Annotated in this window: 50 protein-coding genes, 1 tRNA gene and 3 pseudogenes (2 of these 54 cut by a window edge); 38 read left to right on the top strand and 16 right to left on the bottom strand. The window is 42.7% G+C overall.

Annotation, left to right across the window (positions count from 1 at the left end; genetic code table 11):
- The 26 genes and pseudogenes from DXC10_RS09555 to DXC10_RS09420 all read left to right on the top strand — a co-directional run.
- Positions 1-72, top strand: the final stretch of a protein-coding gene (locus tag DXC10_RS09555) for an N-acetylmuramoyl-L-alanine amidase (protein ID WP_117737756.1). It extends 393 nt beyond the left edge of the window; only the last 72 of its 465 coding nucleotides appear in the window; the start codon falls outside the window, past its left edge; it ends in the stop codon at positions 70-72.
- Positions 73-86: 14 nt separating this feature from the next.
- The gene (locus DXC10_RS09550) at positions 87-662 is read left to right on the top strand and encodes a hypothetical protein (RefSeq protein WP_117737755.1); all 576 of its coding nucleotides are present in this window, start codon (positions 87-89) and stop codon (positions 660-662) included.
- Positions 634-1,023: a hypothetical protein gene (locus DXC10_RS09545; protein WP_233519903.1), complete on the top strand. Its 390-nt coding sequence runs from the start codon at positions 634-636 to the stop codon at positions 1,021-1,023. The genes DXC10_RS09550 and DXC10_RS09545 overlap by 29 nt, the downstream gene beginning before the upstream one ends.
- Positions 1,013-1,510 (top strand): hypothetical protein, encoded by a 498-nt coding sequence (locus tag DXC10_RS09540; RefSeq protein ID WP_117737753.1) that lies wholly within the window; start codon positions 1,013-1,015, stop codon positions 1,508-1,510. The genes DXC10_RS09545 and DXC10_RS09540 overlap by 11 nt, the downstream gene beginning before the upstream one ends.
- Before the next feature lie 3 nt (positions 1,511-1,513).
- Positions 1,514-2,005 (top strand): hypothetical protein, encoded by a 492-nt coding sequence (locus tag DXC10_RS09535; RefSeq protein ID WP_117737752.1) that lies wholly within the window; start codon positions 1,514-1,516, stop codon positions 2,003-2,005.
- A gap of 38 nt (positions 2,006-2,043) precedes the next feature.
- Positions 2,044-2,268, top strand: coding sequence for a hypothetical protein (locus DXC10_RS09530; protein ID WP_117737751.1), 225 nt, complete (start codon positions 2,044-2,046; stop codon positions 2,266-2,268).
- Positions 2,269-2,298: 30 nt separating this feature from the next.
- Entirely contained in the window at positions 2,299-6,399 is a 4,101-nt protein-coding gene (locus DXC10_RS09525; RefSeq protein WP_147331301.1) for a hypothetical protein, read from the top strand.
- 2 nt (positions 6,400-6,401) lie between these two features.
- Positions 6,402-6,866 carry a hypothetical protein gene (locus tag DXC10_RS09520; RefSeq protein WP_117737809.1) on the top strand — a complete coding sequence of 155 codons (465 nt, stop codon included), beginning with the start codon at positions 6,402-6,404 and terminating at the stop codon, positions 6,864-6,866.
- A 57-nt stretch (positions 6,867-6,923) separates the two neighbouring features.
- Positions 6,924-11,975 (top strand): hypothetical protein, encoded by a 5,052-nt coding sequence (locus DXC10_RS09515; RefSeq protein WP_147331300.1) that lies wholly within the window; start codon positions 6,924-6,926, stop codon positions 11,973-11,975.
- Positions 11,976-11,995: 20 nt separating this feature from the next.
- Positions 11,996-12,331: a hypothetical protein gene (locus tag DXC10_RS09510; protein WP_117737748.1), complete on the top strand. Its 336-nt coding sequence runs from the start codon at positions 11,996-11,998 to the stop codon at positions 12,329-12,331.
- On the top strand, positions 12,328-12,621 hold the full coding sequence (locus DXC10_RS09505; RefSeq protein ID WP_117737747.1) for a hypothetical protein: 294 nt from the start codon (positions 12,328-12,330) through the stop codon (positions 12,619-12,621). The genes DXC10_RS09510 and DXC10_RS09505 overlap by 4 nt, the downstream gene beginning before the upstream one ends.
- A 10-nt stretch (positions 12,622-12,631) precedes the next feature.
- Positions 12,632-13,462 carry a hypothetical protein gene (locus tag DXC10_RS09500; protein WP_117737746.1) on the top strand — a complete coding sequence of 277 codons (831 nt, stop codon included), beginning with the start codon at positions 12,632-12,634 and terminating at the stop codon, positions 13,460-13,462.
- 2 nt (positions 13,463-13,464) lie between these two features.
- Positions 13,465-14,223: a hypothetical protein gene (locus DXC10_RS09495; RefSeq protein ID WP_117737745.1), complete on the top strand. Its 759-nt coding sequence runs from the start codon at positions 13,465-13,467 to the stop codon at positions 14,221-14,223.
- Positions 14,224-14,242: 19 nt separating this feature from the next.
- Positions 14,243-15,712 (top strand): hypothetical protein, encoded by a 1,470-nt coding sequence (locus tag DXC10_RS09490; protein WP_117737744.1) that lies wholly within the window; start codon positions 14,243-14,245, stop codon positions 15,710-15,712.
- 118 nt (positions 15,713-15,830) lie between these two features.
- Positions 15,831-16,052 (top strand): hypothetical protein, encoded by a 222-nt coding sequence (locus DXC10_RS09485; protein WP_117737743.1) that lies wholly within the window; start codon positions 15,831-15,833, stop codon positions 16,050-16,052.
- Positions 16,053-16,216: 164 nt separating this feature from the next.
- Entirely contained in the window at positions 16,217-17,857 is a 1,641-nt protein-coding gene (locus DXC10_RS09480) for a reverse transcriptase domain-containing protein (protein ID WP_117737742.1), read from the top strand.
- Between the two features lie 2 nt (positions 17,858-17,859).
- A complete protein-coding gene (locus DXC10_RS09475; protein ID WP_117737808.1) occupies positions 17,860-18,234 on the top strand; it encodes a hypothetical protein in 375 nt (124 codons plus the stop codon).
- 176 nt (positions 18,235-18,410) lie between these two features.
- Positions 18,411-18,653: a hypothetical protein gene (locus tag DXC10_RS09470; RefSeq protein ID WP_117737741.1), complete on the top strand. Its 243-nt coding sequence runs from the start codon at positions 18,411-18,413 to the stop codon at positions 18,651-18,653.
- Positions 18,654-18,725: 72 nt separating this feature from the next.
- Positions 18,726-19,370, top strand: a complete 645-nt coding sequence (locus DXC10_RS09465; protein ID WP_117737740.1) for a thymidylate synthase — start codon at positions 18,726-18,728, stop codon at positions 19,368-19,370.
- Positions 19,371-19,465: 95 nt separating this feature from the next.
- Positions 19,466-20,320: a DNA adenine methylase gene (locus tag DXC10_RS09460; protein ID WP_117737739.1), complete on the top strand. Its 855-nt coding sequence runs from the start codon at positions 19,466-19,468 to the stop codon at positions 20,318-20,320.
- A gap of 207 nt (positions 20,321-20,527) precedes the next feature.
- Positions 20,528-21,370, top strand: a pseudogene (locus DXC10_RS09450) (SusC/RagA family TonB-linked outer membrane protein); the annotation flags it as partial.
- A gap of 18 nt (positions 21,371-21,388) precedes the next feature.
- Complete coding sequence (locus tag DXC10_RS09445) at positions 21,389-22,726, top strand: RagB/SusD family nutrient uptake outer membrane protein (RefSeq protein WP_101545022.1); 1,338 nt, start codon at positions 21,389-21,391, stop codon at positions 22,724-22,726.
- Between the two features lie 757 nt (positions 22,727-23,483).
- A pseudogene (locus DXC10_RS09435) lies at positions 23,484-24,118 on the top strand (mechanosensitive ion channel family protein).
- A 370-nt stretch (positions 24,119-24,488) separates the two neighbouring features.
- Positions 24,489-27,446, top strand: a complete 2,958-nt coding sequence (locus DXC10_RS09430) for an AsmA-like C-terminal region-containing protein (RefSeq protein WP_117737737.1) — start codon at positions 24,489-24,491, stop codon at positions 27,444-27,446.
- A gap of 98 nt (positions 27,447-27,544) precedes the next feature.
- Positions 27,545-28,183, top strand: a complete 639-nt coding sequence (locus DXC10_RS09425; RefSeq protein WP_101545028.1) for a porin family protein — start codon at positions 27,545-27,547, stop codon at positions 28,181-28,183.
- Between the two features lie 141 nt (positions 28,184-28,324).
- Positions 28,325-28,840 (top strand): outer membrane protein, encoded by a 516-nt coding sequence (locus DXC10_RS09420; protein ID WP_101545030.1) that lies wholly within the window; start codon positions 28,325-28,327, stop codon positions 28,838-28,840.
- 96 nt (positions 28,841-28,936) lie between these two features.
- On the opposite strand, the pseudogene DXC10_RS16530 reads toward DXC10_RS09420, so the two are convergent.
- The 14 genes and pseudogenes from DXC10_RS16530 to DXC10_RS09345 form a co-directional block, all read right to left on the bottom strand.
- Positions 28,937-29,155: pseudogene (locus DXC10_RS16530) on the bottom strand (hypothetical protein); the annotation flags it as partial.
- Between the two features lie 561 nt (positions 29,156-29,716).
- A complete protein-coding gene (locus DXC10_RS09410) occupies positions 29,717-30,010 on the bottom strand; it encodes a hypothetical protein (RefSeq protein ID WP_117866629.1) in 294 nt (97 codons plus the stop codon).
- Positions 30,011-30,889: 879 nt separating this feature from the next.
- A complete protein-coding gene (locus DXC10_RS09405; RefSeq protein ID WP_117737735.1) occupies positions 30,890-32,581 on the bottom strand; it encodes a hypothetical protein in 1,692 nt (563 codons plus the stop codon).
- Positions 32,578-32,778: a hypothetical protein gene (locus DXC10_RS09400; RefSeq protein ID WP_117737734.1), complete on the bottom strand. Its 201-nt coding sequence runs from the start codon at positions 32,776-32,778 to the stop codon at positions 32,578-32,580. The genes DXC10_RS09405 and DXC10_RS09400 overlap by 4 nt, the downstream gene beginning before the upstream one ends.
- 210 nt (positions 32,779-32,988) lie before the next feature.
- Complete coding sequence (locus tag DXC10_RS09395; RefSeq protein ID WP_117737733.1) at positions 32,989-33,447, bottom strand: hypothetical protein; 459 nt, start codon at positions 33,445-33,447, stop codon at positions 32,989-32,991.
- A gap of 4 nt (positions 33,448-33,451) precedes the next feature.
- On the bottom strand, positions 33,452-33,886 hold the full coding sequence (locus DXC10_RS09390) for a hypothetical protein (protein ID WP_117737732.1): 435 nt from the start codon (positions 33,884-33,886) through the stop codon (positions 33,452-33,454).
- Positions 33,876-34,238, bottom strand: a complete 363-nt coding sequence (locus DXC10_RS09385) for a hypothetical protein (protein ID WP_117737731.1) — start codon at positions 34,236-34,238, stop codon at positions 33,876-33,878. The genes DXC10_RS09390 and DXC10_RS09385 overlap by 11 nt, the downstream gene beginning before the upstream one ends.
- Positions 34,239-34,348: 110 nt before the next feature.
- Entirely contained in the window at positions 34,349-36,451 is a 2,103-nt protein-coding gene (locus DXC10_RS09380) for a hypothetical protein (RefSeq protein ID WP_117737730.1), read from the bottom strand.
- Between the two features lie 12 nt (positions 36,452-36,463).
- On the bottom strand, positions 36,464-37,573 hold the full coding sequence (locus DXC10_RS09375; RefSeq protein WP_117737729.1) for a WG repeat-containing protein: 1,110 nt from the start codon (positions 37,571-37,573) through the stop codon (positions 36,464-36,466).
- Positions 37,574-37,604: 31 nt separating this feature from the next.
- A complete protein-coding gene (locus DXC10_RS09370) occupies positions 37,605-37,988 on the bottom strand; it encodes a hypothetical protein (protein ID WP_117737728.1) in 384 nt (127 codons plus the stop codon).
- Between the two features lie 690 nt (positions 37,989-38,678).
- Complete coding sequence (locus DXC10_RS09360; protein ID WP_117737726.1) at positions 38,679-39,323, bottom strand: recombinase family protein; 645 nt, start codon at positions 39,321-39,323, stop codon at positions 38,679-38,681.
- 153 nt (positions 39,324-39,476) lie between these two features.
- Positions 39,477-40,511: a DUF3871 family protein gene (locus DXC10_RS09355; RefSeq protein ID WP_117737725.1), complete on the bottom strand. Its 1,035-nt coding sequence runs from the start codon at positions 40,509-40,511 to the stop codon at positions 39,477-39,479.
- A gap of 593 nt (positions 40,512-41,104) precedes the next feature.
- On the bottom strand, positions 41,105-42,592 hold the full coding sequence (locus DXC10_RS09350) for a hypothetical protein (RefSeq protein ID WP_233519902.1): 1,488 nt from the start codon (positions 42,590-42,592) through the stop codon (positions 41,105-41,107).
- 514 nt (positions 42,593-43,106) lie between these two features.
- Positions 43,107-43,180, bottom strand: a tRNA-Ala gene (locus DXC10_RS09345).
- A 103-nt stretch (positions 43,181-43,283) separates the two neighbouring features.
- On the opposite strand from DXC10_RS09345, the gene DXC10_RS09340 reads away from it, so the two are divergent.
- From DXC10_RS09340 to DXC10_RS09305, 8 genes are all read left to right on the top strand, one after another.
- A complete protein-coding gene (locus DXC10_RS09340) occupies positions 43,284-43,586 on the top strand; it encodes a DUF4286 family protein (RefSeq protein WP_101545035.1) in 303 nt (100 codons plus the stop codon).
- Positions 43,583-44,152, top strand: a complete 570-nt coding sequence (gene ruvC, locus DXC10_RS09335; RefSeq protein ID WP_117737723.1) for a crossover junction endodeoxyribonuclease RuvC — start codon at positions 43,583-43,585, stop codon at positions 44,150-44,152. The genes DXC10_RS09340 and ruvC overlap by 4 nt, the downstream gene beginning before the upstream one ends.
- Before the next feature lie 42 nt (positions 44,153-44,194).
- Positions 44,195-46,192 (top strand): type I pullulanase, encoded by a 1,998-nt coding sequence (gene pulA / locus DXC10_RS09330; protein ID WP_117737722.1) that lies wholly within the window; start codon positions 44,195-44,197, stop codon positions 46,190-46,192.
- Positions 46,192-47,646, top strand: coding sequence for an ATP-binding cassette domain-containing protein (locus DXC10_RS09325; protein ID WP_117737807.1), 1,455 nt, complete (start codon positions 46,192-46,194; stop codon positions 47,644-47,646). Before pulA ends, DXC10_RS09325 begins: the two co-directional genes overlap by 1 nt.
- Before the next feature lie 78 nt (positions 47,647-47,724).
- A complete protein-coding gene (fsa, locus tag DXC10_RS09320) occupies positions 47,725-48,381 on the top strand; it encodes a fructose-6-phosphate aldolase (RefSeq protein ID WP_101545041.1) in 657 nt (218 codons plus the stop codon).
- Positions 48,382-48,496: 115 nt separating this feature from the next.
- The gene (locus tag DXC10_RS09315; RefSeq protein ID WP_101545043.1) at positions 48,497-50,398 is read left to right on the top strand and encodes an LTA synthase family protein; all 1,902 of its coding nucleotides are present in this window, start codon (positions 48,497-48,499) and stop codon (positions 50,396-50,398) included.
- Between the two features lie 43 nt (positions 50,399-50,441).
- A complete protein-coding gene (locus DXC10_RS09310) occupies positions 50,442-51,116 on the top strand; it encodes a phosphatase PAP2 family protein (RefSeq protein ID WP_101545046.1) in 675 nt (224 codons plus the stop codon).
- Between the two features lie 57 nt (positions 51,117-51,173).
- Complete coding sequence (locus DXC10_RS09305; protein WP_101545049.1) at positions 51,174-52,343, top strand: mechanosensitive ion channel family protein; 1,170 nt, start codon at positions 51,174-51,176, stop codon at positions 52,341-52,343.
- Here DXC10_RS09305 and DXC10_RS09300 read toward each other — a convergent pair.
- Positions 52,340-53,344, bottom strand: a complete 1,005-nt coding sequence (locus DXC10_RS09300) for an endonuclease/exonuclease/phosphatase family protein (RefSeq protein WP_117737721.1) — start codon at positions 53,342-53,344, stop codon at positions 52,340-52,342. The genes DXC10_RS09305 and DXC10_RS09300 overlap by 4 nt on opposite strands.
- Positions 53,345-53,409: 65 nt before the next feature.
- Positions 53,410-54,870, bottom strand: coding sequence for an aminoacyl-histidine dipeptidase (locus DXC10_RS09295; protein ID WP_101545142.1), 1,461 nt, complete (start codon positions 54,868-54,870; stop codon positions 53,410-53,412).
- 277 nt (positions 54,871-55,147) lie between these two features.
- On the opposite strand from DXC10_RS09295, the gene DXC10_RS09290 reads away from it, so the two are divergent.
- The 4 genes from DXC10_RS09290 to DXC10_RS09275 form a co-directional block, all read left to right on the top strand.
- Entirely contained in the window at positions 55,148-55,381 is a 234-nt protein-coding gene (locus DXC10_RS09290; protein ID WP_101545144.1) for a hypothetical protein, read from the top strand.
- 30 nt (positions 55,382-55,411) lie between these two features.
- The gene (locus DXC10_RS09285) at positions 55,412-56,014 is read left to right on the top strand and encodes an OmpH family outer membrane protein (protein WP_101545053.1); all 603 of its coding nucleotides are present in this window, start codon (positions 55,412-55,414) and stop codon (positions 56,012-56,014) included.
- A 204-nt stretch (positions 56,015-56,218) separates the two neighbouring features.
- Positions 56,219-57,616 (top strand): polysaccharide lyase 6 family protein, encoded by a 1,398-nt coding sequence (locus DXC10_RS09280; protein WP_101545055.1) that lies wholly within the window; start codon positions 56,219-56,221, stop codon positions 57,614-57,616.
- A gap of 23 nt (positions 57,617-57,639) precedes the next feature.
- On the top strand, positions 57,640-57,671 hold the 5' end (the start) of the coding sequence (locus DXC10_RS09275; protein WP_117737720.1) for a glycosyl hydrolase family 28-related protein. Its footprint extends 2,788 nt past the window's final position; only the first 32 of its 2,820 coding nucleotides appear in the window; it begins with the start codon at positions 57,640-57,642; its stop codon lies beyond the right edge, outside the window.

The following is a 57,671-nucleotide window of genomic DNA, read 5'->3' as shown; positions in this document are numbered from 1 at the left end:
GAACTGGCGGCCAAAGCCTGCCCCAGTTTTGACGTGCGTAAGTGGCTTGTTTCAATAGGTATCAGACAATAATAAACGGCAAGAAGATGGACACCCTGATAAATTTTTTAATGTTCGCCCTCCCCGGCGGTTTTGTCGGAAGCATCTTCACCTGGCTGTTCGGCCGGCGCAAGCGTGACAACGACATGCTGTCCCAGCTTCAGGCGTCCATCAACCTGCTGAGTGAGGAGAACCGCAAGATTCTGGAGGAGAACGTGCAGCTCCGGCGTGAGAATGCCGACCTGAAGGCGAACCAGGAGGAGATGATCCTGAAGCTGTCATGCCTGACGAAAGAGGTCGAGCGGTTAAGAAAAGTAATAAGTAAACAATCGGTAAATGATGAAAGACAGAATCCGGGGGTGGACCCCCGTAATCCTATTATTGCTCACCGTGTTCCTGCTGGCAGGATGCGGCACGTCCAAAGAGAGCCGGGTCCTTCAGAGACAGGGCACGGTGCGGACGGAGAGAATGACAGACAGCGCCGCCGTGTCCGCGGACGTGGCAGTAACAGCGGCGCGCAAAATGCAGGAACTTTTGGCGGACCGCCGGAGTTCGACCCTGATGCAGGAATCGGTTCCGGCACAGGAGGCGGCTTTGAAGATTCCCTTCCAGAACCTCCTTGACCTTCCCGAGGGTGCCGGTTACCGGCACCGGGACGGGCGTGCCTCGGTCGATATCCGCAGGCAGGGGGATTCCCTGACGGTCACCGGGCATTGCGACTCACTCATGCGTCGCTGCCTGTTCTATGAGGAAGAGGTTTTCCGAAGGCAGGTCCGGGAAGACAGCCTGCTGCAAACAGTTGAATTCTATAAGCAGGAACTGGTGCGTATCCGTAACGAAACCGAGCAGGACATAACAGAGGTCAAAACGGAGTTCAAACAGCGTTTTTCCCCCGTTAAAATCGCCTTCATTGCCTTTATCGCCGGTGTGGTTTCCGGCATAGTATTAACCTTTTTAAAAAAGAGACGACTGTATGAAAAATAATAAGAATTTCATTTATGGCATCGCCGTTGTTACGTTCGGTGCCATGACTATCGGCTGGATCGAGAAGGGCAGCTGGGACTGGGGCGGCACGAAGCCCGAGAGTGTCGATATTGAAGCCGAGCAGGTTCCCGACGCTCCCGTGTTGACGCTCTTGCAGAAGAACGGGCAGGTATCGCCTACGTTCAACCTTATCCAGTTGGACTATAAGAACATCAAGGCCGTGCTTGGCGGCACGCTTGTAGGGCCGGAAGATGCTCCGACCGGGTGGAAGGCCCCGACCGAACTGGTGCAGCTTTCCGGTCCCTGGACCATCAAGTTCGTATCCGGTCAGACGATGTCCATCCCGAACGGCACGATTCTGGCGAACCTTGGGGGCAAGCTGACGCTTACGGAGGTTTCCAAGCTGGAATGCCAGTTGAAGGTGAACAAGCCGGAGGACGGCTCTTCCCCTTACGAAATCAATGACACCGCGGCAGTGGAGGGCTAACGCATGGACGAGCGTGACGCGAGAAAGGTGCAGAGGGAGGCGTCCGAGGCATTGCTTGACCTGGGTGTCTCCCTTCCCCTGAAGGAGTGGCGCCTGCCTTTCATGAAACGCCCCGTCCGATGGAGGGTGACCATGCGGCGCCCGCGTCTTGCCGGCCAGATATGCATCGTGAGGCTCTACCTCTCGATGGGCGTTTCCCCTGAGGAGGTTTCCGCCTTTTCCGGGCGTGAGCGGCTGGAGTTTCTGGCACGGAACGGAGGCAAGGTTTCCCGCATGGTGGCCCATACCCTTTGCCGCGGCCCGGTGAGCCGGCGTCTTCTTGTCCGGCCCGTGGCATGGTTCCTGCGTGAGGCTGTGGAGCACCGTTTCCTGATGGGCGCCCTGGAGAAGTTCATCAGCCTGATGGGCAGCGAGTCTTTTACGAGTATTATCAGCTCGATCGATCGGGCGAACCCGATGAAGTTGAGAATGAGCCAAAGAAGGAAGGGGAGTTAAGGACCGAGTTTGAAGGTTCCCATAGCCCCTTCGGTTTTATCTGGAACATCGCGAGCGCCACGGGCTGGACGGTGGAGTACATCCTGGAGAAGGTGAACTACCAGACGCTCATCCTGATGCTGTCTGACGCCCCGCGTTATGTCCGCCGCCGGGTGAAATCCGGTGATCCCGAAAATACCTCCCGGGGTGAGGTCGATCCGGAAGCCGCCGCCCGTGAAGCCGGTGACATAGTGAATTTTTTTCAAAGCAATTTAGAACTGTAAACGATGAAGCCCGTAGAAATCGAATTCTTGATGAAGGACAACCTGACGAGGGGCCTTGACAAGGCCGGCCTGGCCGTCGATATCCTTGCCGAGAAGGCCGGGAAGGCCGCCGCTGGCATCAACGCGCGGATTGAGGAGCAGAGGAAGGTCATCGACCGGGTGAATTCCGACCTGCACCGGATGGAAACGCAGCTCCAGAACATGAAGCCGGGGCCGGCACAGGCGGAACTTGCCGCCGACGTGACAGCCTGCCGCAAGGTCCTGGAAGAAGAGCGTGCGGCCCTTGAAGGGCTCGAGAAGGAACACCGCGAGGCGGAGAAAAGCGTCCGGAACCTCCGTAAGGAATACGAACGTATCTCCCTGGAGGAAGAACGCGCCGCGGCCGGTAGCAAGAGCCTGACCGACAAGATCCGGGAACAGAAGGAAGTCATCGGGCAGATTGAAAGCGACATCAAGTCGCTGGAAAAGGCTTATCAGGGAGCTGCTCCCGGCAAGGCGAAGGTGACCGCCCTGGATGAACTGAACGCCGCGAAGAAGGCGCTTGAGGAGGAAAAAGGCGCCCTTGCCGGGCTCCAGGCTGAACAGGAGAAGACGCGGGCGAGTAGCAAGCGTCTTTCCATGCAGCTGCGTGAGCTCCAGGACAGCATGGCCCGCATGCGCTTGGAAGGGAAGCAGAACACAGAGGAGTACCGGAAGATGGCGCAGCAGGCCGCGCTCCTTTCCGACACGCTCGCCGACCTGAACACCCAGACGAAAATCCTCTCGAATGATGACGCGAACCTCCAGGGCTTCATGTCCGGCGTGAGCGGCCTTGCCGGGCTGTTCACCACCGCTACCGGCGCGCTGTCGCTTTTCGCCTCGGAGAACGAGAACCTGGCAAGGATACAAACCCGCGTCCAGAGCGTGATGGCCATCACGATGGGGCTCCAGCAGGTGTTCAACACCCTGAACAAGGATTCCGCCTTCCGCCTGGTGACGGTCGTGAAGATGAAGAACCTGCTGACGGCCGCCAATACCCGGCTGGCTGTCGCCCTGGGTATTTCCACCGGTGCCGCGCAGGCCCTGATGGCCACGCTTACGCTGGGGCTTTCGGCCGTTATCACGGGACTTGTCGTCGCCTGGGACCGATATTCCACCGCGCAGGAGAAAGCGGCGGAGAAAGCCCGGGAAATGGTAAAAATCGAGTCCGACGGCCGTGCACAGATGATCAAGACCCGTTTCGAGATTGAAAGCACGCTGAGGGGCCTGAAAAAGTTCACCGGCACGAAGGACGAGGAAAAGGCCAAGGTGGAGGAACTGAACCGCAAGTACGGCGAGAGTTTCGGGTATTACGATACGGTCGCCCAGTGGTATGACATCCTCCAGCAGAAAGGTGAGAAATATATCCAGATGCTTTTCCTCCAGGCCAAGGTGCAGAGCCTGGTGAACAAGGCCACTGAGGCGGACGAGAAGGTGAACGAGATCAAGGCAAGCAAGCCGGAAGACGTGGACGGCTCTATGGGCTGGTTCGCGCGCATGGGGCTTTACATGGCCCAAAGCGAGTCGTACGGGCAGGTGGACGCGCAGTCCATGATATCGGAGTATAACGAGAAGGCGAAGGAAAAGGCGGTACGTGAGGCCGAGGAAATCCGCGACGGCTACCTGGCTGAAGCCCGGAAGCTCCAGGAGGAATATCTGGATATCGGCAAGGAGTTCGACCTGGGTGACCATGCAAAACCCGACCCGAATGCCGCCAAAAAGGAGCAACAGTCGGAAGAGCAGCGTGCCTCGGAACTTCTGAAGCTCCAGATGAAGAACCGCCAGGCAGAGATCGACCTTCTGAAGGAGAGCGGCGAGAAACGCCGCCGCCAGATCCGCCTGAACTATGACAAGGAGATCGCCGAACTTGCCACCCAGGAGAAGAAGTGGAAGGACGCGCAGAAGGGCAAACTGACCGATGAGCAGGAATCCACCCTGAAAGAGGCGCGGGAGAAGGCCGCGGCGGCACGTGACGGCGACCTGGCAAAGGTGACCCGGGAGGAAAATGACGCCGCCCGCCAGTCGATGCTCGACTACCTGAAGGAATACGGGACATACCAGCAGAAGAAGCTGGCTATTGCCCAGGAATACGCGGAGAAAATCCGCAAGGCGCAGGAAGCGGGCAACTATGGCGAAGTATTACGTCTCGGTCGCCAGCAGAAGGAAGAGACTGCCGCCGCCGAGATTGCCAGCCTGAAAGCGGATATCGACTGGGACGGTCTTTTTGGCAACTTCGGCGGGCTGCTTGAAGAGCAGCTGCGTCCCACGCTGGAAAAGTTGAGGAAATATGCCGCTTCCGATGAGTATAAAAACGCATCCGCCGAGGACAAACAGGTGATCAGCGAACTGATCGCGAAGCTGGAGGACCGGAGCGCGGGCGGTATTAACCGGAACATGTTCAGGGATGTCTCCCGTGACCTTTCCGCCTACCAGGTGACCCTGCGTGACCTGACGGATGCCAAGGAAAGGGAGAAGGCCGCTGCCGATGAACTGGTGACAGCCCAGGAAAGACTGAAGAAAGCCACTGAAAGCGGCGACCCTGCCGCCGTGAAAGAGGCGGAGGAACTGGTGGCTACCGCCGGGGAGGCTTTCGACGCGGCCTCGGCGAGCGTGGCCGCCCTGACGGAGGCGAACGACAAGGCTGCCCAGAACCTGCGTACGTCCAGCACGAACGCCGTGTCATCCCTTACCGGTCTTGCCGAGGGTCTCCAGAGCCTGAAATCCGGTTCCCTTGCGGGCGTGGCCCAGGGACTGGGCAAATTGGGCGAGGCGACGAAGAATATGGGCGGTGTGATGGGCAGCGTGGGCAGCACCCTTGCCGAGACGTTTTCAAACGGCGGGATCATCGGGCAGATCATCGCGGCGGTGCTTTCCATCCTTGACGTACTGAAGGAAGGCATCGGCTATATCGTCAGCTCCCTTATCGATTCCATTCTCGACGCGGTGAACGGCATACTGAAGAATATCCTTTCCGGTGAACTGTTCACGCAGATCGGCAGTTCTCTGTTCTACGGGGTGAGGGACATTCTGGACACGGTGACCTTCGGCCTGTTCTCCTCGCACGGCAACGCCAAGGAGGTGAATGCGCTGGTGGACCGTCTTACCGAATCGAACAAGTACCTGACCACCGCCATCGAGAAGCTGACCGACGAGATGGCCAGCTCCGGCGGCGCCCGTTCCACCGAATACTACCGGAGCGCCTATGACAAACAGAAGCAGAAAATCGAGAACGACCGCCAGATGCTCGCGGCAAAGATGGGATACCACAGTTCGCACCACTCGAACAACTACTACATCGGCAAGGCCATGAACAGCGGTGACTGGGACACGGTTTCCGCCTACCTGGGCAAATCGGTACGGGATACCGGTTCCCTCTGGAGCCTTTCCCCCGAGGAGCTTGCCCGGCTCCAGGAACTTCCCGACATCTGGGAGAAGCTCCATTCGGGCAAGTACGACCAGAGCCAGTGGCTTGACGAGTACGTCTCTGACGCGAACACGCTGCTGGAACTCCAGCAGCAATGGCAGGAAGCCATCACGGACACCTCCTTCGACGGTATCCGTAGCGGCATGAAGGAGCTTCTGAAGGATTTCGGTACGGACTCCAAGGACGTGATCGCGAGCGTGGACGAGTTCATGGAGAACGCCATCCTGAAGTCCATCGTGAACGGCACCTATTCGGACGAGCTGAAGAAATGGCAGGAGACGTTCGCCGAGTTCATGAGCGACGGTATCCTGTCGGAGGAGGAGGCCGACATCCTGCGCGGCCGTTACACGGACATTTTCGAGCGTGCCCGTGCCAAGAAGGACGAGATGTTCTCCTCAGCCGGTATCACGGAGGAAGGGAAGTCCACGACGCAGACCGGCCGTGCCGGCGGTTTTGCGGCCATGTCGCAGGACCAGGGCACGAAGCTGGAGGGCATGTTCACCTCGGGGCTGAACCACTGGGTGAGCATTGACGAGAAGACCGAGGACGTGGCCGGCCGCATGGCCAGCGCCGAGGGCCATCTGGCAAAGATTGCGGAGAATACCGGTAAAAGCGCTGGTTTCCTCAGCGAGATAAAGGAAGATATAAAACGAATCATACGTGACGGACTAAGAATGAAATCATCATGAGCATGGAACCAATCATGGGCGGTCTGTTCCTTGTGAACGGCACCGATATCTGGACGGAGTACGGCGTATTCCTGACTGAAGAGAAGCGCGGCGGGCGTGACAACCTGAAGGCCATCCTTGCCGCGAGCAAGACGAAAGCGCACACCGCCGTGGACATACGCGAGGAGAACGGTGAGAAATACTCCGACCGGCTGACTGTGGCCAATGAAGCGCGCGACATCACGCTGACCTTTGCCCTTTACGCCCCGACCAAAAGGGAGTGGCTGGAGAGATACATGTCCTTCATCTCCTTCCTGAAAACCGGCGACAAAGGCTGGCTGTCGCTCTATCTTCCGCAGCTGGAGCTGACGCTGCGCGTGCATTACCTGGAGTGTCCCGGCTTCACGCCGCTGACCTACCTCTGGAGGGAAGGGGTACAGGCAGGCCGCTTCAAGGTAAAGTTCCGGGAACCCGAACCAATCATTTAAACAACGTTCAAACACCATTCGAACATGCTTTTAACGGTATATGACAAAAACGGGACAATGAAGGCGTCCCTTTCTCCGGATGACAACTCGACGCAGGTGAAGGCGATCCAGTCGGACAATGTGCTGACGCTCTCCTTCACCCTGTACGAGTATGTGGCGCTGGAGGTGAACGACCATGTGGATTTCTGCGGCGAACGTTACTGGCTTCAGGAGCGTTACCTTCCCTGTGAGCGCAGTACCCAGGAGTGGAAATACGACGTGAAGTTCTACGGGATCGAGAGCCTTGCCAAACGTTTCCTCGTCCTGAACGTGGTGGACGGCGACCCGGAGGCGGTATTCACGCTGACCGCCCCGCCGCGGGAGCACGTGGAGCTGATCGTGAAATCCATCAATGACGGCATGGAAGGCGCCATGGTATGGAAGGTGGGTCGCGTGGAGGGCACGGAGAACGTGGTGATCGACTACCGTGGCAAGTACTGCCACGAGGCGCTGAAGGAGCTGGCGGGCAAGGTCCCCGGCGCCGAGTGGTGGGTGGAGGAGGGGGCGGTGAACCTCTGCCGCTGCGAGCGTGGCGAGGAGGTTACCCTGGCATACGGGAAAGGGTTGACGGGCCTGGAACGTGACAAGGCCGACGGGGTGAAGTTCTACACGCGCCTGTTCCCGACGGGCAGCGACCGTAACATCGACCCGGAGAAATACGGCCACAGCCGCCTGCAGCTTCCCGGCGGCTCCAAGTTCGTGGACACGGACGTGGAGCGGTACGGCATCATCCACCATTACGAGCGGGAGGCCTTCGCGCACATCTACCCCCGGCGCGTGGGCACGGTGACCTCGGTGCGCAGCGAGCGTGTGACGGGTGAGGACGGCAAGGAGTTTGTGATCTGGTATTTCCGGGATGACACGCTGGACTTCAACCCTAACAGTTACGAGATCAGGGAGAAGGTCAAACGTGTGTCGTTCCAGGAAGGCAGCGAGCTTGCCGGTCTTGGTACGGAGGAGGACGGCTCCTACTATTTCGAGGTGAATTTCGACAGCGGTACCCGTGAGTTCGAGATTATCACCATCTGGCCGTATGATGACGGCAAGCAGCTTCCCGGCGACCGCCTTGTCCCGAAGGCCGGCGACAGGTATATCCTCTGGAATATCCGTATGCCTGACGAATACTATGCTCTTGCCGAGGAGGAATACCTGGCCGCCGTCCGCCGTTACAACGCCGAGCATGCCGTTGACGTTTCAGTGTACAAGGCCCCCACCGACCATGTCCATATCGAGTCGTCCGGCATTGACCTCTATCCCGGCCGCCGCGTACGTCTTGAAAGTGCCGAGTATTTTCCCGAGACCGGTTTCCGCGTCAGCCGTGTGACGAAGATCACACGCAAGGTGACGCTCCCCTCGCAGATGGATCTGGAAATCGGCGATTCGCTCTCCACCGGTGCCATGGAGCAGATAAACGACAGCATCGGCGAGGTGAGGGAGCATGTCCTTCATCTGAACGGCAGCGTTCCCGACCTTGTCCGTTCCTGGGAGACCACCCCCGCTTCCGACTATAACGTGGCCTCCTTCAAGATGCTGCTCAAGCAGATTGCCGACCGTGCGTTGAGCCGCCTGAACCCCGACGAAGCGAAGGCGTATATAAATTTCATGCGTGGCCTGGGCGTATGCGGCAAGCTGTTCAATGACATTCTGCGTGTCGGCGACAAACTGGAAGCCAGCAACCAAAGCGTTTATTCTTCCCTGCGTACAGACAAGGAAATCGAAAAGGCTATCGAAGAACTGGACGACAAATATTTAAGGAAAGACATAGAGGATACGGCCGGGGAGTTGATTAACTTCCTGAAGGGTATCAATGTCAAAGGCGCCGGCGTGTTCCATGACAGTATCAATTCGCCTGACTTCGTTTCCGGGTTCCTGAACGGTAAGGGTTGGGCTGTCTTGTTGCGTGAGGTTATGAACGTCGCCGGTGCAAAGGAAAAGAAGTCCTACGCCGAATTCGACGAGGTTACAATCCGGGGGGCGCTGCGTGTCTTTGAAATGATAATAAACCAACTGAAAGGCGAAGGGGACAACAGCGTTTTTTCGGGCATGATGAAAGTTGATCACGTCGACCTGGAGAACAAAAAGATATACCTTGATACCGGAGGCGGGCTTCTTTATAACCCGTTTTGGGTTGATGACTGCCTGGAATGTCAGCGCTACGGCGGCCGTCCTTCCGCTGGTAACGACTACAACGTTACCAAACATTATGAACTGGTTGTTTCCGCCACCGGCATGGGATCGGACAGCGACGGCGAAAAGCGCCTGGACTGGATCACATACAACGCTTTCAGCGGGAACGAGGCCGACATAAAGAAGGGTGACGTCCTGGTTCGCATGGACAACCTGACGAATCCCGACCGCAAGGGCATCATCATGAACATGACGGTGGGCGCCTTCGCCCCTTATATCGACGTGCTTTACGGTGCGAAGACCGATCCGGACGACGCCGTCAAAAGCCGTTTTGGAAACCTGGCCGGTGTTTATAACGCCTGGTTCGGCTGGCTGACGGGCTTCGGCGCCTTTATACAGAACCTCTATGCGATCGGTGAGTTCCACTTTAAAAACGGTGAGAACATACAGACCCGGCTTGACATGATGGAGAACCTTTTCCGTGTTGATATGCAGAACAAGACGTACAACATGTTTGAGAAGGACAACTTCCTGAAGAACGCCAGCTTCACCGAGAACATGGACGGCTGGCAGCGTGAAAACCTGATCCGGGCATATACCGCCGGCGGTAAGCTGCTTATGTTTAACCGTAACCTGTTCGCCCAAAAGGAAAAGGTCGCCGGTATCGTGAACCTGGACGGGCGCAACGTGCTGCGCATAAAGAACAGCGGCATACGTCAGGCAAATGAGGACGTGAGGAAGCCCGAACCGGCTACCAGTGTTTTATACCTGACATTCAAATACCTTTGTAAGAGCGCCGGCACGCTGACGGCCGGTTTTGAAGGTTCCGCCCAGGGCGAAGGCCGGCTTCCGTTTGTCCGGGTTGAACTGTCGGAAAGCGTCGAGACGGAAAGCCTGGAATATACCGGCACGTGGGATGGTGTGGGCGATTTCGTGCTGCGTTTCACCGGTGACGTGTATATCGACGTGCTGGCTCTTACCAACCGCCCGCTGGAAGACTTTAAAATCGAAGTCTCCACGAAGTTTGTGCAGACCGCCGAAAAAATAGCCCTGCTGGGTGAAAGGATAGACAACACCGACAGGACAGTTACCGGCCTGGGTATAGAACTGGACGCTGCAAACGAAAATATACGGCTTTGGGGTGAAAAGACCGATAAAATAAATTCAACGGTCACACAAATCGGCATTGATCTGGACATGGCCGAAGAAAAGCTGGATTTGTACGTCAGAAAGACGGATGACATAAATAACACGGTTTCCGACTTGGGGCTTCGCCTGGCGGCCGCCGAAGGTGAACTGGAACTGTTTTCCAAGTTTGAGGACAAGGCGAACGGACTTTTTACCAGCCTGGGCAACCGTATGAATTCGACTGAGGGCACACTGGAAACCTACGCCACCCGGTTGAACAGCCTGGACGGTACGACTATCAGCCTGGGCAACCGTATGAGCGCCGCCGAAGGCACGCTGGAAACCTACGTGACTAAAACAAACGCCATTGACGGAAGCCTTACGAGCATGGGCACACGTATGAACGCCGTGGAAAAGAGGTTCACGAACTACGTGCTGACGGACACCTTTAACGGGACGGTAGGCGATATCAACGTCACCCTGAACCGTCACTGGTCTGCGATTGAACAAACAGATAAGAATCTTCTACTTTCGATAAACAAGTCGACGGGCTACCCGCTGAACAAAGACGTGAAGTTTGTAAAAGGCATGAACGGCATTTCCCGGTATAATAATTCGGGGGGCGAAGCCGTAACAGTTAAGCGCCTTTACATCTATACAGGCAGTTCGGTTCCTTCGGGTTCCAACTACCCGGCGGCCGGCTGGACCACCGACGCCATTCGTGCCGCTCACGTGGGGGACGTTTATTACAATTCTTCCACTGGCACATGGTACACTTATACTACGTCTTACGCCTGGACGGCAAAGGCACCCGAATTCGGGACTGTTTCGGCAGAACAGGCAGCCGTTATCCGTATTCAAAAAGTAGTCGGAAATTCCAGTCCCGGTTTAGGTGGTTTTACATTCTCCACCCCGTCCCGTGCAAACGCCGTCTTTGAAGCCCGCTTTACCGCCAAAATTCCGGTCGGCTACCGGCTGAACTTTGCCAGTAACGCAACCGGAAACGGCGGTCGTAGTATGTGGATCACAGACAACGCCGGAACCGGCGGCTGGAAAGAATACCGGTACCAGATTTTTTGTGGCGCTTCGGGCAGTTTTTCGACGACGAATTTTTTCTATCTGACAAAGGACGTTCCGACCGGGCAGACAAACAACGATAATAATACAGTCGTAACTTGGTACCTGAAGGAAGGAACCGTTTTCGATCTGTCCGGATATGAAGATCCGGTAACATATATAAACTTGACGGAAGACCTGGCAAAGATCAAGGCTAAACGCATTGAACTGGAAGGGCTTGTCACAGCAAACAATAATTTTAAAGTATTGGAAGACGGCAGTATCGAAACAAAAAATGCGAAGATAGCCGGCTATTTATATTGTCCTTTTATAAGTATTGAAGAAAGTGACGCTATTTTACAGGGAAGTGCGGCTTCGTGGGAAAATACATATCTCTTGAATACAAACTTATATCTGGACGTGACCTTTAATACGGTGATATTGCCTGTTGCCGAAAGATACGCCGGTGCCCGTGTCCTCCTTATGGACTCCCACTTTATAAAGACAAGAACCTGGACGCCTCCGACACGAATAAAGACACAAGACGGCAGCGCTATTTTTTCCGGTCTGTTCTGCTCAATGAGCAGTAATGAAACACATGCCGCTGATTATATAACCATTGATGCGGGTGTGGTTGAATTAGTCCTTCAGAAAATCCCTGAACGGAATTATAACACAGGGGAGACTATCGGATATACTTATCGGTGGGTATTGATTAATAACAGTTGCAGGGGCTTATTCTTAAATGCAGATTATTAACAAATAAAATAGTTTTGAATATGACAAAAACGATTGATTTTAGCAAAATCCCGGTGGAACTCCGGTTCGGTGAAATGATAGAAACTGATATGCGTCGTTCGTTGGGTAACGCTATAAACCGCAATACTTCGGACATCGGGCTGGCTGACTTCGCCCGGAAAATCTTCTATTCGGCTGAACCTGTCGAAGTTCCGGCTGAATATGCCGGGGAAATTTCCCGGATCGTCACCCGTGACGAATACCTGCTGGCACCGGCAAAAGTGGCCGTCCTGTCCCTGATCCGTGAAGTAATGCCACCGGCTGTTCCAGCAGAAGACAACGTAAATAATAAACCCCTAAAACGGAAAAGAAAATGAAAAAAGTAGAGGAACAAAGAACGAAGACTTTTCAGTCTGAAGTAAAGAACACCGGTATCGTGATAAACTACCGTGCGACCCTGGTACCTATTGAAACCGGTGAAGAAGTCGCCAACGTTTACGGTACCATCGTGAAGGATAACAAGAACGTGGGCAGCGTCAGCTACGACAAGGCGGCCGACCGGATGCACACCAGTTTTGAACCGTTTTCCGCCACCACGGCCGCCGAAAGAAAGTCCGTTTCCTTGGTTGCCGCTTTGGACGTGGCCGAAATCATCCTGAACAAGTAAGGGGGGGATTATGGCCTACAAGCGTGAGGAACTGGACTATATAGCCGCCCAACTCTTACCGGTGGTGCTGGAAAAACTGGGCGTCGAGGCGCAAGGCGTTTCGGAAGTTGAGGTCGTGAGCGACCTGACCGGTGTTTTCTCCCTTCCGGCCTACAAGAAGGTCGGCGGTGTTGAAAAGGTCGTGGAGGCACCGGTTTCCCTGCTTCAGGACATCGCCCTGGATAGCGTGAATGAAGCTACGGAGAACGCCAAGGCGGCCACCGGCGAAGCCCTGCAGGCGGCAAAGGAAACGAAGGAAGCGACGGCGGACTATACGGCCGTCCGTGGGCAGGTCATCGCCGCCGGTGACCGTGCGAACGCCGCCGCCGACAGCGTGAACGATGCAAAGGATAAGGCAAAGGAAGCCGCAGCGGCCGCCAATCAGGCCGCCGCCGGTGCCAATGCCGCAAAGGACAAGGCCACGGAGGCCGCCGACACGGCCAACGCCGTAAAGGAAGCCACCCTCCTTGCAAAGGCCGAAACCCTTGAAGCCACCCGGAAGGCCAACGAGGCCACAGTAGAGGCTACGGCCGCCACCGCTACCGCCCAGGCTCAGGCTGACCGGGCGAAGGAACTGGCGGATCATCCTACCATGATGGGGGAGAACGGGAACTGGTGGAAGTGGGACGCCACCCTGAAGAAGTATGTTGATACGGGTGTCCTGGCCAAAGGCGGGGTTCTGTATCCCACTTTCTACATTGATCCGGACACGATGGAACTGATAATGAACTATCAGGATGAAATCGTGGCGGACATGTTCAATATTGACAACGAAGGAAATTTAACTTTTAACCCGAAATAGAAATGGCAGAAGGAAACAAAATATTAGGGAAGGTCGCCTTCGTGGATAAAGGCGCCTATAATGCCGGCGCCCGTTACGACCTTTTCAATTTCGTAACGACTGAAGACAGTTGTTACCTGTCCCTGAAGGACGGCAATACCGGGCACCCGGTAACAGACACGGCCTGGTGGAAGTGTATCGCCAACGGCAAGTCAGCCACCGAAGCGGCAAAGAAAGCCCTGGCGGAAGCCACACGGGCAGGCAATGCGGCCGACAACCTTTACGGTGCCGCACAGTCGGCCAACGAAGCGGCCACACGGGCAGGCAACGCTGCAAATGACGCCGATACGGCTAAAACAGAAGCCCACCAGGCGGCCGGACGTGCTGACGTGATAACCAGTGAAGCCAGCCGGAAAATCGTTGAAATGGACGCTTTGTCTAAAGCCGTCGCCGGCTATATCAATGCCGCCCCGGTCCGTATGCTGGTATCTGTCCCGGTATCGATCAGCACGAAGAACAAAGTCCGTCAGAAGATCGGTATAACGTTTTTCCCGTCGTATTGCCTGAAAAATGCCCTGTATCAAAAAATATCGGGGAGTTCAGCCGACGCCGACCCGTCCGGAAACCTGACGGTCAACGGTACTGGGAAAAGTTCTTTCCATGTGATCCCGACGCAGAACACGGAATTGTGGCAGAAGGTCGACGTAACCGTCCGTCCCCCGCTGATTCGTTTGAGTAATGGTAAAATGCGCCTGAACGGCGGTAAAATAAGAATTGTCTAACTTTTAAAAATATGAAATTATGGCTTTTACAAGCGATCAGGAAACAAAAATTCTTGCAATGCTTTCCGCTTTTGAAGGCGGCCAGCAAGTAGATGATCTTCCCCTGGCTACCGATACCGTCCAGGACAAAAAGATCGAAGTATTCGACGACATTACGGGCGCTTCCGGCAGGATGGATTTACGCCAGGCCGTCCGTATGTCAAGCGCCCCGTCGTGCGGGCGTGTGTGGAACCTGGGCAACTCAACGCCTAAAGCCCAGGGCTGGTTCGGTAGTCTTGAACTGTTGCGCAACCTTCCCGAAACTCTCGGCCTGGGCTGCTACCTGGTAAAGAATGACCACAGCCGCCGTAAACTTGACCCGACAAACCATTACCGCTTCGCCAATGGTGAGACTGCGAAACTTGACGGCAGCATGGGACACTACCAGTGGGGATGGGGAAAGAAATTCTATCTTGCCATTTACCGGATCGGCAACCTTTTATATAAGGAAGTGTCCCTGGCACCTATTCCCGGCCAATATAACTATGTTATTCCGGTTGCGAGTATGTCGGCGCATGGGTTTGCCGCCCTTGACCGTACCACCGGCACTTTGGCAAGTTATGTCAATGACGACGTAAATTACCGGGGTGGTGACAGCACGGACTGGGACGGGACATACAGGACTTTGATAGGCCGAGCTGCAACCAATAAAAACACAGAATACTGGCGGACGGCTGCACGCAAAAACGGTTCCGGCTGGCTTTGCTGCACAATGCGCCATACTTCTGTTGTAAAAATCCTGTTTGAAATCATTTTCGGCACCCAGGACATGCAAGCCGGTTATAACGCAAATAAAGACGCTGACGGCTTATTCCAGGGGGGACTGGGTTCAGGTGTTACCAATATGCCCGACTGGAACGGTTATAACGGCTACCGCCCTTTCCTTCCCACCAGTGTGGGTGTCGAGCTTGGCGACTCTTGCGGTGTCTCGACCTATAATGTCCTGAAGGCTGACGGCAGTACCCATTACGCCGCCCCTGTTCCCGTGTTCTTCGGTTTGAAAAACCCGTTCGGCTATCTTTGGCGCCAAATGGACGACGAATTCGTCCGCTGCAATGCCGACACTTCCGTAACGCATCTGGTTGCGCCTTCCATTTACGGAACCTGGACAATCGGGAATGAAACCGGTATGACGGCTTATTCCACATCCCCGACCAAAGGAGAGGGCTACATCAAAACATTAAGCTATGACAATTTGGAGAATTTTCCGACGCAAACCGGCGGATCAGCTTCAACCTATCACTGCGACTATTTCTGGAACAACAGCAACGCTACTTCCGGCTTCCGTCTGTGTCTCCGTGGTTGTCATGCGAGCAATGGGGCGCTATCGGGTCCTGCCGCGTTGAATGTGGGCAGTGCTGTCTCGGATGCCCATGTGAGCTGGGGTTCGCCTCTCTGCGAAGCAGAAGAGGATTGGCCGGTGGTCCCGGTGTATGCGCCGGTGGCCTGAAGGGTCCGTAGGGGTGCAGAAGGATGCGTCGGGGTTCGTTAGTGAGCAAAAGCACCCGTGACCGTCAGGTCACCCCTATACAGACAGCCGCGAAGCGGCTCGAAAAATTTTTCGTTCTTTGACTTTTTTCCATATTTGTATTTTTGATGGTGCGGGATTTTTCTATATTTGCATCCTGAAAGGGTTGCCTTTTCCTGAGCCTTTAGTTTCCGGCTTCCGTCTGTGTCTCCGTGGTTGTAATGCGAACAATGGGGCGCAATCGGGTCCTGCCGCGTTGAATGTGAACAATGCTGTCTCGGATGCCAATGTGAACTGGGGTTCGCCTCTCAACTATTTCTGAAAGGAAGATATTTTTATAGGGAAAGGGACCCCGCCTCATGGCGAAAAATAAACTAAAAACGGAGGTGTCAGTAGACTGGGTAAATATCCGGGCCGACCACAACGACGTTCAAGAAAAAGCAGACAAGACACTGCCTTTAGACACCGGTTAATGAGACACAGAAAATGAGACGTAAAGGATACATTTCGCCGCATATTGAGACAAAGCGGAATTTTGAACTTGCATTTGACGGTTTTTCGGAGCATAAGAAAGCCCGGATTACCGTTCGCAAGTTTGAAGAAGACCTGGACGGCAACCTTGCCGCACTATTAGAAGCCTACCTGACCGAAAACTGGCGTACTTCCCCCTATACGGATAAACGGATATTCGACCGGAAAAACCGGACCGTTAGCAAACTGCCTATTCAGGATCACGTTATACAATGGGCGTCCTGCTTACACGTGGAACCATTGTTGTGCAATTCCTTCATCCGTAATTCCTGTTCATGCGTCAAGGGAAGAGGGACACATGATTTTGTGAACCTGCTCCGTAAAGACCTGAATTCAAGTTACGAGGATACCTATTATTTCGTCCAGCTTGACGTTCATCACTTTTTCCCTAATATCAATCATGAACTGATGAAAGAAAGCCTGCGGGTGAAGATTAAAGATGCTAAATTGCTTCGGTTCCTGGACGAATTTATAGATAGTTATCCTTCAGGGTTACCGTTGGGGGTAAAAATATCCCAGATATTAGCGAATTATTTCCTTGCATCCTTCGACCGGTTGGCTATAAGAATATTTGATATACTGGATGATCCCGATAAATACGCTTATTGGTGCGGAAGGTATGTTTCGCATTGTATCTATATTGCCGGCAGGGACAACGAGGCCGAACTTTGCAAAGGCGCTTCATACCTGAAATCAAAGTTCAGGAAGTACGTTAAACAAGGGCTGAAGCACTATTTCCGTTTTGCCGATAACATCGTTATTCTGCATAAGGATAAGGCTTTCTTACACCTGATTACTGAAATAGCAATAATGATACTTGCACGTGATTATCTATTGCCTGTAAACAAGAACTGGAACGTCCGCCCCGTCCATAATGGCGGTATTGATGTTTGTGGCTATGTTTCTTTCCATGACCATAGAAGATTGCGCAAAAGAAATAAGAAAGACTTATGCCGGCAGGTTGCCAAATTGAGAAAGAAAGGGCTTTCACCCGAAGAAATCCGGCTGAAGTGCGCTTCACGTATAGGTTTTGCGCTTCACGCAAACAGTAGGAATTTACTTAGAAAATTAAATATAAATATGGAAAAAAGACTCGGAGCGGTAATAAAGAACCGCAAAGTTCAGATACCCTTTAAAGGTATGAGGTTCGATCAGAAAAAGGCTTTTGCCGATCTTGTGTGTAAAGAAGGCCAGGAAGAACAGGACTATAAAATCCTGTTGATAGATTACACGGTGGAAGACAGCAAGGTCGAGAAGGAAGACGTAATAGTGACCGTTGACGATGGTAACGGCGGAACAAAGCAGGAAAAGCAGACACGGCCGAAAAAATGCCTTGTTATCCGTTATAAGCGAATACTGGAAACTATTATAGAACCGACTGAAGACGACGAAGAAAACGAAACCTACATATTCGAGAAGGCTAAAAATAAGGATGGCAGCGAAACGGACAAGGACGCCGAATTCTATTCATTTACCGGCAGTACGGTAATGCTGGAACAGGCCCTGTCAGACTTCCAGAAGGAGGATTTGCCCTGCCCGACTGTCATAAAGGAGTTTACTAATAAAATGAACAAGAAATTTTATAAATTCACATGATTATGAAAGCGACATATTTAGATAGAAAGAAATATGAAAAGTACGATGATAAGCATTTTATCGTTTACCTGAATGAAGAAGTTATCCCGGACTATGTGCCGGAAGTGATGGAAGGGCGGGAAGTGCCGGAGCCTTGCACGGCTTATTCTTATGAAGGATCAGAGAAGGACGGCGGCACGATCATTGAAGCGACGTCCGCCCTGTATGATGATTTTGTGGCCGGCCTTGTCCGGCTGAAGTATTCCCAGAACCAGGTGGAAGCTGTCATTCTGAACCAGGGTGACGGGAACGACGCCCATTTGGCGGAATATAACGCCTTGCAGATGTACAGAAAGGAATGTAAATCCGTTGCGGCCGAACTTCTGGCAAGGGAGTGAAATCCTTCGGGGGAGGAAAGAAAAAAGCCCCCGGCCTGTTAAAAATCATCTCACCTACTTTTAACAACATGTACGCCTGAACGCACGACCGGGGGCAAATACCCCTGTCGCGTTCAGGCTTTCTATTATGTTGTAAAGCAAGTGAGATGGTGCAAAGATAATAAAAAATAGTCTATATGAAAGTGATTGAGATATTAAACTTTAACCGGGAACTATTGAAAAGGCTTCTGGCGGCTGGCATCCGTCTGGAAGATGCCCGGTATATTGACCTGTATGCGGATTATACCCGTCTGCTGGACCAGGGTGAAAAAGTTTCGTATGCCGTGGCCGTACTGTCCGAAAAATATTCAGTGAGCGAGCGCAAGGTTTATGCCTTGGTGAAACGGTTTCAGAGCGACTGCAAGACGCTTGCAGTGTGAACGGGCTGTCTTATGCCGTTTGGAGCGCTGTTTCCCCTTATCTTTAGGGCGTTTCAATTTTAGAAGGAGGAAATGGCCATGAACAAGTATTACCGTATCCTGGACAAGATTCTTGCCACGGGAAAAACACAGACTAACAAGAAGGGAAACATACAATACCTTCTGAACGAGCAGCTGTCACTGACACCGGCGGACCTGCTTGACATATTCGAGGGGCATAATATCGCCCGCAAAAAACTCCGCAGCGAGCTCCAGCTGTTCATGCAGGGGGAGCGCAACGTGGAGAGGTACCGGGAGGCCGGTATCAACTGGTGGGATTATTGCGGTTCCATCCTGGTGAACAGTTACCCGACATATTTTGAGAAGCTGCCCCCGTTGATAGCGAAAATCAACCGGGAGAAACGCAACAGCAAGAACTACGTGCTTTTCTTAGGTGAGACCGGTGCAGAGAGCAACCAGGCGCCCTGTCTGAGTCTGGTACAGTTCCAGCTGGACGGCGGTGAACTGGTTCTGTCCGCCTACCAGCGCAGCAGCGACGCGAACCTCGGGTTGCCTTCCGACATTTACCACCTGTACCTGATGGCGCGGCAGATAGAACTTCCCCTGAAGTCGATCACCCTCTACCTGGGCAATGTGCATATCTACGAGAACAATATCCCGGGTACCCGTGCGCTGATCGCCGGTGACGAGACGGTCCGCTTCGGGCTGAACGTGTAGTTTGCTGTACATGTCTTGCAGCGGGAACAGTTCATGTTTCCCGCTGTTTTTCGTTTATTCTGGGGACCTTTGCGACCGTTTTAAAGCAGAATGAAATGAAAAAGATGTATTTGTCCGCCCCGCTTCCTTTCGTGGGGCAGAAACGCATGTTTGCGAAGGAATTTATCAAGGTGTTGGGACAGTTCCCGGATAGCACCGTGTTTGTGGACCTGTTTGGCGGCTCGGGCCTGCTGTCACATATCACCAAATGTGTCAGGCCCGATGCCGCCGTTGTGTATAATGACTTCGACAACTACCGCCAGCGGCTTGCGAATATCCCGGTCACCAATGTGCTGTTATCCGATTTGCGCCGGATAGCTGAAGGGGAACCCAGAAACAAACGTATAACCGAGGAGGTTCGAGATAAAATGTTTGCCCGTATTGAGAGGGAAGAAAAAGAACACGGCTACGTGGATTATATCACGTTGTCCTCATCCCTGCTGTTCGCCATGAAATACGTGCTCAGTCTGGAAGATATGAGGAAGGAGACTTTTTACAATAATATCCGGCAGACAGACTATCCCGAAGCAAAGGATTATCTGGAAGGACTGACTATAACCAGCGAAGACTACAAGGAAGTGTTCAAGCGTTACAAGGATGTGCCGGGCGTGGTGTTCCTGGTTGATCCGCCGTACCTTTCTACTGAAGTGGGAACCTACAAGATGTATTGGCGTCTGGCTGATTATCTGGATGTATTGAACGTGTTGAAAGGGCATTCGTTCGTGTACTTCACCTCAAACAAGTCCTCCATTCTGGAACTGTGCGACTGGATAGACCGGAACCCGTTTATTGGTAGCCCGTTCAAGAATTGCCGGAAGGTGGAGTTCAATGCGCACATGAATTATAATTCCAAGTACACGGACATGATGCTGTACACGATGCCGGATGAAGCGGCGGATGTGGCAGCTTGACACTGTATAAAGATACTGAATTATTTTGAACCGACAATGGCTTTTGAATGATATTTTAAAGCCGTTCAAATAGCATTCAAATGAAAGAAAAGCGGTGGGCTCTGGGCATGTAAGGAAGGACCGAGCTCACCGCTTTTCTTGTACGCGTCGTTTTTGTAATTTTTGAAACGTATCGTTTTTGTTAAGCGGCACGTCTGGTTTTTCCGGATTTACTTGTCTACAAGGAATATAACCACCAAGAATTTTTCGTGGTATACTATCTTCAATTTTGCTTATAACGGTAATAGAGTATTGCACGAAAATATCCCTGAACAACAAACCACTCCGGGACGTGAAGGATACCCTGTGGGTGCTATCTTTGCGCTGAAAACGGCCGGGGTAGACAAAGAGACTGGAAATATGATGTTCTATAATCCGAAAGGCGAAAAGGTTACGTTGAAAGAACTTTATCGTCTGGTAGACGAGTGGGGAATAGGAATTGCTTCATCGGATGTCACTCCTGCTGAAGAGCGGACTTTCTATTCCTATATCGGTAGCTCGGATGCACCTTATACGGGCGGGTTCATCAATACCTTTACCTATAAGAACTGGGAACTGAGTGCTAACTTCTCTCTCACTATGGGCGGATATGTACGTACTCAACCTACGTATGACATTATCCAACCGGACTATGGTAAGAACTACAACCGGGATGTGCTGAGTCGTTGGACTCCCCAAAACCGGGATGCTGCATTTCCAGCATTTATGACGAGTGCTTCCAATCCTGAAGAATACTACTGGTATGATGCCAAGCCCATCTGGAGAGATTTGGATATCTGGGTGAAGAAACTCAATTATGTACGTTTGCAAAATCTTCGTTTGGGTTATCGTGTTCCTGAAAGTCTGACGAAACGCTTGGGTATGAATTCTGCTACGGTATCGGTTGAGGGACGTAACCTGTTTGTATTCGGGTCGGGGTATAATAATTATATGGATCCGGAATCCATGTACAATCCTTTTGCCACTCCGGTACCTAAGTCTGTTACTTTTAGTTTGAATTTGAATTTTTAATTCTAAAACCGAAGGACAATGAAGAAAATAATAAATCTGATGATAATAGGCTGTATGCTTCTGTTTACAGCTTGCGACAACTATCTGGACATACAGCCTACCGGTAGTGTCATTCCCAATTCGTTGGCTGAATACAGGGCTTTACTCACCCGTTCTTATAAAGATGTGAGTACACTGAGTGATCGAGGTATTGCGAGTTTCCGTTCGGATGAAATGCAAGTAAGCAGCGATAGTTATGACCTGAATACATACATGGATATAGAACGTTGGAATGATCTCTCTCCTAATGCTTATACGGCACAGTTTGAGTGGGTGAGATATTATAACGTACTTTTTATAGCCAACCACATCATAGAGAACAGGAAGGAAATAAAAGAAGGCGGTGAACTTGAAGTAAACCAGCTGGTGGGTGAAGCTTTCATGTTGCGTGCCTACATGCATTTTCTTTTGGTGAACCTTTATGGACAACCTTATACCAAGCCGGGAGCATTGGAAACAAAATCCATACCGTTGAAACTGGATACAGATTTAGAAAAGGTACTTAGTCGGAATACAGTGAAGGAGGTTTATTCTTCCATTCAGTCGGATATCGACGAAGCCCGTAAACTGATTTCGGAACCGGAGTGGGAGTTGGCTTATTCCTATCGCTTCAATACATTGTCGGTAGAGGCGTTCCAGTCGCGTGTCTCTCTTTATAAAGGTGAGTGGCAGGCTGCGTGGGATGCCGCTGAAACTGTACTTGCCGGAAAATCTGATTTGGAAGAGTTGAATGATGCTACCGCCAACTTACCCAATTATTATAAGTCGGTAGAGAATATCACCGCATTGGAAATGCCTTTGAGTAATTCTGTAAGTAAGGCATCTTTGGCCGCACCTTCTTTGCTTAATCTCTATTCAGAAGGAGATCTTCGTTTGGACAAATACTTCGCTAAGGCGGATGCGAATGGTTACCGGAAGAATCAGAAAGGTGGAAGTAATAACTTTTTATGTACTTTCCGTACTGGCGAGATATATCTGACGGCTGCCGAGGCTGCCGCTCAGTCAGACAAACTACCCGAGGCACGTAAACGCTTATTGGAACTGATGCGGAAACGTTATTCACCGGAAACCTATCTGGCCAAGGAGGTTATAGTCAATAAAATGGACAAGGGTGCTTTGATAGGTGAAATTCTGAATGAGCGTGCTCGTGAATTGGCATTTGAGGGACACCGCTGGTTCGACCTGCGGCGTACTACCCGTCCTCGGATGGAGAAAACCTTTGAAGGTAAAACTTATGTTCTCGAAGAAAACGACCCGCGGTATACGATTTCCATTCCTAAGGATGCTATCGAAGCCAATCCGGGGTTATTAAACTGACTTATGTGGATTCGGTATAAGAAATGATTCATGGCTGTACGGCTTTGGGTTGAACGAATGTTAGGTATTTTTACCACAGAGGGTACAGGGTCTTATAGGGGTAGGTTTTATGATTTCCTGTTGATATTTTGGGACAATAGATATTTAGTAGGGATCGGTTTGATATATCAATCTGTCCAATTGATGCCCAAATGATATTCAACAGGTACTTTCTGTCTTCGAATAGCCTGTTATGTTGACACGTCCGCTTCCCGAAAAGTCCGAAAAAGTACAATTAAGGTATAAATATACTGTGATTATACCGAATATCCACTGGTTTCACGTTTCTCGAATACAGAATATTAACTTCCCATGCGAGGGATATTAACTTCTCACGTGAGGAATATTAACTTCCTTCGTGAGAGATGTTAACTTCCCTCACTGGAAAGATGAATATTTGCCCTGAAAAATACTCTTTTTCTCCTGTGAAAAGAGTATTTTTACATGGACAGCCGGTATTTTCTGTCTATTTAGGTTGTATGTATTTATGTACTTCGCTATTTATGAGTAAGATACGAATTTTTGTTTGCATATTCTCGTTTGCGTCTACCAATGGGTGGAAATACGCGATTCTCAGGATGCGGAAAGTGCAAAGTGTCAAAAACGAACATAGGCAATTTCGTGGAGCAGATATACCTGCTATTAGGAATATAATATTGCCGTGGATAACTATGGAGCTATTAACCGAAATAGGAATTGTAAAAATAGAGGACTGTAAATGAATTTATTTTTATTGAACACATCAGTTGCCGGAGGAAGACTCGAAAAGTCATTGGAAAAGTTAGTAGATTTTGGCATGGATGCCGGTAAGGACATATTAATCGCTATTTTAATTTATGTAACCGGACGTTTTATTATTAGAAGGATAAGCGCATTAGTCTCCAAAATATTTGAAAAGCGGAAGATTGAAACCAGTGTACAGACATTCTTAAAGAGTCTGATAAAGATTTTGCTGGATATGATTCTCGCTTTTGCTATAATCGGTAAGCTCGGAGTAGAGACCACTAGTTTCGCGGCATTGCTCGCATCTGCCGGTGTAGCTGTAGGTATGGCACTTTCTGGTAACCTTTCCAATTTAGCCGGCGGACTGATTATACTTGTCTTCAAACCGTGTTTAAGGTGGGTGACTATATAGACGGACCGAGAGTAAGCGGTACAATAAAGGAAATACAGATATTTCACACCATGACTTTCCACGCTTGACAACCGTATGATTTATGTACCTAACGGGAGTCTCAGTGGCAATGCTGGAGTGTTTTGTATGACATCAATGAAATTGTCTATACTACATTCAATGAAGAAGGCATAGGATACCCGTTCCCACAACTTACCCTACATCAGGCAAAAGATTGATCTTATCATCTATATAGGTTTTTCATCCTTTATTCCAAATATTTTATCAATCACACTGGCTCACTATTTTTATACGTATTATTCTTTCATAAAAATAGTGGTACTAATTTCCCATCTATCAAATTTATCGTATGCGGAACAGAGGTTTTTCCAATTAGAGTTTTATTCCGTATTAAAGACTTTATATTTCTAACGAGTTGGAATGGGATAAAATATTAAGATTCAATCTGCATTTATTCACTCTGAAAAGTATGTAATACTATTCATTAATTCTCCAAAAAAGTTCATAAACTCCTTTTGTTTGTTTTTAGATATTATCGGTTACTAATTTATTATATAGATTTGCAAGTGTCTTTTTATCGAGATATGTATGGAAAATCAAGCCAGGAAAATTTTAAAAATATCCGGTATTATATCAGGAGGATTGATTATTGCCATTTTTATAATAATCACGATTGCCTTGAATTTTGTGTTTACTCCTGAGAAGTTAACTCCGGTGGTATTGGAAACTGCCAATCAAAATTTAAATGCAAAACTGGATATAGAAGGTGTAGAACTTACTTTCTTCTCTACCTTTCCCCGGTTCGGATTGCAACTGACAAACGGAACATTGATTTCAAAAGCCATTCGTGATACCATGTGGCAGAGAACTGACACATTGTTGTCTTTTAAAGAAGCCATATTGGTAATAGATGTAATGGATTATCTGCAACGGAAAAAGGTAAACATCCATCATCTTGCCCTGGACAGTGCCAAGATTTATGCATATAAGGACGAGACTGGAACTGCCAACTGGAACATCCTTTCCAAAAATACGAAAAATACAGTTTCATCGTCAACGGATACGGTCAGGTATGTGAATGAACTTAATATCGGGCAGGCCGCCATAAAACATGCCACAGTAACTGTGGATGACCGGAACACACATATCTTTGCTAATATATGGGGGATGGACTTGAACCTGAAAGCAAACATGAAAAAAGGGGATTCTATATTGACCTTGGACTTCAAAAACAAGAATATCCTTTTCTGGCAGAATGGGCAGTTGATAGCTAACCATATCAGTACCCATTTGAGAACAGACATTGAATTGGACACCGCTCATCGTACCCTTTTTCTGCGTGATGCCCTGATTAATGTAAATGGTATAGAATTAGGGGTAAAGGGAACGATACGGCATGATGCAATAGTACAAGCTCTTGATTTAGACTTGCAATACGGGTTGCACACTCCTTCATTGGAAACAGTATTACACATGATTCCGGAAAGTATTTTGAAAAGAACAAAGGTATCTGCCAAAGGAGAAGTTACTTTCAAAGGAAAATTAAAAGGAACCTATGGAAAACAAAAATTGCCATTGGCCACATTGGATATCAAAATTAAAGATACTTCTGCCCAGTATGCCGGGATGCCTTATGGCATAGACAAGTTAGACGTTGATTTTTTTAGTCAAATAGATCTGATGCGTAATAAACCTTCCTATCTGAATTTAAAGATATTCCATTTTGAAGGGGCAAATACCAGTATATTGGCTGATATGAAAGTAGATAATCTGTTGACAAATCCCGATATTACCTTACATACTAAATCGACTATAGACCTGAATGCACTGAAGCAAGCTTTTCCGTTACAGGAAAGTATCAGCATGGAAGGGAAAATGAAAGCCGATTTGGGGGTGCGCTGCCGTATGTCTTCCATAAAGAACCAGGATTGGGGATGTATTAAGGCCGAAGGGCAACTTGAGACGGACAAACTTGTAATACGTGATACTCAGAAGAATTTTGAGTTCATAAGTGACGCATCATTGAATTTTATCGGCAATGAATGGTTAGGGGTACGCGCCATAATTAAGGACATGACTTTTCGCTCTCCCCAATTGAGCTCTGACATGAAAAGTCTTGTTGCTACCGTCAAGACCACTCCTTCCAAAGACACGACCCGGATGGCCCAGGTGGAATGTAAAATGGAAATGCACAAACTGAAAGTGAGCTTAGGAGACTCCCTTGATTTATTTTGCGGAAAGTCTTCCGCTACTCTGAATTTAAAACCGGGAGAATATAATCCTGGCAAGCCCCGAATAGGACTTACCATGGAGACAGACACTTTGTATTGCCGCATGGGAGAGAGCAAAGTAGGAATGAATAAAGCGGGAATAGGAATTACTGCAGAAAAAATACGTGATTCATTGTGGATGCCTAAGGGCATTATAGGTTTTGATCACATGGTTGCCCGCATGCCGGAATGTGCACTTCCTATACATATACAAAAAACCTCCGTAACAGTGGGCAACCATACAATAACCTTACGTAATGCTACCATACGTATAGGCAGATCCGACATTACGGCAAATGGGGCAATCTATGATTTGTATGGAGTTATGAAGTACCACAAAGTGTTACGTGCCAAACTGGACGTTTCTTCCAATAACTTAGACTGCAACCAATTGATACGCTCAATATCCTTCCCCTCGGATACACTTACAGCAAGTACCGATACTGCTGCCACAAACCTTAAACTATTTGTGATACCTCAGAAATTAGACTTTGAACTACAAACAAATTTCCGGCGGGTACTTTATGAAAAAGTGATATTCAATGATGTCTGTGGAGCTGTAGACATACGTAACCAATCTGTACACTTGAAAGAACTTAGTATGAAAGGGCTGGGATCGAAAATGAACACTACGCTTGTTTATCAGGCAAAACGTCCGGAACAAGGATTTACTGGTTTTGATTTCCGTCTGCATAATATCAACATTGGAAAGTTGGTTGACCTTGCACCCTCTTTGGATACAATCGTACCCATGTTACGTTCATTTGAGGGAACTGTGGATTTCAATGTGGCGGCAGCTGCGGTATTGGATTCCAACCTCAACATCAAGATACCGACTTTGCGCTCGGCCATTCATGTAAAAGGAGACAGCCTTGTACTGATGGACGGTGAGACTTTCGCGGAAATCTCAAAGAAGTTCTTTTTTAAGAATAAAAAGAAGAATTTGATTGACAGTATTTCAGTAAATATCAGTATTAAAGACGGTAGTGTGACTATCTATCCTTTTGAAATTTCAATGGATCGTTACCGGGCAGCGGTAGGAGGTACACAAGGTTTGGACATGAACTTTAACTACCATATTTCCATATTGAGATCACCTGTACCATTCAAACTAGGCTTGAACATATCGGGGACTTTAGATGATATGAAATTCAAATTTGGGAAAGCCAGATATAAAGATGCAATTACACCAGCAGAAACACATAAGGTGGACAGCACAATAGTAAATATGGGACAACAGATCGCAAATGACTTCAAAAATATAATGAAAAGATAAACGAAACAACAAGAAAAGCAATATATTGAATGTTTCATAAACAAAAACATCATGATAATAAATTCATTATTTACAAACATTTTTTTATTACAACCATTATGAAAAAAAGTATCTTAACAATTATTTTTGCGTTCATCTGTATCTTGGGGTATGCGCAAGTGTCTTTTAATGTAAAGGCAGGTCTTAACCTTAGCAGTTACATCGGTGAAAATTCAGATAACTCCAAATTCAAACCGGGAGTTCGTCTTGGCGTGGGAATGGAATATCAATTCAATGAAATGGTGGCTCTGCAACCTTCATTATTTTTCTCGCAGAAAGGAGCCAAGTATTCAGATGATTATAAAGGAAATATTGCAGATGCCGATGCAGACGTAAAAATTAACCAACTGTATCTTGAGCTTCCAATCAATGTACAATTCAGATTCAACATTGCAGACAATACTAATCTTGTTATTGCAACCGGTCCCTATTTGGCCTGTGGCGTAGGCGGAAAAGCAAAATTTGACGGAAATGCTTCCGTTGGCGGTGTTGAAGTAAACGGTTCTGAAAAGATAGATACTTTCGGAGATGACGGATTGGATTATAATAGATTCGATGCCGGCTGGAACATCGGCCTCGGCGTAGAATTCGGACAGATTCTTGTAGGGCTTGATACACAGCTTGGCTTTTGCAAGATCATGGATGGAGATGCTCCGCACAATGCGAACATTGGCATCACTTTGGGATATAAATTTTAAGTTGTTCTTTTTTTGAAGACCTTTTAATTGAGTAGTTGGTAAGACTAAAGCTTTCTTGCTATTCTTATATTTCTATCTTAGAATTAAGTATTTTATTGTGGATAATCCATAATTTATTTGTTACAAAATAGACAATCTGGTATGAAAAAAATATTCATTTTATTAATAACTCTTTTTTCGTTGTCAGTCGGTGTTTATGCGCAGAAAGGGAAACAGGCTATAGGTTTCGGTCTCGGTTATGGAACAGAGATTGAAAGTCTTGGATTAGGAATTAAGTATCAGTATAACATAACCAATCCTATACGTATTGAACCCTCTCTCAACTATTTTTTTGAAAATGACAATGTAAGCATGTTGGATGTGAACGTTAATTTCCATTATCTGTTTCCGGTAGCCGGTAATGTCAAGCTTTATCCGCTGTTCGGATTGACTTTATCCAATTGGATGTTTGATATGTATGATGTTGATTGGGATGGAGACCACGTTCATGTCGATGACAATGGGAACCATAACGAATGTCGGTTTGGTGTAAACTTGGGAGTTGGGGCTGAATTTGCATTGAGCCATAGTTGGGCCATGAATCTTGAATTCAAGTATCAATTGGTTAGTGATTTTGACCAGGGTGTCATTAATATTGGAGCCGCATATAGATTTTAAAGAAAATCTCAGAATAGAAATCATATGAGTGTAAGAGGGGATAAACGTAATTTAATGCTTGTCCCCTCTTTTATGTTTCAATCTTTGGATTTCAAGTTAATCATCGTCATCATCGTCGTCATCGTATCGATAGTGCTTCTTGTGGTGCTTCTTCGTTTTTTTATATTTATGTTTCTTATGGCGAAATTTGTCATGACGCTCACAGTATGAATTGTAATATTCATACCAGCAGTCACTATGGTGATGAACCCTGTCATAGAAAGGAGTATAATACACACTTCCCGGATTTATGCCGATCTCCCTAAGGATACGGTTCGTTTTTGATTCTTACTATGAAGTAAACCATTGTTGGTTTTGCCCCTTTAGGTTTTACTAGGTTATAGTAGGGGGGATCTCTTGGGCAAAACATTGTTTGATTTCATTGTTTGAAACCATTGTTTCAGTTTTTTTAATAGAAGCATTGTTTGATGTTTCAGAATGTGCCATAATAGGGTGTTACTTGGCATATAGGCATAAAAAAAGGCATACAGCTATACTGTATGCCTTATTTGTGGAGCGTATGAGACTCGAACTCATCACCTCGACACTGCCAGTGTCGAAAAATGCGCTAATTATCAGTTAGTTATCTCTAAAAGGGTAACAAATCGGGGTAACAACCTTTTTGCAAAGGTACTAGTAATTAGCGTATTATGCAATAATTGGTGGTATAAAAAAACTCTGACTTTCGGGTAGAGAGTAAGTTTTAACCCTACGATTTATCTAGTGAGCTAGTTTTTTGTTTTGTGGGTGCGCCGTGCGGCAACTTCTATTTTAAGGTGATAGTAATAAAAAAAGCTAGCTACTGTTATAGTAACTAGCTTTTATGATTTTCTTTAATTACTCTTTTTGTTCTTTAGGGGTAGTAGCACTATACTTATAAGTTTTAAAAAAGTGTTCTCGCTCATCTTCTGATAATGCGTTAAGTCCTTCTGTTAACACCTTAGTCCTCTTATTAAAACTTTCTATTTCTATTTCTTTTTCGGCTTTCAGTTCCTCTAAGTTCTTTTGCCACTTTATACACTTAGCAATTTGCCGTTCACACTTTGCAACATATTCATTTGCTGTTGCATTTTTGGAAAAATAAACTCCATATTTTTCCATTGACTTTTGTCTTTCTGTCATTTCTTTCATAAAAAATAAAATAATTATATGAAACATTCTGCCTAAGAAGAAAGGAGTAGTTATACACTACAAACTTATTTCTTATTCAGATAAAAGTTTTCTCAAAAAATAGGCTTTTGCAAACCCTTTTTAGGCGGATTTGCTGATTCTTATAAATTATTTTTATTTTTTATTCTTTTTCTTCTTTTTTTCTTTTGCGCACTTTCCAAAAATGGAAAGAGCGTCACTAGTGAACTAGCGGTGCAAATATAGATAGTTTTTAGGGGATTACAAAACATTTTGCAAAAAACTTTATGTGCGTATGGTTGATGATGATTTTTGAAATCCAGCCAACCGAAACAATATTATAATTAATGTATCACTCCGCTTCGCTACGTGATATGGAATCTTGAATAATACCCCCAGAAACTATATTTTATCCTAGAAATGGTTCTTAAAAAGAATGAAGATACTGAAAGAACTCGCCCCTCAAAAGGGGCGAAGTTCGGTTCTTTTTAAGGTTCATGGTAAATTTGAATATATATAACCATTTCCTCTATATTGAATAAAAACTATATTGTAGATTAAGATTCATATTGATGTATATCTATATTCAGGTTAATTTGAAAATCCATATTACCTATATTCAAATTATACTTTCAATATACTATTAGTCAAACTAACATTATAGTTTTAAATTTACTTTTATTACAGAGAACCTTTTCGAGAAGAACCATCTACGCATCTGGCTTCGCCACCTCCCTGAAGGGGAGGCAAGGATGCTAGAACCTTCTCTCAAAGAACCTCTTGCTTCGCTAAAAGTGTATAAATAGGTATTACTACAAGTTTGGGAGTTTTTTTACCTCTCTATATAGGCTAATCGGATTACAAAAAAGCTCCCGAAAATAGTTAGGATATTATCAATGTTATATCCAGTTTTTTCAGGTTGTTTTTCAAGTTATCATACTTGCTTTTCTTCTTCTCCGATTTAGGACAGATAATATAAAGTTGATCCAATGCTATGGTAAATGTCTCTTTTCTACTAGCCATTATATAATCTTTCAGGGATGTATCATGTTCTGCTAGCTTTTGTATATCTGCAACAATCTCTTTTCTGATTCTAAAAGTTCCAGCCTTTTCAGCCAGCCAATCGGATTCATGTTTGGCTCTTTCGATTGGATTATAGATATTATTATTCAGATAGGTAGAGATGCAATTAATAAATTCAGGATTATAATCGCTGCTATACCAAACATCATATTCTCCAGCGTCAAAGTTTCTAATCCCGATTCTGGATAATAATTGGGTGTAATACCACATCCTATAATCTTCAAGTGTTGTCTCGCTTAAAAATGCCTCCCTTACAGAACTGGCAAAAGTATAAGGCATATTCCAATCGCCAAGCAAAATTATTCCCGTATAGCTTCTAAATTCATTCGTACTTTTGGTTTTGCTAGATCCAAAGTAGGTAATTGAATAGTCCATCTCTGGTACATAACCTTTTAATCTTAGTTCTTCATCTATTTTGTTCACCCAGTCAGATTCTCCGCTTGGTTCATCCTCAAAACGCTTTCCAATATCTTTCCATACCACAATTAAGGTTTTGCTTTGAAGTCTGGTTTTCAATATCCCGATTATATTATTAACCGTTTCATTGAATTTAATCGGATCAAACTCATTCCTTCTTTCTTGCGGTGCTGTTATCTCATGGAAATTCACTTTGGCATTATATTTATAATGTATATCCAGCAGTGTAAAGCAACTGGAATCATGCAGTAAAATATCTCCAGCACCTTCATAGATAAGTATATGGGTATTTATAGTTGATTGCCAAAGATTCTTAGGATAGAAAGATATATTCATCTTTTGTTCTCCAGATTGTTTCCAACCTTCCCAATATCTAGGAATACATTCTAGAACCACATCTCTTTTAATCCTTCCGAGTTTATGGGTTGTATTACAAAAATCATCTTCCCCATCAGCAATGAACTCTTTGTATGATTCTTCCAGATCGGCTTTTCCCTTGCATCTCCATGCGCCAGATACTTTTTCAGAGAAACATCCCAATACTGTTCTGGATATACTGACAAAAGGCTTGTAGAACATGGGAGTTTCATCGAAGATAACGTAGGCTCTTAAATCTTCCCTAGCCATCAGTTTTGCAAAATCCCCATCAAATGCAGGTACTTTTGAGGTTGGCTTATAAATCAGAAAATAATCAATAAGATCAGTCCAAAACCTGACGTGGGTTAATATGATTACTTTCTTGTTCATTATCAGTTCTGGAGTTTCACAATATACTTTCATGTTTTCTCTGGCTTCAATCTCACCATGAATAAGAAGCACATCCGAATCTGGCAGAATATTGTTTTCTATAATCCAATGATACATCTTATCGGCTTCGGCTATTGTATCTACACAATACATTATACCTTTGTCGGCTTTAAGTTTGATTAGTTGTTTTATGGATGTCGTTTTGCCAGAGCCGCATCCAGTTGATATAACATACATCCCAGTCTTGTCATCAACTTTAATAGATCCATTTCTAAGGTTCATAGTAAAACCATTTCCACTACTAGGAATTACATTGATAGCATTCATTTGCCGCCTCCTTCCTCTGGTTCATCATCAACAATCAACCATTTATATTTATCAGCCAAGAAGTGCATATAAGAAAGCATGGATTCATCATCGAAAAAAGCATTGTCAAAATCAGGCTGCAATGCTTGTAATATCTTAAACTCATTCCTTATCTGTTCCATGAGTTCAGATTTTCTTTTAATAAGTGTTTCGTTCATCTTGATATGTTTTTTAGTATTAGTTCAATGGTATAAGTTCTTTCAGCCACCTCAACAGATCTGCTTTATATGAAGAAAGGACGATAAACCTCTACCGATCTATCATCCTTTCCAAGTCATATTGAGAACTAAAAAACACTTATACATCAATTAGGGAATAAGGCTTTGAGATACGCATTTCATTGGTTTGCAAATATCCCCAGCCAAACTTTATTTTAACCTCATAACCACACAATAAGGCTTTATTTCAAGTTTCATCCAGTTTACCTTATTCGCACCTAGCAGAACGGCACTTGACTTATATGCTGCCTTAAACTCTTTCTGCTCCATTAAACATGAATAGCTAAATGGAACTATTGGAAATGGATTGGGTAGATGAAAATTATTGTAGCCTTCTCCAGTAATCATAAAAGCGTCTGCATCTTTCATAAGTCCATCAGCCAGATCATCTTTGGAATAATCTGTATATCTCTGGAAAACGGCTGTTATAGTCTTGTCAGTCGTAGTTATTCCGAATATCACCTTGTCTAGACCTATATAGTTGTCTAGGTCTGTTTGTACAAGTCTGGCTATTTCATCATCAGTTTGTATTCCAGTATCGTAGATCTTCGATACTAGAACTATCTTTTTCGATAGTCTGTTATTACCGTTATTTATTCTTTTTGCCATACTACTAATAAGTTATTTCAAGTACAATTCTATCACTATAGATACGTATCTTTATTTCTTCCGTTTTTTGTTCCCCTAACAATTCCAACAAGGTACGGTAAAACCTTATAAATGCACTTTTATGTGTATAATAATGATATTTCCCTATCTTTATCAAAGGATAAATCAATGGCTGTTCTTCCTCTCCAAGTCTGAAAGCTGATACTGAAATACCTGAAACAATATAACAATCAGTATCTATAATCAAATCTTTGTCAGTTGCATCTAATGAATCACGCCAGAATACTAATCGAATCTTGTTTTCTGCAAGTTGATTATATTCTATCTTTATTATTCCATTTGTTTTCTCGTCCAATTTGCCTTGGATCATTTCTTCAATTTCATTTTTGCCCCACCTAGTACATAACATCATGTTGAAGGCTATAAATTTAAAATCCATAATTACTACTTTTGCTTTTCTGTGATACTACTTTTAAAATTATTCCATACTTCTTTTGTAAGAAACCGATTAGTCCAATATAAGAATCGCTTCTTCTTCTTTCACGAGGACAAATCTTCAAAATCTCCTTCAAGTCGATTTCAATAGAGAGACCAGTTGAGAATGAATCACCGAATTTCTGCTTTAATGCTTCTATATCGGATTCATATCTACTTTCATTTGTTTTTTCGATTACATCAGGACAAACTTCATGATCTCTAACCTGACGTTCCAGCGGTTCTTCTAAAGAACCACTGAAAAATGTTCTAATAAAATTCCCCCACATGATAGTAGGTTTTAAATGTTTTGTCATTAGTTAGAGTTTCACGTCTAGGGAAGCGCGTTTTGTCATTTTCAGATAAGGACAAAAAATAACGCACTAAGACTTGTTGTCCTAGTGCGTTTGATACTTTCGGGTTATTTTCAATTTGGGAAGTTTATAAAGATTTTGGAAATCAATTTTGAATAATACCCTTTCTCATTATTAGGATAATGTAATTCTGCCGTTATAAATACTCCATCCTTCAAGACAGTCTTTAAATAAAATATATCCCCATTTTCCGTATAATCAGATACGACAAACCAGTTATCTTTTAATCTATAATAAACAGGAGATTTGGATCTATATTCGTTATATTTATCCTCAATAGTTTCATTTAAGACATTATGCATTCCATATACAATTAAACAGGTATGACTATCCTTAGAGAATCTACAACCATCCCCATTTTCAGATTCATATATATTGCTAAAAGAAGATGGATATAAGACATTGTAGCCAAAACGAGAATTATGGTATTTTTTTAGTGTAGTTTCTTGTGGAACTACATTGTGATTGTCTTTTTGCAGTTCAAAAGGCATTTCAATACCTTTATAGTTAACAAATGTACCATAGAAAGAATCACTAGTAAATCTTCCTTTGAAATCACCCGTTTGTTCTCCTTTATTATTAAATTCAAGCAACACAACATCACCACTATCTGATACACCACCATATAAATGTAAACAACTATCACTACCGTTCTTATCATAGTAATATTTACCATAGATTTTGTCGCCTTGCATTGATAGCTGCATTGTAATAGGGTATTTGTTATTAATTTGACCTTTCAGATAATAAGTATTTCCATTATAAGACGGTGCGATTAATCTTCCTTGTAAGTCGTAATGAATATCAACAAAGGCATATTCACTTGTAGCATTACAATCTATAAATTTAGTCATTACCATTCTATGAGCTATATATCCATCATCATTTTTAGTTATCGCTCTTCCTGAACAAAGCTCTCTAATTTGCCAGTTAGAAGGATTTAGTTCTAATACACACTCTATATGTCCAATACTATTAGCACCATTATTACCAGAAATGAGTAATGTATTATTTTCTTGATTAATCAGTACATCATAATTAATCAACAATACCTCCCCGGCATTATTTGTTGGTAAAGCTTCTGTGTCAAACTGTTTTAGTTCCTTCCTATCCAAGTCATATATTAAAAGGTAGGGAAAGCCATAATCACCTTCACCTTTTAACCTAAAAGTACAATATTGGGATAACTCCGGATATTTATGATCAACTTGTATTTTATCACCATACTTAGTCGTCAGTTCTTGAATAATGGCGTTTGATCTTTGTTCGTATGTATCCGATGTGGATTGCGTGCTATGTTGTTGAGTGGCATCTGTTATACTATTTACTTCCTCTTGTTGAAGCGTTGGTATTACATTTTCATTTTTAGTACATTGCCACACTACAAATACAGCTATAATGATAACTGCAATACCTCCAATAGCAAATCCAATATAAGGCGATTTAGATTGTTCTTCTGCTTTGTTTTCTTCCTGTCGCTTGATAAAACTAGATTGTGGTACCACCAAAGCATAATATTCATTCAATGTTTTATGATAATAGAATTGCTTGATAATTAGTATTAACGGTAAAATCCAAACACTTCGTATTATCAAATCCATTGTAGAATAAATGTCTGTACCTAATAACCTTCCTATCCATGCTATCGTTTGTAAGGTTACTCCATCACGTATTATCATTTCATATAAATCAGTACTCGACTTACATATCCAGCAACAAGCCAATGTATTTAGTATAGCTAATCCTTCAATAATCCGTCTATCCAGTTTTCTCCCAATGCTACCAATTACAATTGCCAAAGAAAAGATAACAGTTATTATGATGAAGATAATAGCAAATGTATGCAAACTGTCCGCTTCACTCATTAAATAGTTGAAATTAGAAGTAGTATTGATACCAGTATGTTCATTTACTAAATCACCAACTACTGAATATTCTTGAACGAAAGAACTTACATCTTCATCCGTTTGCTTATATACTGGTTCAACTTGTAAGGCATAAACACATACCAGACTACCAAAAAGAATCTGCCAAAAGGACATGGATAACAAACCTTTAGTTATTCTTTTTTCAGTAGATGAGTGATATTGATTATGAATAAAAGGAATTATCACCTTATAGAAGATGATAATTCCGATGATTATAGAGATAAACATTACTATGATAAATTAATAACGTTGTGCCCACATAGATATTTTGTATGAAAGCATTGAATATTCTCCTAATATTTTACAATCCTTATTTAATAAAACACTTTTCCCATTACAAATTCCATATATACAATTTTCATTTATTGATGATATTTGTGTAAATGTCTGAGGTATAAGTTTTGTTTCATCCATAGATAGAAGAGTATATTCATTTCCTTGTTTTGCAATAAAAAAATTCCCATTACAATACGTAATTCGTTCATATTTATCTTTTATAACTATTTCTCCATTTTTATTCATAATTCCAAAACCTTGATTTGTTACAAATATAGGGTATCCTTTTTCTGTTATAAAGGTTAGTTTGTACTCGTCATTTGCTTGAACTAATATTTGTCCGTTAATATTTTTAACACCCCAAGTTCCTTCAGAAGTAACATAAGGTACTAAATTCTCATATATAGCATTGCCCCAAATTTCAATAGTGTTCTTTATATAATCTTCATTATCTCCATTTTCATCAGTTATAGTATAAACTTTTTCCCCTTTCTTATTGATATAATATATATCCTTTTTATCATTCATAACTAAAGCATATCCCCTTTGATGTGGAAATGCAAAACGATATTGAAGTGGAATTATTATTTTTCCTTGCATATTGATAAATCCAAATTGATCATCTTCGTTTATAACAACAGCTAATCCATCTTGAAAACTAGATGCTTGTATAATTTCATTAGGTAGTTCAAATACTTTCTCACCTTGTTTATTGATATATGAAATATTCTCACCTTGTTTTATAACAGGAGCTAATCCACCGTAAAAAGCTCCAACACTAGTGTAATTTACATCTATAATTTTTTCAGGTTCATTTATATTATGCAATTCATAAGTACCATTTTGCCTAGGTACAAAAAACATATCATCAGTTACCGAAGTTGGCATACCTTGAAATGTTGGTTGTACAACAATTTTCCCTTCTGTTGTAACAAATCCCCATTTACCATTTTCTGTTTCTTGGTAAGCTAAATGTGTAATACCTTCACGATTTTTATTAGTACTAGTATTACCACAAGCAGATAAAAAGAATGAAATTATCATTCCTAGAAAAAAAACACATTTTGTTTTCATGTTACTTAGCTTTTATGAATTATATTTTGATCTACAATTTGACAATCTTTCCGTCTATTTTGTCTATAAATAAATCAATAAACTCTTGAACGGAATTTCCACAAGGATAATTGGGTGTCAGATACATTGGAGCAATAAATTGATAATTAAAATCACTTCCATCTGCATAGATCGTGATTTTCATTATTATGGATGATATGAAATTTGCATTAATATCCCAAACAAATAGTTTGTTGAATAATTTTTCTATAGTTGGAGTTCGTTTAATAAAATAAATATTAGAACAAGCCTCATAAGCTAAAGTATGCCATAACTGTTGATTAGGTGAGATATAAAAGACTAATAAAACTTCTTGTAAATCAGTTAATGGATTCAATAAATCTTGTTTCAATTGAGATAGTGTTTTTTTGTTCATAGTTATATTCTCCTTATACGCCTATAAGTTCCCAAAGTCAGCAGATTTAACTATGCAAGAAAGGCATGGAACTTGTTCTGCTATTCACCGAAAACGGGTATCGCCAAACACCCAGTAGAAATGAATATGAAGAAACAAATACCCATGCCGTAATGATATGTAAAATCAGATACAGTATGGGCTATACCTAATTACATATACAAAACAGAATGAGCGTTACATTTCTCTATCCTTCTACTTTTGAAATTGGCGATTTCGTTTTCAGGATAAAGCAAAAAACGCTTTCTATGTTAAGTTCAGCCATTTCTCCAGCCGAACACTGCAAAGATAAAGTTTTTTGTTTAATGTAACGCTCTTATTGAGTATTTATTTCTTCAAAGATAAGGCTTTTAGACTGTTCTAGGACAGATAGACTTCAAAAATATCATTTATGTAGGAGAATAAAAAATAAGAGAAAGTAAGTCTGACTTTCCCTTATCCAGTCTTAGAACCCGAAACATCTTTCATTATATGTTTCAGTACACATCCATAAGCAATCCTTTAACCTGAAATTATATTTATCTTCAAGTGTTGATAAGTAACTTTCAAAATCATCGTATCGCTCCGATTCTTCTATTTGTTGCCTATCCAGTTTTATCTTGATTACTTCTCCAATCGAGTAGTCCAAGATGATAATGTAGTTTGTTTCCATTACTCTTTATTGTTTATAAATTGATTTTTGATTCTTTGAACTGTTGAAATACCTATCCCTTGAAGTTTGGCTATATTCCTGATACTATATCCTTTTTTTAATAGGATAATAGTTTCCTTATATTCATCCTTCATTTTCTCTTCTGTCTTGATACTACCTTTCTTCCTTCCTAATTTGCCTCCATTCATAATATAGTTTTTCCTTCCGCTATTCAGACGATATTCTATATTGCTTCTTTCGATATTAGACATTTCAGCAAGGATGGTTATCAAAATAGAAACGATAGGATTTACTTTTCCGTCTTTCTGCAAAGTATAAAGTCCCAAGTTCTGGATATACACAGATACATTTGATTCATGTAGTATTTCCAATGATTTCAGAACTTGCAAAGTAGATCTTCCCAATCTACTAAGTTCAGATAAAAGCAGGTACTCTACAGAATTGTTTCTACAATACTCCAAGCATTCTGTGAGAACTACTCTTTCCTCATTTTTCTTTGCTCCTGAAATATGTTCCTCGTATATGTTCACGATTTCCATATTTTGTTGGTTTGCATATCTTTTCAGATCTTCTATTTGTCTTGATGTGTCTTGCCGATCACTTTCAGACGAGACACGTGCATATATTACAGCTTTTGTTTCCATAATAATCTTTGAATAAAATGATAACATGAAGAAGTGTATTCAAAACCTTTCCACAGATTTATTTGAACACACTCCCTGATTGAACACAAAAAGGAGAAACTACCTTTGTTTTGTAGTTCCTCCTAGAAATTGTTACCTTACATATCAAGTTGGTTATTCGATAAACCAACTATAGGATTCATCTTCATGCTTTAATGCTTCTGTCAGTCCTTTACTTACAGTTGTCGCATTAACGCTGCGATTCAGGAATGAATCTATATAACTGTTCTTGTTCGCACCAGTTATCAGGTTATAGAACTTCCACATACTTATTTCTCCGTTACTTCCAGCAAAATTCTTATCGTGAGTGTAGGATTTGGCTACATTGTTTATTTGACTGTCTGTAATTAAAAGTTGTGGTAGTCTTTTCTGTTGGTTCTGTGACAAGTAATTATATAATCGCATTCTTCCCAGAATCTGGCAGAATTGATGTTCACTTAGCATTGTATCGTTTAAAGACTGCATCAGATGAATATGTTTGGCTATATTGTACTGATTGAATAAATCAAGTGCTGCCAGATATAAATCCGCATCGTTACTTGCTTTAACTTCATCTTTGTAACCGTCTGTAAAAATACATTGGTTAGTACATACAAGATTCAAAAAGCCAACTGCCAGACTGAATTTCTGCATTGTCTTTTTGCCTGATAAGTTATCCCTTCCATAGCTTTTGCTGCCTGAAATGGATAGGTTCAAACGATTTCCATTCATATCTTGAAATACGCTAGGTACTTCAATATTGAAAATCATTCTTTCGTAGTACATTGTCTTGTCCGATTCGAGAAGCTGATCTACTTTTTTGTTTATAGCTTCTGGGATTCTACCTTTTACAATGTGGCTAACTCTTATTACGGGATCTTCTATCTTTTCTCCCTTATAAAAATCCCGAACTGCCTCATAGATACTTTCTATGAAACATTGATGTGATATACATACCTCATTATCCTTAGAAAATGTAGGTATGATGCAATCATTTTTGAGGTGTTCCAATGTTACCTCATTTGTATTGGCTTCAATAAATGGAGATCGTTTAGGTTGCTGTTCTTCCTGCTTTTCCGATATAAGAATTGCTTCCTCCGCTTCATTCTTCCAATTATTGTCTAAAGCCACCATGTTTGTAGATGGCATTATTAAATTTACTGTTTCCATTTTTAATCTGTTTTTATTTTCTTTACTTTCTTACTCAAAACCGATCTTAGTTTCTTCCAATTTTTGGCAATAACTAAAACTGATTCAAGCACTATTATCAGAATAGCTTCACCACGTTCATACTTAGTCATGGTTTGCACTCCTGATTAAATCCCTTTACTGTTTTGGGCTTTCTGTGGCTTCTCCAAAAATGTTCCAGATACTCTATGAGTTCTATTACATTTACTATGAAGCCGATTACTTTCATTACTTCTAAAATTTTTCTTGTTTTCATTATTCCTCCTTTATTAAATTGTTTATTAATGTTTTATTATTCTCATTAATAAGGCTTTGAAAGGAGAATAAAAAAGGCAGAAAACAATTTGCTGTTTCCTGCCGTAGAGAATAAAAACGGATAATAACGAAAACATAATTCTTACTTTCCCGATTTGATATAACTGGAGTATATCTACCGAAAATAAGGATTATGTTTTCTGTAGCTGCCAGTATATAACATTATACTGTGCTACCGCTTATCATATCTTACTTCTTATGCTTATTACCGTTTATTCTTTTCTTTCATTTATAAGGTTTTCAAAGGATTATAACCGTATCTATTTTATGATAATATCTCCATTGGGTGTTACTGTTACCAATATATAGGCTTCTCTAGCTGATTTTCCTGCATACTTATAAGTATTATGCGAGTATTGGCAGTTCAAACCTAGTTTTTGTAGGATAGTAATAGCAATTTTAAGCGCATTGAGTTTTGGATCTAATAAGACAGTAGCCTGCAAAATTTCTATAAGTCTTACTTTCAATTCTTCGGGGGTGTTCTCAAAGGATTTCAATATTTGTTGCTTATACTGTTCTACGCGGTTTATATCCTCTAGATACTTATTTATCTCTGCGGTTTTCTCTAAAGCGAGTATATCCACTTTGTTTTGATGAAGGGCTTTCAGTGAAAACAAGTCTTTTGTTCTGAATATTAGTTGTAGTAATTCATCCATATCCATGTTTATTGTTTGGGTAAGAGAAACTTGTTGGGGGTGATTGATATTGCTTTCTTCATCACATAGTTGTACTATTTCGTCTGGACGGTTTGCAAGCGAATCTTTATATATATCTATATATTTATTGGTAGCTTTATCGTAGCCTCCTATTGTTTTTATGGTTTGTCCCGTAAACTTGCTTATTTGTTCATAATTCCATCCACGTGCAACCAGTAGAGATATAAAGGTTCTTCTACCAGTGTGGGTGGCAATACATTCATGGCGTGAACGCTTTACTTCTCTAGGCTCGGATTCACCCTGATAATGAAAAGACTGTAATTCTTCCCCTTTAATGCCTGCTTCTAAAGCAATTCTTTTGATGTTTTTATTAATCATATCTTTTGTTATAGAAGGAAGTTTGCAGTGGTATTTATCTATCAATATCTCCTTTGCTATTTTAAAAATGATTCCTACTTCTACTTTTTTATTTGGTGTTTTCTTGGGTGCAAGGGTGATATAGTATTTGCCGCCAATTTCTTCTACTCGCTCATCTAGTCGTAATGTATCAGTAATACGATGCCCGAATGTACATTCAAGTAAGAAAATGTCACGTACTTCTTCATCACGTTTGCAAGTGGGTTTATAATTGTATAGAAGCATAACTTCATCATTCCTTAATGCTATATGGTTGGGGGAGGATTTATCATTGAATAGTTTTATTTTGAGCGAATTTATTTCAGCTTCCGTAAGGTACTTATTTGCTCTAGCACAAAGTATAATGGCGGATTTTGCATATTTCAAGATTGAATTGATGGTAGGTATAGCATAGGATTGTCCTTCATCATACGTATAATTGTCATGGATATAGTATGCAAAAGATGTGAGAAATTCAGTGGTGAAATATTTGAAGCTATCTACCTTTATATTTTTTTCATCTTCAAGATAGGAGAGGTAGAATTTGAGTGCAGGAAGTCCTTTTTTAATATAATTGTCGGATGTTCCTGATGCTATAGTTGTATCGTTATAGACTGCATCATGGATTACTTTAATAATATCATCGAACTTGTTTTGTTCTTCTTCTGCTGCTTTCTTTGTTTTTTGTCTTGCCATATCGTTGAACTCGTTTAGAAGTAGTTTGACTATATCAGTGCTATTATATTTTGCAATACTACAAAGGTATAGTTTAAACTTGGTAAAACGATCCTTTATTTCCTCTATTTTTTGGTTCACTATTGAATTGTTTATATTGTCAGCATTAGTCAGAATAGGACTAATGTAGGCTTTTTGCAATGATTGATTCCATTGTGTTGGATAGATCTTGGTGTGGGTAGCAAACTTGTACTGTTTACTATTGAATCTAATAATAAAGTTTATTGCAGACGGACGCCTGCTTCTCGGTGATTTTAGATAGAATCTACCGCACAACTCTAAGGGGAAGATCTGCTGTTCCATCAGTGTCGAAAATATACCTGATTTTCAGCGGCTTAATGAAAAACTGGGGTAACAAAAAAGGGTAACAAAAAAGGGTAATGCACTCTCTAAAATACAATATTGAGGCTGTTACGCACCGCATTGCCCAAATAAAAGAAAGCCGCTAACTAATTGATAGTTAACGGCTTTTGAGTGGAGCGTATCGGACTCGAACCGATCACCTCGACACTGCCAGTGTCGCGCTCTAGCCAGATGAGCTAACGCCCCGTTGCTAACGTTTGCAGAAGAGTCCGCATTTTTGATGGCGCAAATATAATGTATTATTCTGAAATAATTGCTATGTTTGCGAAACAAAATGAAAAAATGAGTTATGCTGATATATAATACTACTTATCATGTGGAGGAAGGACAGGAAAAAAACTTTCTGATTTGGATGCAGGAATATTATCTTCCGGAGGTGGAAAAAAACGGAACTTTATTTGCTCCGCGTATTCTTCGTGTATTGAGCCATAGGGATGACGGAGAGAGTTATTCTGTTCAGTTTGAAGTAGAAAATTCTGCCAAGTTACATCGTTGGCACCAAGAACAAGGAGTGAAACTGAATGAAGAATTGCTGAAAACTTTTCAAGATAAAGTAGTGGGATTTCCTACATTGATGGAGGTGATAGTGTGATACAACCGGTCAAGGAAAAGATTATTTTAGGTATTGATCCCGGTACTACCATTATGGGGTACGGAATATTACGTATAGTGGGGGTAAAACCTGAAATGATTGCCATGGGCATCATCGACCTCCGTAAGTTTGATGACCATTATCTGAAACTTCGCCATATTCATGAGCGCGTATTGGGTATCATCGAAAGTTATTTGCCGGACGAACTTGCCATTGAAGCTCCATTTTTTGGAAAAAACGTACAATCCATGTTGAAGTTAGGACGTGCGCAAGGTGTGGCTATGGCTGCCGCTTTGAGCCGGGATATTCCTATTACGGAATATGCGCCATTGAAAATAAAGATGGCGATAACTGGAAACGGCCAGGCATCCAAAGAGCAAGTGGCGGATATGCTGCAACGTATTTTGCATTTTTCTAAAGAGGAAATGCCTGTTTTTATGGATGCTACTGATGGACTTGCTGCCGCCTATTGTCACTTTTTGCAGATGGGACGGCCAACGATAGAAAAAGGATATCACGGATGGAAAGATTTTATAGCCAAAAATCCTGATAAAGTAAAGAAATAATCGTTTGATTACATTTGTTATCTAGTACTTAAAATAAAAGCCATGAAATTAAATGAACTTGCTATTATCGGAGTAGCCGCGACAACCGTTATTAGTTGTACCCCTACTAAAAATGAATATGCTTCGTACGAACTTTATCCAGTCCGTTCGGGTAGTTTGTCAGAAATGGAATATACGCCTGCCATCACACAATTTACCCTGTGGGCACCTACGGCAGATGAGGTTCGCTTGATGTTGTTTGATGCGGGAGAGGGTGGACATGCGTACGAGACAGTTTCAATGAAAGCTTCGGAGGAAGGTACTTGGAAAACCAGAATAGAGAAAGATTTGAAAGGTAAGTTCTATACTTTTAATGTGAAAATAAAAGATAAATGGTTAGGTGATACTCCTGGTATCAATGCGAAAGCGGTTGGAGTGAATGGTAAACGTGCAGCTATTGTGGATATGAAAGAAACAGATCCTGAAGGTTGGGTTGAAGATAAGCGCCCAGTATTGGTTTCTCCAGCAGATGCTGTGATTTACGAAATGCATCACCGTGATTTCTCTATTGATCCTTCTTCGGGTATCCGGAATAAAGGTAAATTCTTGGCATTGACGGAAATAGGTACAGTGAATGCAGATAAGTTGGCTACGGGAATCGATCATTTGAAACAACTGGGTGTGACGCATGTACATATTCTTCCTTCGTACGATTATGCTTCGGTAGACGAAACAAAGTTGGATGAAAATAAATATAATTGGGGATATGATCCGCAGAACTATAATGTTCCCGATGGATCTTATTCTACTGATCCTTATAAGCCGGAAGTACGTATTCGTGAGTTCAAGCAAATGGTACAAGCCTTGCATAAGGCGGGTATCCGTATCGTACTGGATGTGGTGTATAACCATACTTTCAATACTTTGGAAAGTAATTTTGAACGTACTGTACCTGGCTATTTTTATCGTCATAAACCGGATGGCGGCTTTTCCGATGCTTCGGCTTGCGGTAATGAAACGGCAAGTGAACGCCCCATGATGCGGAAGTATATGATAGAGTCTGTGTTGCATTGGATAAACGAGTATCATATTGATGGTTTCCGTTTCGATCTGATGGGTATTCACGATATCGAAACCATGAATGAAATTCGTAAAGCGGTTTCTGCTATAGATCCAAGTATCATTATCTATGGTGAAGGATGGGCGGCATCAACTCCCCAGCTTCCGGAGGACTCATTGGCAATGAAAGCGAATACTCATAAAATGCCGGGGATTGCGGCATTCTCCGATGAAATGCGGGATGCCTTACGTGGTCCGTTTGATAATGATCATCAGGGAGCTTTCCTTGCTGGATTTCCCGGTGGAGAAGAAAGTATTAAGTTTGGTATCGTGGGGGCGATACAACATCCGCAAGTCAATAATGATTCTGTTAATTATAGTAAAGCGCCTTGGGCGATACAACCTACGCAAATGATCAGCTATGTATCTTGTCACGATGATATGTGCTTGGTAGATAGATTAAAGTCCAGTGTGCCCGGAATAACTCCCGAAGAACTTGTTAAACTGGATAAACTAGCACAGACGGCTGTATTTACTTCGCAAGGTATTCCTTTTATCCAGGCAGGTGAAGAGGTGATGCGCGATAAGAAAGGGGTACACAATAGTTATCAAAGTCCCGATTCTATTAATGCTATCGATTGGAACCGCAAGACTGTAAATGCGGACGTGTTTGCTTATTATAAGGGATTAATTCAAATGCGAAAAAATCATCCTGCTTTTCGTATGGGCGATGCTGATGCGGTACGTAAGTATTTGGAATTTATTCCTGTTGAGGGTAGTAATGTAGTGGCTTACCGTTTGAAAGGACACGCTGGTGGCGATGCTTGGGAAGATATCTATGTTGTATTGAATTCCCGTAAAGAGGTTGCTGAAGTAACCATACCCGAGGGAAAATATACGATAGTATGCAGGGATGGATTTATCAGCGAGCAAGGTTTGGGAACAATGTATGGTCCCGTAATTTCAGTTCCGGCGCAATCGGCACTTATCTTTTATAAATGATGCAACAATATACTATACATATAGCGGGGGGCGTAGCACGTAATCCGCTTGTTCGTTTGGCGCAACCTGTCAGTCTTGATTTTCTTGCCGGAGAACATATTGCTATCGTTGGTCCTAACGGATCAGGAAAAAGTTTGCTGGTAGATATGCTTACTGGGAAATATCCCTTGCGGGAAGGTGAATTGGCATATGATTTTTCTCCTTCTACTACAAAGACGGTATACGATAATATTAAATATATCGCTTTCCGCGATACATACGGTTCGGTAGATGCCAACTATTACTATCAGCAGCGTTGGAATACCCATGATCAGGAAGATACGCCCGAAGTGTGCGATTTGCTGGGAGAAGTAAAGAATGATGTTTTGACACAACAGCTTTTTGAACTTTTCCGCATTGAACCGATGCTCGATAAGAAAATAATTCTTCTTAGTAGCGGTGAGTTGCGTAAGTTCCAGTTAGCAAAGACTTTGCTTACTGCTCCCCGTATTCTTATCATGGACAATCCGTTTATCGGACTGGATGCTTCCACGCGCGAACTTCTTTTTAATTTATTGAATGGACTTGCACACATGGATTCTTTACAGATTATCCTTATACTTTCCATGATGGATGACATACCTTCTTTTATAACTCATGTTGTACCGGTGGATAATATGATAGTAGGGGAAAAAATGGAACGTGAGATGTATATGCAGGCATTTCATATGCAGGATTTTGTTGCGCCTATGGAAAATCTGCAACAACGTATTCTTGATTTGCCATACGGAAATACTAGTTATACTTCGGAAGAGGTGATAAAATTAAATAAGGTGAGTATCCGCTATGACGACCGTACCATATTGAAAGAATTGGATTGGACGATACTACGTGGAGAAAAGTGGGCATTGAGTGGTGAGAACGGTGCGGGTAAGTCGACTTTATTGAGTTTGGTGTGTGCTGATAATCCGCAGTCATATGCTTGTGATATCAGCCTGTTCGGAAGGAAACGCGGGACAGGTGAAAGTATCTGGGAAATTAAGAAGCACATCGGATACGTCAGTCCTGAAATGCATCGTGCTTATTTGAAAAATCTCCCTGCTATTGAAATTGTGGCTTCCGGTTTGCATGACAGTATCGGCTTGTACAAGCGTCCTCGTGAAGAACAAATGGCTGTGTGTGAGTGGTGGATGGATATATTTGGTATCTCTGCTTTGAGAGATAAGCCTTTTCTGCAGCTGTCCAGTGGAGAACAACGTTTAGCATTGTTGGCACGTGCTTTTGTCAAAGACCCGGAATTGTTAATTTTGGACGAACCTCTTCACGGACTGGACACTTACAATCGCCGTCGGGTAAAAAAGATCATTGAAGCTTTTTGTTACCGTCGGGATAAAACGATGATTATGGTAACCCACTATGAAAATGAATTGCCCGGTACAATAACTAATCATTTGTACTTAAAACGTAATCAATAAATTTATTTGCTTGATAAAGAATAAACAATGATGTAAATCGTTATATTTGTACATTAACTATTTTAAATCATTTATATCATGAAATTCTTTATTGACACAGCTAATCTGGAACAGATTCGAGAAGCCTATGATTTGGGCGTTCTTGATGGCGTTACTACCAATCCTTCACTCATGGCAAAAGAGGGGATCAGAGGAGTAGAGAACCAATGTAAACATTACGTGGATATCTGTAACATTGTAAAGGGTGATGTGAGTGCCGAAGTTATTGCTACCGATTATAAAGGCATGATTAAGGAGGGCGAAGAACTTGCGGCGCTTAATCAGCATATCGTAGTAAAAGTGCCTTGCATTGCTGATGGTATCAAAGCTATTAAATATTTCTCGGGGAAAGGTATACGTACGAATTGTACATTGGTTTTCTCTGTTGGGCAGGCATTGCTGGCTGCCAAAGCCGGGGCTACTTACGTGTCTCCGTTTGTTGGTCGTCTTGATGATATTTGTGAAGATGGTATTGCTTTAGTGGGTAAGATTGTGGAGATGTATCGTTATTATGATTATTCTACTCAAGTACTCGCTGCTTCCATCCGTCATACGGCACATATCATCCAGTGTATAGAAGCGGGAGCCGACGTGGCAACTTGTCCGCTTTCGGCTATCAAGGGATTATTGAACCATCCATTGACAGATGCTGGCTTAAAGAAATTTTTGGAAGATTACAATCGTGTAAACGGATAACTTCTGAAAAAGCCTATAAGCCTATCCTTCACTGTAATTCTTGACTATTATTGGCGAATAATAGAATAAAATATTTATTTTTGCAAAATATAATAGTTTCAAAAATAAAGCATTGATGAAAGAAAGGCTTATAGGATTCTTCAAGACATATTTATTGTTTGTCTGTATTTTTATATTGCAGAAACCGGTTTTCATGTTCTTCTATCACTCACTCTACGGAGATATTTCGTGGACGGATTGGTTTAAAGTGATGTGGCATGGATTACCATTGGATTTATCCCTTGCCGGTTATCTGACAGCTATTCCAGGTTTGCTTTTCATAGTCTCTGTATGGACTTTGTCTGATGTTCTCCGTCGTATATGGAGCGTCTATTTTCTTGTTATCTCAATTCTGATTTCTCTTATATTTACGGTAGATTTACTGCTTTATGAGTATTGGGGATTCCGTTTGGATGCTACTCCTTTATTTTATTTCTTTTCATCTCCCAAGGATGCGGTGGCAAGTGTTAATGCCTGGATAGTGCTGGGGGGAATTATGGCAATGGTTGTGTATGCAGGTGTATTATATGCTATTCTTTATGGCCTGTTGTTGCAAAAACGTTATTTCTATCGGATGAAGTTGCCTTATCGTCGTTTGAGAATATCGGGTGTTTTATTACTTCTGACAGGATTGTTATTTATTCCTATCCGTGGAGGATTTACGGTATCTACTATGAATGTAGGTAAAGTTTATTTTACTACAGACCAACGCCTGAATCATGCTGCCATTAATCCGGCTTTTAGTCTCATGGAATCACTTTCCAAACAAAAAGATTTTGGTAAACAATATCGCTTTATGAGTGCCGGAGAGGCTAACAATATATTTGTGAAAATGCTTGATCCGGCTGTATTGGGAAGGGATACGATAGCGGTTGGTACTTTGCAACAGTCTGCCGATTCTTTGTGTTCACTGTTTACGGAAAGTCGTCCTAATGTGATTTTTGTAATCATGGAAAGTTTTTCTTCCAAGCTGATGAAGACTTTAGGTGGCGAAAGTAATGTTGCAGTCCATCTGGATAGTTTGGCACAAGAAGGAGTACTTTTTACTAATTTCTATGCCAACAGCTTCCGTACAGACCGGGGATTGGTTGCTATATTGAGTGGCTATCCGGCACAGCCTACTACCAGTATCATGAAGTATCCTCGTAAAACGCAGTCCATTCCTGCAATAGCTGGTAGTTTGAAAGAAGCAGGGTATAGTGCGAAATACTATTATGGTGGTGATGCTGATTTTACGAATATGCGTTCTTATCTGATGTCTTCTGGTTTTGATGAGATTGTGTCCGATCAGGATTTCCCCATGTCGGAACGTTTGAGTAAATGGGGGGCGCACGATCATCTTGTGTTCCGTCGTTTATTGGATGATTTGAGAGCTGAGGCGGCAGAGGGTAAATCGGTAGGGAATAATACACCTTGGTTTCGGGTATTGCAGACTTCAAGTAGTCATGAACCATTTGAGGTGCCTTATCAGCGTCTGGAGAATAATCGTTTGAATGCGTTTGCTTATACGGATAGTTGTATTGGCGATTTTGTGAAGCAATTCCATGAATTACCGCAGTGGAAAAATACTGTTATTCTTTTTGTTCCCGATCATTTGGGAGCTTATCCTGAGTACATCAGTAATCTTGAAATAGATCGTTATCAAATCCCGTTATTGTTGGTTGGTGGTGTCATACGTGAGCCCAGACGCATCGATGTCTATGGTTCGCAACATGATATTGCTGCTACTTTATTGGCACAGCTCTCATTGCCTCATGATGAATTTATTTTCAGCAAAGATATGCTTAATCCGGCATCTCCTCATTTTGCATTCTTTACCGTTCCCGATGCTTTTGGTGTGGTAACGTCAGATAATCAGTTGATATTTAATAATGAATCCAATTCTGTTGTAGTAGATGAAGGAATTGAGAGAAGCAAGAATTTGAAGTTGGGACAGGCATATTTGCAAAAGTTGTATGATGATATTGCTAAAAGATGATTGGAAAGTGATAAAGGTAATAAGGAGTTAAAGTGATAGAGGAATGATATTAATTGATGTTTTGTCAAGATTGGTGGAAATAGACACTGACCTGTTACTTGCAGTTAATGGATGGAGAGCTGAGTGGGCCGACTATTTTATGTTTGTTTTTAGTGGAAAATGGATTTGGGTACCGATGTATGTATCTATATTCTATGTTATTGTGCGTAATTTTAATTGGCAGATGGCGTTGTGGTGTGTCATTGCGGTAGCTTTAACCATTATTTTTGCCGATCAAGTATGTGCTACGGTTATTCGCCCTTTAGTATGTCGTCTTCGCCCCACTAATCCGGAAAATCCTCTTTCAGAATTAGTACAGATTGTAAATGATTATCGGGGAGGGCGTTATGGTTTTCCTTCTTGTCATGCAGCTAATACTTTTGGTCTTGCTTTCTTTATTTTCTATCTTTTCCGTAACCGTGCACTTAACTGGTTTATCATGTTATGGGCTATAGTGACTTGTTATTCGCGTTCTTATTTGGGGGTACATTATCCCGGTGATTTATTGGTAGGTGCTATTGTAGGTTTTATAGGAGCTACTCTTTGTTACCGGCTTTTTTGTCTGTTATGCAAATATAAACATCAGAAAGACTATAACTGTCTTTATGTTCCCACCATAGTAGGTGGAACGACAATTATGGGGATATTGATCTATGCATTGGTGCGGACAATTTTATAAGCAGTAAACATCTTTCTCCTTCGTTTGTTATACACCTTGACGATAAAGCGGAAATGTATGATGAATTTAGGAGAATGGATGAATGAAATCCTGATTGGCTGGGGAATCGGTCCGAAGTTTGCTGATCGTTTTGATGAAACGATTATTGCGTTGCTGATGATAGCTCTATCAGTAGGTTTAGATTATTTATGCCAGGCAATATTTGTAGGTGGTATGAAACACTACACTAAACGTTCACCCCATAAGTGGAATACGCTACTGATGAAACGAAAGGTGATACATCATTTGATACATATTTTACCTGGAATATTGGTTTATTATTTATTACCTTTAGCCTTTGTACGAGGTAAAGGAATGTTGGATTTTTCTCAGAAAGTATGTGTGGTGTACATTATTACAGCTATACTTCTTACAATCAATGGAATGCTATTGGTGATGCTTGATGTATATAACTCGAGAGATACACCGAAAAATCGTCCCGTGAAGGGATTTGTACAGGTACTTCAGGTGCTATTGTTCTTTATAGGTAGTATTGTTATTGTTGCTGTGTTGATGAATAAATCACCAATGACGTTATTTGCTGGATTGGGAGCTTCGGCAGCAGTATTGATGTTAGTTTTCAAGGATAGTATTTTGGGTTTTGTAGCTGGTGTACAACTTTCAGCTAATGATATGGTTCGTATTGGTGACTGGATAGCCTTACCTAATAATGTGGCCAATGGTATTGTAACGGAAATAACTTTGAATACGGTGAAAATTCAAAATTGGGATAAAACTATTTCTACCGTACCGCCTTATTCTTTGGTAAATAATTCTTTTCAGAACTGGAGAGGGATGCAGGAAAGCGGTGGACGTCGCGTAAAAAAGAATATTTATCTGGATATGACTACTTTGAAATTTTGTACGCCTGAAATGCTGGATAATATTCGTAAGGAAATTCCATTGATGGCGGATTACCAGCCGATAGAAGGAGAGATTCCTACTAATTCACAGCTATATCGTATCTATATTGAACGATATCTGTGTAGCCTTCCGGTAGTAAATCAGAATATGGATTTAATTCTCAGTCAACTTGAACCTACTACTTACGGAGTCCCTATCCAGGTTTATTTCTTTTTGCGTAATAAAGTTTGGAAAGATTATGAACGTATTCAATCCGATATATTCGATCATCTGTTGGTGATGGTACAAAGGTTTGATTTGAAACTATATCAGTACTCTGATTAGTAAATCAGCCTAAAATCGGCATAGATGGGTAAATGGTCACTATATCCGTCTTGATACTTCATTCCGTAATAGGTGCGAAAAGGTTGCTTGTCTCCGAATTTTTTATCTTCAGTCAGAAGAAAAGGACAGTTGAAAACATCTGCTTGCGTTTCATCTGTGTAGAAAGAAGAAGAAAGACATAACAAGTTTCCCGAAACAATGATATGATCTAATAGCCCCCATTCTCCCTGATATTTATAGCTGCCGAAATGTTTTAATATGTTCGTTTTTCGTACCAGTAGATGGTAGAGATATCGTTTATTAAGGAATTCATTCGGATGTGAAGGAGGTATTGTAGCCTTTAATATTTCTTTAACCGATTTGTTATGAGGATAATCATTGAAATCTCCCATAATTAATATTTGAGGTTGAAATCGTATTTGCATGAGGCTATCTACTGTGTTTTTCAGTTTTTGAGCAGCCTGCAAACGATAAGGCTCGGATTCTTTGATGCCTCCGGATCTAGACGGAAAATGAGCAACAAATATATCTAAGGTGTCTTGATTCAGTAATAATCCGCTGACGTGAAGGATGTCTCGTGTAGGGCGACTGCTTTTATCGGGCTTTGGAATAGAAAGGCATTGATAGGAAAGTAGTTTAAACAATCCTCGTTGATAGAGTAATGCTACATCAATACCCCGTTCATCAAGTGATTGTGTCATTACGTAACGATAATCTGCTTCTCGGAGAGCAGAGTAGCGGGTAAGGTCACGCAATACACTGTCATTTTCTACTTCGCAGAGAGCGACGAGAGCCGGTGGTGTCCAACCTCCGACGGCAATAATTACGCGGGCAATGTTATCCAGCTTTTTCTTGTATTTAGGATAATTCCAATGTCTTGTGGCATTGGGTAGGAATTCATAATCATTTTTCAGTGTATCATGGCGGCAATCAAACAAGTTTTCTACATTATAGCTCATGGCACGAAAAATAATAGTATCTTTTTTCTCTTGCCCGTACATTTGAAAGTACGGGCAGAGGAAAAAGAACAGTAAAAAAAGGTAGGGGTATTTTAGCACTTTTCCATTTATTTTTTAACAGGAATGTTCTTTAGAATATCCAACAAATGTTTCCAGAACTTGTCTACAGTAGGAATAAGCATACGTTCGTCAGGTGAATGTACGCCTTGCAGAGTAGGACCGAAGGAAATCATGTCTAATGTAGGATATTTATCCAGGAATAAGCCGCATTCCAATCCTGCATGGATAGCTTTTACTTTTGCATCTATACCAAACAGACGTTTATAAGATGCCGTAGCAATTTCTAGAATTTCAGAATGGGGGTTGGGTTTCCATCCGGGATATCCATCCCCGAATGATACTTGCGCATTGCCCATTTCGAATACAGTACGTACCATGTTAGCGATATCTTGTTTAGAAGATTCGATAGAACTTCGTTGACTGGTTTCGATACGGATGATGTTACCCGGTTTCATCTTGACAGATGCCAGATTAGTGGATGTTTCTACCAGGCCCGGGATATCTTGACTCATGGCATATACACCATGAGGTGATGCATAGATACTTTGCAATAAGCATTGGGTAGTATCTTTGTCAATAGCTTTGGGACGGGGAGTTTCCGATTCCAATATAAATTGTAAATCTGGTTCTACTACAGCATATTCTGCTTCAATTTCAGAAGCTAAAATATTTAGATCTGTACGTATAGAATGCTTGTCAGCTTCGGGAATAGCAATTATAGCATGGGCTTCACGAGCGAGAGCATTGCGGAGGTTACCGCCGTCAATTTCGCAAAGATACATATCATATTTTTTAAAAGTCTGACTGAGGAAACGGTTTAATAGTTTATTAGCGTTACCACGTCCTAGGTGAATATCCCCACCGGAATGTCCACCCTTCAAACCTTTGACTTGTACTTTGCAGAAGAAGTAGCCGGCAGGTACATCTACCTCTTTATATGAAAATTCTGCAACAGAGTCGATACCGCCTGCACAACCAATGAAAAGTTCTCCTTCATCTTCTGAGTCGAGGTTAAGTAGAATGTCACCATTCATAAAACCTTCCTTCAAAGCAAAGGCACCGGTAAGTCCGGTTTCCTCATCAACGGTAAACAGACATTCGATAGGACCATGTTTTATACTGTTGTCAGCAAGGATCGCTAACTCGGTGGCGACACCGATACCATTATCGGCACCTAATGTCGTTCCTTTAGCCTTCAACCATTCACCGTCAATTTCCGTTTCTATAGGGTCAGTAAGGAAATCATGTTCCACATCATTATTTTTTTCACATACCATATCGATATGCGACTGAAGTACGACGGTTTTCCGATTTTCCATACCTGGAGTAGCAGGTTTTTTTATTAATACATTTCCGGTTTCATCGACTTTTGTTTCCAACTTATGTTGTTCTCCGAATGCTTTTAGATAAGCAATAATCTTCTCTTCCTTCTTGGAAGGGCGTGGTACTTGGCAAATTTCCTCAAAATAGTGGAATACACCTGCCGGTTTTAAATCTTTTTTTTCCATATTTTTCTTTTTCATTGAAATATAATTCTTCCTGTTATCTCTTTTATATTGTACTTGAACTGTATTTATTTCGTCTCTATAGAATAAAACTATCTACAGATTGGTTGCAGAATAGGTCTTATTTAACTCTTTATTGCTAAATACGGTTAAAAAGTTGGTTCTTTTATTTCCCTTTCTTTTTTTTTAGAGTAAAAAAGAAGGCTTAGTCCAACCAAAGCCCTATATTTGCACCCACAAAACCAAAGCTTTTTGTTTTTGTGTAACAAAATTAATGAAAATGCTCGATACAGTATTGATAACTTTGTTAATAGTTGCTATTTGTGTTGTTTTACTGGGAGTAAAAGTTTTTTTCGTGAAAGACGGTAAATTCCCTAACGGTCATGTTAGTGGTAATAAAGCAATGCGAGATAGAGGAATCGGGTGTGTGCAGTCGCAAGATCGAGAAGCGCAGAAAAAGTCACGTTTTTCTATTGACGAACTGGAAAAAGCCTTAAACGATAGTATGAACTAAATAAACTAAAAACTATATTTACAAATTATTATGAAGAGATTAAACTACCTCGTAAACGGTTTGGCAGCTCTTGCACTAATCGTTTTATTTTCTCAATGTGCCGGAAAAGCAGATAATCAGACAACAAATACTGCTGCACAAGCTGCTGACTTATCCGGAATGAAAATCGCTTATGTAGAAATAGATACGCTTCTGGCAAAATATAACTATTGTGTCGACTTAAACGAGGCTATGGTAAAGAAAAGTGAAAATGTTCGTTTGACTTTGAACCAGAAAGCAACAGAGTTGGATAAACAGAAACGTGAATTTCAGACTAAGTATCAAAATAATGCATATCTTACTCCGGAAAGAGCTCAACAGGAATATAATCGTATCGCCAAGTTGGAGCAAGATCTCCAGAATTTGAGTAACAAGTTGCAGTCTGAATTAATGAGTGAAAATGAAAAGAACAGCTTGCAGTTGCGTGATTCTATTAATGCTTTCTTAAAACAATATAATAAAACAAAAGGTTACAGTATGATTATCAGTAATACCGGTTTTGATAATTTGTTGTATGCTGACAGCATTTATAATATTACTCAAGAAATTCTCGAAGGGTTGAATGCACGATATTCTTCTCCTGCTAAGAAATAAAATATAACTTCTTTTTCTACGATATACTCCTTGATGGGCCTAATGCTTGTCAGGGAGTTTTTTTATACTCTTACTTTATAAAAACGTTTCATTCTTTTGTACTTTCTTCTCAAAGAACTATTCGGAAGTGAACATCTATTTTTATTTGATTTTTAATCTCCTATATTTGCTCTATGAATTTTCAAACTCTAAATCAAGAAAAACATGACAAGAAAACTATGTACTTTTTTATTTTTATTTGTTTTACAGATCTCTTTTGCTAAAGAGTATACATTCTTACCCGGAGATATTCCTGTAATGAAGCAGCTGATGGGTAGTGGAAAATTACAACCCGGTGATGTGGTTGTTTTGCAGGATGGAACCTATACGGATTTGGAAGAAATAGATTTTACAGGAAAAGGAACCTTTGATAAACCTATCGTATGGAAAGCGCAAAACCCGGGTAAAGCAATCATTTCAGGTAAATTGAATTTGAAGATTTATGGAGAATACCTACAATTAGAAGGTTTGTTCTTTTATCAGGCATGGGCGTTAGGACATGATATGATTAATTTTCAAAAGGAGAAAGGTATTTATGCTAACTATTGTCGAATGACTCATTGTGTGATTGATGATTGCAATGATCCTCAAAAAAAAGCAAAATCAGAGAAGGAAGGTGAATACTGGGTCGGTTTAAGAGGAACGAATAATCGTATAGACCATTGTTACTTTGCCAATAAAAAAATAGGAGGATTGGTACTTCAAGTTTGGTTGGATACGGACAATCATCTGAATAACCATGTGATAGATCATAATTTTTTTGGAGAACGTAAGCCCTATGGAGCCAATGGTGCGGAAATTATTCGCATTGGACATTCTTGGTCATCTCAGTTAGAGTCACGTACCATTGTAGAAGATAATGTTTTTTTCAGATGCAGTGGAGAGAATGAAATTATTTCAGTGAAATCTTGCCATAATGTGTTACGGAGAAATCTTTTTTATGAGTCACAGGGAGGTTTGGTTTGCCGTCATGGACATTATAATGTAATCGAGTCGAATACTTTTATCGGTCATAATTTACGTGGAACAGCTGGTATTCGCATCATTAACCAAGGACATACGGTTTACGATAATTATATAAAAGATGTATCTGCTTTCGGTTTACTTGTACGCGTAGGGGTTTATGAACGGCCTACACCAGAGACTGATGTGAAGAAAGAGCCGTTGACATCTTATCATCGGGTAGAGAATGTGGATATAGCTTACAACACTTTTCTGAATTGTTCATTAGAACTAGGCTCAGGACGGGGAGATAAACTACCGAGAAATGTTCGTTTTGCGAATAACGTATATTCCGGAGAGGTGCCACAGTTGAAAATAATCAATGCAGATGAATTGTTACCGGGATTTTTGTTTATAGATAACCTTTGGGCGTTTGCAAATAAAAGTACATTAGATGCAGTACCTTACGAACGTATACGTACAGGGTTTAAAATGATTGATAAACCTGTTGATGCAGATATGATTGAGAAAAAAAGAGTAGATACTTGTATTTTTGCTGCTGGTCCTTATTGGTATCAACCGTCAAAGGAGTTTATAAACTATATAGATTTACATCGTTGAATAGATAACAAACACAATCTTACATGAAAACTTCGATATCAAAAACTTTGTGTGC

It is taken from the genome of Bacteroides sp. OM08-11 (genome assembly GCF_003438665.1).
Lineage (GTDB): Bacteria > Bacteroidota > Bacteroidia > Bacteroidales > Bacteroidaceae > Bacteroides > Bacteroides cutis.
The sequence above is the reverse complement of the archived record's forward strand: the minus strand, read 5'-3'. Positions and strand labels throughout refer to the sequence as shown.

Excerpts from the sequence above, each read along its gene's own strand:
- DXC10_RS09470 (WP_117737741.1), top strand. The coding sequence starts at position 18,411 with ATGAAAGTGATTGAGATATTAAACTTTAACCGGGAACTATTGAAAAGG.
- DXC10_RS09490 (WP_117737744.1), top strand. The coding sequence starts at position 14,243 with ATGGCTTTTACAAGCGATCAGGAAACAAAAATTCTTGCAATGCTTTCC.
- DXC10_RS09360 (WP_117737726.1), bottom strand. The coding sequence starts at position 39,323 with ATGGAAACAAAAGCTGTAATATATGCACGTGTCTCGTCTGAAAGTGAT.
- fsa (WP_101545041.1), top strand. The coding sequence starts at position 47,725 with ATGAAATTCTTTATTGACACAGCTAATCTGGAACAGATTCGAGAAGCC.
- DXC10_RS09460 (WP_117737739.1), top strand. The coding sequence starts at position 19,466 with ATGAAAAAGATGTATTTGTCCGCCCCGCTTCCTTTCGTGGGGCAGAAA.
- DXC10_RS09465 (WP_117737740.1), top strand. The coding sequence starts at position 18,726 with ATGGCCATGAACAAGTATTACCGTATCCTGGACAAGATTCTTGCCACG.
- DXC10_RS09340 (WP_101545035.1), top strand. The coding sequence starts at position 43,284 with ATGCTGATATATAATACTACTTATCATGTGGAGGAAGGACAGGAAAAA.
- DXC10_RS09500 (WP_117737746.1), top strand. The coding sequence starts at position 12,632 with ATGGCCTACAAGCGTGAGGAACTGGACTATATAGCCGCCCAACTCTTA.
- DXC10_RS09300 (WP_117737721.1), bottom strand. The coding sequence starts at position 53,344 with ATGTACGGGCAAGAGAAAAAAGATACTATTATTTTTCGTGCCATGAGC.
- DXC10_RS09515 (WP_147331300.1), top strand. The coding sequence starts at position 6,924 with ATGAAGGCGTCCCTTTCTCCGGATGACAACTCGACGCAGGTGAAGGCG.
- DXC10_RS09285 (WP_101545053.1), top strand. The coding sequence starts at position 55,412 with ATGAAGAGATTAAACTACCTCGTAAACGGTTTGGCAGCTCTTGCACTA.
- DXC10_RS09535 (WP_117737752.1), top strand. The coding sequence starts at position 1,514 with ATGGACGAGCGTGACGCGAGAAAGGTGCAGAGGGAGGCGTCCGAGGCA.
- DXC10_RS09510 (WP_117737748.1), top strand. The coding sequence starts at position 11,996 with ATGACAAAAACGATTGATTTTAGCAAAATCCCGGTGGAACTCCGGTTC.
- DXC10_RS09495 (WP_117737745.1), top strand. The coding sequence starts at position 13,465 with ATGGCAGAAGGAAACAAAATATTAGGGAAGGTCGCCTTCGTGGATAAA.
- DXC10_RS09395 (WP_117737733.1), bottom strand. The coding sequence starts at position 33,447 with ATGGCAAAAAGAATAAATAACGGTAATAACAGACTATCGAAAAAGATA.
- DXC10_RS09375 (WP_117737729.1), bottom strand. The coding sequence starts at position 37,573 with ATGAAAACAAAATGTGTTTTTTTTCTAGGAATGATAATTTCATTCTTT.
- DXC10_RS09325 (WP_117737807.1), top strand. The coding sequence starts at position 46,192 with ATGCAACAATATACTATACATATAGCGGGGGGCGTAGCACGTAATCCG.
- DXC10_RS09380 (WP_117737730.1), bottom strand. The coding sequence starts at position 36,451 with ATGTTTATCTCTATAATCATCGGAATTATCATCTTCTATAAGGTGATA.
- DXC10_RS09305 (WP_101545049.1), top strand. The coding sequence starts at position 51,174 with ATGATGAATTTAGGAGAATGGATGAATGAAATCCTGATTGGCTGGGGA.
- DXC10_RS09355 (WP_117737725.1), bottom strand. The coding sequence starts at position 40,511 with ATGGAAACAGTAAATTTAATAATGCCATCTACAAACATGGTGGCTTTA.
- DXC10_RS09550 (WP_117737755.1), top strand. The coding sequence starts at position 87 with ATGGACACCCTGATAAATTTTTTAATGTTCGCCCTCCCCGGCGGTTTT.
- DXC10_RS09400 (WP_117737734.1), bottom strand. The coding sequence starts at position 32,778 with ATGAACGAAACACTTATTAAAAGAAAATCTGAACTCATGGAACAGATA.
- DXC10_RS09475 (WP_117737808.1), top strand. The coding sequence starts at position 17,860 with ATGAAAGCGACATATTTAGATAGAAAGAAATATGAAAAGTACGATGAT.
- DXC10_RS09420 (WP_101545030.1), top strand. The coding sequence starts at position 28,325 with ATGAAAAAAATATTCATTTTATTAATAACTCTTTTTTCGTTGTCAGTC.
- DXC10_RS09410 (WP_117866629.1), bottom strand. The coding sequence starts at position 30,010 with ATGAAAGAAATGACAGAAAGACAAAAGTCAATGGAAAAATATGGAGTT.
- DXC10_RS09290 (WP_101545144.1), top strand. The coding sequence starts at position 55,148 with ATGCTCGATACAGTATTGATAACTTTGTTAATAGTTGCTATTTGTGTT.
- DXC10_RS09385 (WP_117737731.1), bottom strand. The coding sequence starts at position 34,238 with ATGACAAAACATTTAAAACCTACTATCATGTGGGGGAATTTTATTAGA.
- DXC10_RS09350 (WP_233519902.1), bottom strand. The coding sequence starts at position 42,592 with ATGGCAAGACAAAAAACAAAGAAAGCAGCAGAAGAAGAACAAAACAAG.
- DXC10_RS09425 (WP_101545028.1), top strand. The coding sequence starts at position 27,545 with ATGAAAAAAAGTATCTTAACAATTATTTTTGCGTTCATCTGTATCTTG.
- DXC10_RS09390 (WP_117737732.1), bottom strand. The coding sequence starts at position 33,886 with ATGGATTTTAAATTTATAGCCTTCAACATGATGTTATGTACTAGGTGG.
- pulA (WP_117737722.1), top strand. The coding sequence starts at position 44,195 with ATGAAATTAAATGAACTTGCTATTATCGGAGTAGCCGCGACAACCGTT.
- DXC10_RS09370 (WP_117737728.1), bottom strand. The coding sequence starts at position 37,988 with ATGAACAAAAAAACACTATCTCAATTGAAACAAGATTTATTGAATCCA.
- DXC10_RS09430 (WP_117737737.1), top strand. The coding sequence starts at position 24,489 with ATGGAAAATCAAGCCAGGAAAATTTTAAAAATATCCGGTATTATATCA.
- DXC10_RS09405 (WP_117737735.1), bottom strand. The coding sequence starts at position 32,581 with ATGAATGCTATCAATGTAATTCCTAGTAGTGGAAATGGTTTTACTATG.
- DXC10_RS09280 (WP_101545055.1), top strand. The coding sequence starts at position 56,219 with ATGACAAGAAAACTATGTACTTTTTTATTTTTATTTGTTTTACAGATC.
- DXC10_RS09310 (WP_101545046.1), top strand. The coding sequence starts at position 50,442 with ATGATATTAATTGATGTTTTGTCAAGATTGGTGGAAATAGACACTGAC.
- DXC10_RS09445 (WP_101545022.1), top strand. The coding sequence starts at position 21,389 with ATGAAGAAAATAATAAATCTGATGATAATAGGCTGTATGCTTCTGTTT.
- DXC10_RS09315 (WP_101545043.1), top strand. The coding sequence starts at position 48,497 with ATGAAAGAAAGGCTTATAGGATTCTTCAAGACATATTTATTGTTTGTC.
- DXC10_RS09540 (WP_117737753.1), top strand. The coding sequence starts at position 1,013 with ATGAAAAATAATAAGAATTTCATTTATGGCATCGCCGTTGTTACGTTC.
- DXC10_RS09505 (WP_117737747.1), top strand. The coding sequence starts at position 12,328 with ATGAAAAAAGTAGAGGAACAAAGAACGAAGACTTTTCAGTCTGAAGTA.
- DXC10_RS09295 (WP_101545142.1), bottom strand. The coding sequence starts at position 54,870 with ATGGAAAAAAAAGATTTAAAACCGGCAGGTGTATTCCACTATTTTGAG.
- DXC10_RS09525 (WP_147331301.1), top strand. The coding sequence starts at position 2,299 with ATGAAGGACAACCTGACGAGGGGCCTTGACAAGGCCGGCCTGGCCGTC.
- DXC10_RS09480 (WP_117737742.1), top strand. The coding sequence starts at position 16,217 with ATGAGACGTAAAGGATACATTTCGCCGCATATTGAGACAAAGCGGAAT.
- DXC10_RS09520 (WP_117737809.1), top strand. The coding sequence starts at position 6,402 with ATGGAACCAATCATGGGCGGTCTGTTCCTTGTGAACGGCACCGATATC.